The organism is Pelagerythrobacter sp. Soil_C_18 (assembly GCF_057657235.1).
In genome coordinates, this window is sequence record NZ_JBDGIU010000008.1 from 1 (window position 1) to 52,635 (window position 52,635).

At 66.3% G+C, this 52,635-nt stretch carries 68 protein-coding genes, 1 tRNA gene and 1 pseudogene (1 of these 70 only partly in view); 51 read left to right on the forward strand and 19 right to left on the reverse strand.

The genetic code is table 11. From position 1 onward, the window contains the following. The 5 genes and pseudogenes from AC3A5N_RS15055 to AC3A5N_RS15075 form a co-directional block, all read left to right on the forward strand. A pseudogene (locus AC3A5N_RS15055) lies at positions 1 to 292 on the forward strand (P-type conjugative transfer protein TrbL); the annotation flags it as partial. Positions 293 to 295: 3 nt separating this feature from the next. After that, positions 296 to 1,063, forward strand: a complete 768-nt coding sequence (gene trbF / locus AC3A5N_RS15060) for a conjugal transfer protein TrbF (protein WP_487738144.1) — start codon at positions 296 to 298, stop codon at positions 1,061 to 1,063. Next, positions 1,060 to 1,908, forward strand: a complete 849-nt coding sequence (gene trbG / locus AC3A5N_RS15065; RefSeq protein WP_487738145.1) for a P-type conjugative transfer protein TrbG — start codon at positions 1,060 to 1,062, stop codon at positions 1,906 to 1,908. The genes trbF and trbG overlap by 4 nt, the downstream gene beginning before the upstream one ends. Continuing rightward, on the forward strand, positions 1,905 to 3,137 hold the full coding sequence (locus AC3A5N_RS15070) for a TraB/TrbI/VirB10 family type IV secretion system protein (RefSeq protein ID WP_487738146.1): 1,233 nt from the start codon (positions 1,905 to 1,907) through the stop codon (positions 3,135 to 3,137). Before trbG ends, AC3A5N_RS15070 begins: the two co-directional genes overlap by 4 nt. Position 3,138: 1 nt before the next feature. Next, positions 3,139 to 3,351, forward strand: a complete 213-nt coding sequence (locus AC3A5N_RS15075) for a DUF2274 domain-containing protein (protein WP_487738147.1) — start codon at positions 3,139 to 3,141, stop codon at positions 3,349 to 3,351. 285 nt (positions 3,352 to 3,636) lie between these two features. Here the strand turns inward: AC3A5N_RS15075 and AC3A5N_RS15080 are convergent, their stop codons facing one another. The 7 genes from AC3A5N_RS15080 to yghU form a co-directional block, all read right to left on the reverse strand. After that, positions 3,637 to 4,056, reverse strand: a complete 420-nt coding sequence (locus AC3A5N_RS15080; RefSeq protein ID WP_487738148.1) for a putative toxin-antitoxin system toxin component, PIN family — start codon at positions 4,054 to 4,056, stop codon at positions 3,637 to 3,639. Further along, a complete protein-coding gene (locus tag AC3A5N_RS15085) occupies positions 4,057 to 4,320 on the reverse strand; it encodes a ribbon-helix-helix domain-containing protein (protein ID WP_487738149.1) in 264 nt (87 codons plus the stop codon). 122 nt (positions 4,321 to 4,442) lie between these two features. Beyond that, complete coding sequence (locus AC3A5N_RS15090) at positions 4,443 to 4,856, reverse strand: MerC domain-containing protein (RefSeq protein WP_487738150.1); 414 nt, start codon at positions 4,854 to 4,856, stop codon at positions 4,443 to 4,445. Positions 4,857 to 4,936: 80 nt separating this feature from the next. Beyond that, on the reverse strand, positions 4,937 to 5,854 hold the full coding sequence (locus AC3A5N_RS15095; protein ID WP_487738151.1) for a DMT family transporter: 918 nt from the start codon (positions 5,852 to 5,854) through the stop codon (positions 4,937 to 4,939). 246 nt (positions 5,855 to 6,100) lie between these two features. Continuing rightward, positions 6,101 to 7,438, reverse strand: a complete 1,338-nt coding sequence (locus AC3A5N_RS15100; protein ID WP_487738152.1) for a tyrosine-type recombinase/integrase — start codon at positions 7,436 to 7,438, stop codon at positions 6,101 to 6,103. 162 nt (positions 7,439 to 7,600) lie between these two features. Further along, positions 7,601 to 7,675: transfer RNA gene (locus AC3A5N_RS15105), tRNA-Gln, on the reverse strand. 48 nt (positions 7,676 to 7,723) lie between these two features. Next, a complete protein-coding gene (gene yghU, locus AC3A5N_RS15110; protein WP_487738153.1) occupies positions 7,724 to 8,569 on the reverse strand; it encodes a glutathione-dependent disulfide-bond oxidoreductase in 846 nt (281 codons plus the stop codon). A gap of 84 nt (positions 8,570 to 8,653) precedes the next feature. On the opposite strand from yghU, the gene AC3A5N_RS15115 reads away from it, so the two are divergent. From AC3A5N_RS15115 to AC3A5N_RS15125, 3 genes are read left to right on the forward strand one after another with little or no spacing between them, the layout of a single operon-like run. Then, positions 8,654 to 9,667 carry a DNA topoisomerase IB gene (locus tag AC3A5N_RS15115; RefSeq protein ID WP_487738154.1) on the forward strand — a complete coding sequence of 338 codons (1,014 nt, stop codon included), beginning with the start codon at positions 8,654 to 8,656 and terminating at the stop codon, positions 9,665 to 9,667. Continuing rightward, complete coding sequence (locus AC3A5N_RS15120) at positions 9,664 to 10,179, forward strand: CinA family protein (RefSeq protein ID WP_487738155.1); 516 nt, start codon at positions 9,664 to 9,666, stop codon at positions 10,177 to 10,179. Before AC3A5N_RS15115 ends, AC3A5N_RS15120 begins: the two co-directional genes overlap by 4 nt. Then, entirely contained in the window at positions 10,176 to 12,239 is a 2,064-nt protein-coding gene (locus AC3A5N_RS15125) for an NAD(+) synthase (RefSeq protein WP_487738156.1), read from the forward strand. Before AC3A5N_RS15120 ends, AC3A5N_RS15125 begins: the two co-directional genes overlap by 4 nt. A 27-nt stretch (positions 12,240 to 12,266) precedes the next feature. Here the strand turns inward: AC3A5N_RS15125 and AC3A5N_RS15130 are convergent, their stop codons facing one another. After that, a complete protein-coding gene (locus AC3A5N_RS15130; protein WP_487738157.1) occupies positions 12,267 to 13,349 on the reverse strand; it encodes a branched-chain amino acid aminotransferase in 1,083 nt (360 codons plus the stop codon). 421 nt (positions 13,350 to 13,770) lie between these two features. Beyond that, positions 13,771 to 14,310, reverse strand: a complete 540-nt coding sequence (locus AC3A5N_RS15135) for a hypothetical protein (RefSeq protein WP_487738158.1) — start codon at positions 14,308 to 14,310, stop codon at positions 13,771 to 13,773. Between the two features lie 53 nt (positions 14,311 to 14,363). Between AC3A5N_RS15135 and AC3A5N_RS15140 the strand changes: the two genes are divergently transcribed. From AC3A5N_RS15140 to AC3A5N_RS15165, 6 genes are all read left to right on the forward strand, one after another. Continuing rightward, positions 14,364 to 15,101, forward strand: coding sequence for a TlyA family RNA methyltransferase (locus AC3A5N_RS15140; protein ID WP_487738159.1), 738 nt, complete (start codon positions 14,364 to 14,366; stop codon positions 15,099 to 15,101). Between the two features lie 129 nt (positions 15,102 to 15,230). Continuing rightward, a complete protein-coding gene (locus tag AC3A5N_RS15145) occupies positions 15,231 to 15,788 on the forward strand; it encodes a TspO/MBR family protein (protein ID WP_487738160.1) in 558 nt (185 codons plus the stop codon). Between the two features lie 36 nt (positions 15,789 to 15,824). Then, the gene (locus AC3A5N_RS15150; protein ID WP_203110311.1) at positions 15,825 to 16,076 is read left to right on the forward strand and encodes an accessory factor UbiK family protein; all 252 of its coding nucleotides are present in this window, start codon (positions 15,825 to 15,827) and stop codon (positions 16,074 to 16,076) included. 13 nt (positions 16,077 to 16,089) lie between these two features. Then, complete coding sequence (recO, locus tag AC3A5N_RS15155; protein ID WP_487738161.1) at positions 16,090 to 16,692, forward strand: DNA repair protein RecO; 603 nt, start codon at positions 16,090 to 16,092, stop codon at positions 16,690 to 16,692. A gap of 64 nt (positions 16,693 to 16,756) precedes the next feature. Beyond that, positions 16,757 to 17,815 carry a 3-isopropylmalate dehydrogenase gene (leuB, locus tag AC3A5N_RS15160; RefSeq protein WP_487738162.1) on the forward strand — a complete coding sequence of 353 codons (1,059 nt, stop codon included), beginning with the start codon at positions 16,757 to 16,759 and terminating at the stop codon, positions 17,813 to 17,815. A gap of 113 nt (positions 17,816 to 17,928) precedes the next feature. Then, on the forward strand, positions 17,929 to 19,002 hold the full coding sequence (locus AC3A5N_RS15165; protein ID WP_487738225.1) for a glycosyltransferase: 1,074 nt from the start codon (positions 17,929 to 17,931) through the stop codon (positions 19,000 to 19,002). A 147-nt stretch (positions 19,003 to 19,149) separates the two neighbouring features. Here the strand turns inward: AC3A5N_RS15165 and AC3A5N_RS15170 are convergent, their stop codons facing one another. Next, positions 19,150 to 20,421 carry a phospholipid carrier-dependent glycosyltransferase gene (locus AC3A5N_RS15170; RefSeq protein WP_487738163.1) on the reverse strand — a complete coding sequence of 424 codons (1,272 nt, stop codon included), beginning with the start codon at positions 20,419 to 20,421 and terminating at the stop codon, positions 19,150 to 19,152. 476 nt (positions 20,422 to 20,897) lie between these two features. On the opposite strand from AC3A5N_RS15170, the gene AC3A5N_RS15175 reads away from it, so the two are divergent. The 3 genes from AC3A5N_RS15175 to apaG all read left to right on the forward strand — a co-directional run bounded on the left by AC3A5N_RS15175 (position 20,898) and on the right by apaG (position 23,017). Next, positions 20,898 to 21,125, forward strand: coding sequence for a hypothetical protein (locus tag AC3A5N_RS15175; protein ID WP_487738164.1), 228 nt, complete (start codon positions 20,898 to 20,900; stop codon positions 21,123 to 21,125). Positions 21,126 to 21,217: 92 nt separating this feature from the next. Further along, entirely contained in the window at positions 21,218 to 22,423 is a 1,206-nt protein-coding gene (locus tag AC3A5N_RS15180; protein ID WP_487738165.1) for a trans-sulfuration enzyme family protein, read from the forward strand. A gap of 195 nt (positions 22,424 to 22,618) precedes the next feature. Continuing rightward, complete coding sequence (apaG, locus tag AC3A5N_RS15185; protein ID WP_487738166.1) at positions 22,619 to 23,017, forward strand: Co2+/Mg2+ efflux protein ApaG; 399 nt, start codon at positions 22,619 to 22,621, stop codon at positions 23,015 to 23,017. 16 nt (positions 23,018 to 23,033) lie between these two features. Here the strand turns inward: apaG and AC3A5N_RS15190 are convergent, their stop codons facing one another. Continuing rightward, positions 23,034 to 24,533 (reverse strand): Ppx/GppA phosphatase family protein, encoded by a 1,500-nt coding sequence (locus tag AC3A5N_RS15190; RefSeq protein ID WP_487738167.1) that lies wholly within the window; start codon positions 24,531 to 24,533, stop codon positions 23,034 to 23,036. Then, on the reverse strand, positions 24,530 to 26,686 hold the full coding sequence (locus tag AC3A5N_RS15195; RefSeq protein WP_487738168.1) for an RNA degradosome polyphosphate kinase: 2,157 nt from the start codon (positions 26,684 to 26,686) through the stop codon (positions 24,530 to 24,532). Before AC3A5N_RS15195 ends, AC3A5N_RS15190 begins: the two co-directional genes overlap by 4 nt. Positions 26,687 to 26,803: 117 nt before the next feature. On the opposite strand from AC3A5N_RS15195, the gene AC3A5N_RS15200 reads away from it, so the two are divergent. Further along, the gene (locus AC3A5N_RS15200; protein WP_487738169.1) at positions 26,804 to 27,607 is read left to right on the forward strand and encodes a LysR substrate-binding domain-containing protein; all 804 of its coding nucleotides are present in this window, start codon (positions 26,804 to 26,806) and stop codon (positions 27,605 to 27,607) included. Here the strand turns inward: AC3A5N_RS15200 and AC3A5N_RS15205 are convergent. The 7 genes from AC3A5N_RS15205 to AC3A5N_RS15235 all read right to left on the reverse strand — a co-directional run bounded on the left by AC3A5N_RS15205 (position 27,604) and on the right by AC3A5N_RS15235 (position 31,240). Further along, positions 27,604 to 27,891: a hypothetical protein gene (locus AC3A5N_RS15205; protein WP_487738170.1), complete on the reverse strand. Its 288-nt coding sequence runs from the start codon at positions 27,889 to 27,891 to the stop codon at positions 27,604 to 27,606. The two genes, AC3A5N_RS15200 and AC3A5N_RS15205, sit on opposite strands and share 4 nt — an antisense overlap. 2 nt (positions 27,892 to 27,893) lie before the next feature. Then, the gene (locus tag AC3A5N_RS15210) at positions 27,894 to 28,049 is read right to left on the reverse strand and encodes a peptide ABC transporter permease (protein ID WP_487738171.1); all 156 of its coding nucleotides are present in this window, start codon (positions 28,047 to 28,049) and stop codon (positions 27,894 to 27,896) included. Between the two features lie 440 nt (positions 28,050 to 28,489). Continuing rightward, entirely contained in the window at positions 28,490 to 29,572 is a 1,083-nt protein-coding gene (gene arsB / locus AC3A5N_RS15215; RefSeq protein ID WP_487738172.1) for an ACR3 family arsenite efflux transporter, read from the reverse strand. After that, positions 29,569 to 30,069, reverse strand: coding sequence for an arsenate reductase ArsC (locus tag AC3A5N_RS15220; RefSeq protein WP_487738173.1), 501 nt, complete (start codon positions 30,067 to 30,069; stop codon positions 29,569 to 29,571). The genes arsB and AC3A5N_RS15220 overlap by 4 nt, the downstream gene beginning before the upstream one ends. An 8-nt stretch (positions 30,070 to 30,077) precedes the next feature. Further along, a complete protein-coding gene (locus AC3A5N_RS15225) occupies positions 30,078 to 30,557 on the reverse strand; it encodes an ArsI/CadI family heavy metal resistance metalloenzyme (RefSeq protein WP_487738174.1) in 480 nt (159 codons plus the stop codon). Then, positions 30,557 to 30,898 (reverse strand): ArsR/SmtB family transcription factor, encoded by a 342-nt coding sequence (locus AC3A5N_RS15230; RefSeq protein WP_487738175.1) that lies wholly within the window; start codon positions 30,896 to 30,898, stop codon positions 30,557 to 30,559. Before AC3A5N_RS15230 ends, AC3A5N_RS15225 begins: the two co-directional genes overlap by 1 nt. A gap of 102 nt (positions 30,899 to 31,000) precedes the next feature. Continuing rightward, on the reverse strand, positions 31,001 to 31,240 hold the full coding sequence (locus AC3A5N_RS15235) for a hypothetical protein (protein ID WP_487738176.1): 240 nt from the start codon (positions 31,238 to 31,240) through the stop codon (positions 31,001 to 31,003). Positions 31,241 to 31,511: 271 nt separating this feature from the next. Here AC3A5N_RS15235 and rpsL point away from each other — a divergent pair, with 271 nt between their 5' ends. The 33 genes from rpsL to AC3A5N_RS15400 all read left to right on the forward strand — a co-directional run. After that, positions 31,512 to 31,883, forward strand: a complete 372-nt coding sequence (gene rpsL, locus AC3A5N_RS15240; RefSeq protein ID WP_203110352.1) for a 30S ribosomal protein S12 — start codon at positions 31,512 to 31,514, stop codon at positions 31,881 to 31,883. A gap of 123 nt (positions 31,884 to 32,006) precedes the next feature. Beyond that, a complete protein-coding gene (gene rpsG, locus AC3A5N_RS15245) occupies positions 32,007 to 32,477 on the forward strand; it encodes a 30S ribosomal protein S7 (RefSeq protein ID WP_449014840.1) in 471 nt (156 codons plus the stop codon). A gap of 158 nt (positions 32,478 to 32,635) precedes the next feature. Further along, positions 32,636 to 34,729, forward strand: coding sequence for an elongation factor G (gene fusA / locus AC3A5N_RS15250; RefSeq protein ID WP_487738177.1), 2,094 nt, complete (start codon positions 32,636 to 32,638; stop codon positions 34,727 to 34,729). 92 nt (positions 34,730 to 34,821) lie between these two features. Further along, positions 34,822 to 35,997 carry an elongation factor Tu gene (gene tuf / locus AC3A5N_RS15255; protein WP_487738178.1) on the forward strand — a complete coding sequence of 392 codons (1,176 nt, stop codon included), beginning with the start codon at positions 34,822 to 34,824 and terminating at the stop codon, positions 35,995 to 35,997. Between the two features lie 150 nt (positions 35,998 to 36,147). Beyond that, positions 36,148 to 36,459: a 30S ribosomal protein S10 gene (gene rpsJ / locus AC3A5N_RS15260; protein WP_006831877.1), complete on the forward strand. Its 312-nt coding sequence runs from the start codon at positions 36,148 to 36,150 to the stop codon at positions 36,457 to 36,459. A gap of 285 nt (positions 36,460 to 36,744) precedes the next feature. After that, positions 36,745 to 37,629 (forward strand): 50S ribosomal protein L3, encoded by an 885-nt coding sequence (gene rplC / locus AC3A5N_RS15265; protein ID WP_487738179.1) that lies wholly within the window; start codon positions 36,745 to 36,747, stop codon positions 37,627 to 37,629. A 2-nt stretch (positions 37,630 to 37,631) separates the two neighbouring features. After that, a complete protein-coding gene (gene rplD, locus AC3A5N_RS15270) occupies positions 37,632 to 38,267 on the forward strand; it encodes a 50S ribosomal protein L4 (protein ID WP_487738180.1) in 636 nt (211 codons plus the stop codon). Beyond that, positions 38,260 to 38,568 carry a 50S ribosomal protein L23 gene (locus AC3A5N_RS15275; RefSeq protein WP_119511502.1) on the forward strand — a complete coding sequence of 103 codons (309 nt, stop codon included), beginning with the start codon at positions 38,260 to 38,262 and terminating at the stop codon, positions 38,566 to 38,568. The genes rplD and AC3A5N_RS15275 overlap by 8 nt, the downstream gene beginning before the upstream one ends. 23 nt (positions 38,569 to 38,591) lie before the next feature. Next, on the forward strand, positions 38,592 to 39,428 hold the full coding sequence (gene rplB, locus AC3A5N_RS15280; RefSeq protein WP_487738181.1) for a 50S ribosomal protein L2: 837 nt from the start codon (positions 38,592 to 38,594) through the stop codon (positions 39,426 to 39,428). Positions 39,429 to 39,434: 6 nt separating this feature from the next. Beyond that, complete coding sequence (rpsS, locus tag AC3A5N_RS15285) at positions 39,435 to 39,710, forward strand: 30S ribosomal protein S19 (protein WP_487738182.1); 276 nt, start codon at positions 39,435 to 39,437, stop codon at positions 39,708 to 39,710. After that, positions 39,710 to 40,087 carry a 50S ribosomal protein L22 gene (gene rplV / locus AC3A5N_RS15290; protein ID WP_487738183.1) on the forward strand — a complete coding sequence of 126 codons (378 nt, stop codon included), beginning with the start codon at positions 39,710 to 39,712 and terminating at the stop codon, positions 40,085 to 40,087. Before rpsS ends, rplV begins: the two co-directional genes overlap by 1 nt. Position 40,088: 1 nt before the next feature. Beyond that, positions 40,089 to 40,784 carry a 30S ribosomal protein S3 gene (gene rpsC, locus AC3A5N_RS15295; RefSeq protein WP_487738184.1) on the forward strand — a complete coding sequence of 232 codons (696 nt, stop codon included), beginning with the start codon at positions 40,089 to 40,091 and terminating at the stop codon, positions 40,782 to 40,784. A gap of 15 nt (positions 40,785 to 40,799) precedes the next feature. After that, positions 40,800 to 41,231: a 50S ribosomal protein L16 gene (rplP, locus tag AC3A5N_RS15300; protein ID WP_487738185.1), complete on the forward strand. Its 432-nt coding sequence runs from the start codon at positions 40,800 to 40,802 to the stop codon at positions 41,229 to 41,231. A 2-nt stretch (positions 41,232 to 41,233) separates the two neighbouring features. After that, entirely contained in the window at positions 41,234 to 41,443 is a 210-nt protein-coding gene (gene rpmC, locus AC3A5N_RS15305; RefSeq protein WP_191984692.1) for a 50S ribosomal protein L29, read from the forward strand. Positions 41,444 to 41,454: 11 nt separating this feature from the next. Further along, positions 41,455 to 41,730 (forward strand): 30S ribosomal protein S17, encoded by a 276-nt coding sequence (rpsQ, locus tag AC3A5N_RS15310; RefSeq protein ID WP_487738186.1) that lies wholly within the window; start codon positions 41,455 to 41,457, stop codon positions 41,728 to 41,730. A gap of 103 nt (positions 41,731 to 41,833) precedes the next feature. Next, the gene (gene rplN, locus AC3A5N_RS15315) at positions 41,834 to 42,202 is read left to right on the forward strand and encodes a 50S ribosomal protein L14 (RefSeq protein ID WP_061924894.1); all 369 of its coding nucleotides are present in this window, start codon (positions 41,834 to 41,836) and stop codon (positions 42,200 to 42,202) included. Beyond that, the gene (gene rplX, locus AC3A5N_RS15320) at positions 42,202 to 42,522 is read left to right on the forward strand and encodes a 50S ribosomal protein L24 (protein ID WP_119511510.1); all 321 of its coding nucleotides are present in this window, start codon (positions 42,202 to 42,204) and stop codon (positions 42,520 to 42,522) included. The genes rplN and rplX overlap by 1 nt, the downstream gene beginning before the upstream one ends. Then, positions 42,515 to 43,099: a 50S ribosomal protein L5 gene (gene rplE, locus AC3A5N_RS15325; protein ID WP_487738187.1), complete on the forward strand. Its 585-nt coding sequence runs from the start codon at positions 42,515 to 42,517 to the stop codon at positions 43,097 to 43,099. The genes rplX and rplE overlap by 8 nt, the downstream gene beginning before the upstream one ends. A 43-nt stretch (positions 43,100 to 43,142) precedes the next feature. Continuing rightward, positions 43,143 to 43,448 carry a 30S ribosomal protein S14 gene (gene rpsN, locus AC3A5N_RS15330; RefSeq protein WP_487738188.1) on the forward strand — a complete coding sequence of 102 codons (306 nt, stop codon included), beginning with the start codon at positions 43,143 to 43,145 and terminating at the stop codon, positions 43,446 to 43,448. Between the two features lie 11 nt (positions 43,449 to 43,459). Further along, a complete protein-coding gene (gene rpsH, locus AC3A5N_RS15335; protein ID WP_487738189.1) occupies positions 43,460 to 43,855 on the forward strand; it encodes a 30S ribosomal protein S8 in 396 nt (131 codons plus the stop codon). After that, positions 43,855 to 44,388: a 50S ribosomal protein L6 gene (gene rplF, locus AC3A5N_RS15340; RefSeq protein ID WP_487738190.1), complete on the forward strand. Its 534-nt coding sequence runs from the start codon at positions 43,855 to 43,857 to the stop codon at positions 44,386 to 44,388. The genes rpsH and rplF overlap by 1 nt, the downstream gene beginning before the upstream one ends. Position 44,389: 1 nt before the next feature. Further along, positions 44,390 to 44,734: a 50S ribosomal protein L18 gene (gene rplR, locus AC3A5N_RS15345; protein ID WP_487738191.1), complete on the forward strand. Its 345-nt coding sequence runs from the start codon at positions 44,390 to 44,392 to the stop codon at positions 44,732 to 44,734. Beyond that, entirely contained in the window at positions 44,734 to 45,624 is an 891-nt protein-coding gene (gene rpsE / locus AC3A5N_RS15350) for a 30S ribosomal protein S5 (RefSeq protein ID WP_487738192.1), read from the forward strand. The genes rplR and rpsE overlap by 1 nt, the downstream gene beginning before the upstream one ends. 5 nt (positions 45,625 to 45,629) lie before the next feature. Then, the gene (gene rpmD, locus AC3A5N_RS15355; RefSeq protein WP_129523959.1) at positions 45,630 to 45,815 is read left to right on the forward strand and encodes a 50S ribosomal protein L30; all 186 of its coding nucleotides are present in this window, start codon (positions 45,630 to 45,632) and stop codon (positions 45,813 to 45,815) included. Positions 45,816 to 45,977: 162 nt separating this feature from the next. Continuing rightward, positions 45,978 to 46,502 (forward strand): 50S ribosomal protein L15, encoded by a 525-nt coding sequence (gene rplO, locus AC3A5N_RS15360; RefSeq protein ID WP_487738193.1) that lies wholly within the window; start codon positions 45,978 to 45,980, stop codon positions 46,500 to 46,502. Positions 46,503 to 46,606: 104 nt separating this feature from the next. Further along, entirely contained in the window at positions 46,607 to 47,971 is a 1,365-nt protein-coding gene (gene secY, locus AC3A5N_RS15365; protein ID WP_487738194.1) for a preprotein translocase subunit SecY, read from the forward strand. 30 nt (positions 47,972 to 48,001) lie between these two features. Further along, positions 48,002 to 48,646 (forward strand): adenylate kinase, encoded by a 645-nt coding sequence (locus AC3A5N_RS15370; RefSeq protein WP_487738195.1) that lies wholly within the window; start codon positions 48,002 to 48,004, stop codon positions 48,644 to 48,646. Between the two features lie 81 nt (positions 48,647 to 48,727). Continuing rightward, entirely contained in the window at positions 48,728 to 49,435 is a 708-nt protein-coding gene (locus tag AC3A5N_RS15375) for an SRPBCC family protein (protein WP_487738196.1), read from the forward strand. Positions 49,436 to 49,792: 357 nt separating this feature from the next. Then, a complete protein-coding gene (rpsM, locus tag AC3A5N_RS15380) occupies positions 49,793 to 50,161 on the forward strand; it encodes a 30S ribosomal protein S13 (RefSeq protein WP_487738197.1) in 369 nt (122 codons plus the stop codon). A 59-nt stretch (positions 50,162 to 50,220) separates the two neighbouring features. After that, positions 50,221 to 50,610 (forward strand): 30S ribosomal protein S11, encoded by a 390-nt coding sequence (gene rpsK, locus AC3A5N_RS15385; RefSeq protein ID WP_047805755.1) that lies wholly within the window; start codon positions 50,221 to 50,223, stop codon positions 50,608 to 50,610. Positions 50,611 to 50,710: 100 nt separating this feature from the next. After that, on the forward strand, positions 50,711 to 51,763 hold the full coding sequence (locus AC3A5N_RS15390; RefSeq protein ID WP_487738198.1) for a DNA-directed RNA polymerase subunit alpha: 1,053 nt from the start codon (positions 50,711 to 50,713) through the stop codon (positions 51,761 to 51,763). Positions 51,764 to 51,955: 192 nt separating this feature from the next. After that, complete coding sequence (rplQ, locus tag AC3A5N_RS15395) at positions 51,956 to 52,378, forward strand: 50S ribosomal protein L17 (RefSeq protein ID WP_487738199.1); 423 nt, start codon at positions 51,956 to 51,958, stop codon at positions 52,376 to 52,378. Between the two features lie 158 nt (positions 52,379 to 52,536). After that, positions 52,537 to 52,635: the start of a serine hydrolase domain-containing protein gene (locus AC3A5N_RS15400; RefSeq protein ID WP_487738200.1), read on the forward strand. 1,329 nt of this gene lie beyond the right edge of the window; the window shows 99 of its 1,428 coding nt (coding positions 1-99); its start codon is at positions 52,537 to 52,539; its stop codon lies beyond the right edge, outside the window.

Consider the following 52,635-nt stretch of genomic DNA (forward strand, 5'->3'; position numbering starts at 1 on the left):
CACGGCGCGGGGGGCATCGGCCGGCGCGCTTCGGCGGTCGGGCGACCGGCTCGGTCTCGGCGCTTCCGTCCAGGCCGGCCGCGAGACGGCCTGGCGTGCGGGCGCGAAAGGCGAGGTCGCAGCAGTCGCGCAGGCTTCGGACGCGCCCACAGCCCCGGTTCCCGCCTGGGCCAACGATCTCAGGGCTTCGCAGCGCCGGCGAGCGGCCGGCCAGGCCGCGCTCCAGGCGCTCGGCGAGGGAAGCCGCGGCGGGAGCGGCGCCAATCCCGACATTGCCGAGAAGGAGGACTGATCGATGCGCTTTCGCCGCGCCGTGCAACGTTATGGGCGCACGCCCCAACCCGTCACGCCCTATCAGCGGGCCGGCCAGCTGTGGGACGAGCGGATCGGGTCTGCCCGTGTCCAGGCGCGCAACTGGCGGCTCATGGCGCTCGGCGGCCTCGCCCTCTCGGCGGGCCTTGCAGGCGGCCTGCTGTGGCAGTCCATGCAGAGCCGCATCGTCCCCTACGTGGTCGCGGTCGACGAGCATGGCGAGCCGCGCGGCGTGGCGCCGGCCACGGCCGACTATCAGCCGACCGATCCGCAGATCGCATGGATGCTCGGGCGCTTCATCACCTGGATCCGCGGCGTCTCGCTGGATCCGGTGCTCATGCGCGAGCGCTGGCTTTCGGCCTACGATTTCGTGACCGACCGCGGCGCCCTGGCGCTGAACGCCCATGCCCGCGCCAGCGCGCCCTTCGCCGCGGTCGGCGAGCGGACGGTCTCGGTCACCATCAACAGCATCGTGCGCGCCTCGGACCGCTCGTTCCAGGTCGAATGGACCGAGCGCCGCTTCGAACGCGGCGAACCGGCCGGGAGCGAGCGCTGGACGGCCATCCTGACCGTCGTCGTCAAGCCGCCGGCCTCGCGCGAGACGCTGCGCAAGAATCCCCTCGGGCTCTACGTCGACGCGATCGACTGGAGCCCGCAGTTCGAGACACCTGCCGCGCCAGCCCAAGCGCCATCCGCGGCTGCCTTCTCGCCCCTTTCTCTCCAGCAGCCTTCGCAAAGGACCGAGCCATGACTGTCATTCGACCCCTGACCCTCCTGCTCGCGCCGCTGGTGGGTGTGGGCCTGCCGGGCGCGCCGGTCGGAGCGACCGCAGCGGCAACACCGCCGGCGGCGAAGGAAAGCGGACGCGCAGCCGCGCGCGAACCCGAACTGGGCGCCTATCTCGGCGCGATCCAGGTCTATCCCTTCGAGGAAGGCGCGCTCTACCGGCTCGTCACTGCCCCGGGACGGGTCAGCGCCATTGCCCTCGAACCGGGAGAGACGCTAATCGCGGTCGCGGCCGGAGATACGGCGCGCTGGAACGTCGGCGACACGACCAGCGGCGCGGGCGAGACGCAGCGGACCCACGTCATGATCAAGCCGCAGGCCGCGGGGCTGCGGACAAATCTGGTCATCACAACCGACCGGCGCGTCTACCATCTGGCGCTCGAGAGCCGGGAAGCGGCCGCAATGGTCGCCATCCGCTGGCGCTACCCGAACGCCAGTCCGCTCGTCCTCCGACGGGCGGCGGAGCGCACCGAGGCTGCAGCCGCATCGTTCGATCCCGCCGCGCTCGATTTCGCCTACGTGATCGAAGGCGACGACCCGCCCTGGCGCCCGCTGCGCGCATTCGACGACGGCCGCCAGGTCTACATCGAGTTTCCGGCAGACCTGGGGAAGGCGACGGCGCCGCCGCTGTTCGTCGTCGGGCCGGAGGGCAAGCCGCGGCTCGTCAACTATCGGGTCCGAGGACAACACTACGTCGTCGATCGCCTCTTCGCCGTCGCCGAGCTGCGCCACGGCGAAGACGCGCAGACGGTCGTGCGCATCTGCCGCAGCAGCGTTCCGGATGAAACCTGCCGGGAGCGCGAGCGGTGAGCGCGAACCGATCCGACGACGGCGAGGCAGCTCGGGCGGAGCCCGATGAGGCGGCGGCCGAGAGCACGGGCGAGGAATCACCGGACGCCCAATCCCGGCGAGAGGCGGACGCCGATCCCGAAGCGTTCGCGTTGCGCGGCCGGCCGGTGCGCGCCATCCGCTTCCGGCGCGAAATCGTTATCGGGGCAGCGGTCGCCGCGCTGCTCGCGGTGATCGGGACCACTTGGTTTGCCCTGCGGTCATCTGGCCTGCCAGCGCCGAGCGAACGGGTTCCGGACTTGCCAACCCTGCCGCGTCCGCCCGAAATAGTGGCGCAGGCGCCGGCCAGTTACGACACCGTTCCGGAGCTCGGTCCGCCGCTGCCTGGCGACCTGGGGCGTCCGATCCTCAAGCGGCAGCGAGGTGTCGCGGCCGGGCAGGAGGACGATGCGACCGGGGCGGCCGCTGCCCAAGCGGAGCGGGCGCGTGCGGCGGCAGCCGCGCTGGAAGCCCGGGAATCTGACGTGTTCCTGCCGCTCGGGCGCCGCGGGGAGGGCAGGACGCCCACGCGGCTGGGGGGCGATCCGGAACCGATCACGGGCCCGGGCGGCACCGTGGATGCTGCAGTGCCGATCGCCGCGGCGCATTCGCCCGCGGCCAGTTCGCACCGCATCGTCCCCGCACCGTCGCCGTGGGTGATCAGCGGCGGCAGCGTCCTGGCGGCGAGCCTCGTGACGGCGATCGACAGCGATTCCCCCGGCCTTGTGGTGGCGCAGCTCACCGAGCACGCCTACGACAGTGTGACCGGGCGCACGCTGCTCCTGCCCCAGGGAAGCCGGATTATCGGCCGCTACGAAAGCGACATCGGATTCGGGGGGCGAAAGGTGCAGGTCGTCTGGCAGCGGATCGTGCTGCCGGACGGCGCCTCGCTCCTCCTCGACGACTTGCCTGCGAGCGATGCGCAGGGCCATGCGGGTCTTTCTGACCGCGTCGATACCCGCCCGGGACAGCTTGCGCGGGGCGTTGTCCTTTCGACGCTCCTGGGAGCGGGCACCGAGCTGACCTTGGGCGAAGACGAAAGCGAGCTGGTGCGCGCCTTGCGAGAAGGGGCGCAGCAGAGCGGCGCACGGGCCGGCGAACAGCTGGTCGGTCGCGCGCTCGACATTGCCCCGACGATACGCGTCCGACCCGGGTGGCCGCTCAGCGTCATTGTTCACCGCGATCTCGTCCTGCAGCCATGGAGACCATGACATGCCCGATCTCAAATTGTCGCGCTTGCCCGACCGCAAACCGGTGAAGCTCACGATCCATATTCTGCCCGACCTCCAGGCGGCGCTGGGCGACTATGCCGCGGCCTACGAACAGGCCTACGGCACGCGCGAAAGCGTTGCCGATCTCGTTCCCTACATGCTCCAAAGCTTTCTCGACAGCGACCGAGGCTTCACGCGCGCGCGCCGTAAGTAGCGGGGGCCCGCGTGACGATGCGACCGGAAACGAAGACCGAGACGCGGTGCCAAGATGGCGCGTGCGTTCCTCTTGAAGTCGGCGACCGGCAATTGATTACGGTCGAGGATTTTGCCCGGATCGCGCGCCTGTCGCGCCGGACGATCGATCGCTATCGCCGGGCTCGGCCCCCCGGGTTCCCGCTAGAGTACGACCTCGGGCGCGGCACCGTACCGTGTCCGCGCTTCAAACTCGGCGACGTACTGCGATGGATCGACTCCAGAGCGCTATGGTAGCCGAGACCTGTTAGCGCGGGATCGTGAGCTGGCCGGCCATTGCGCCGGCAGTCACGATTTTTGTTCTCCCGTGGCGTTTGAGCGCCAGCAGATCATCCTTGTCTCCCGTGACGAGCCAACCGGCGGCGCAGGCTTCGCATAGGCCGAGAAGAAAGTCGTCGCGCGGATCGGACGAGCGCTCGACCTGGGGGAGGGCAGCCGGCATGTCGGCGATCGCAGCAATCTGGTTGACGAGCCGTCCCGCCTCGGACGGTCGGATGAGCTGCCGGATCTTGTCACGCCGGCTTACCTCGCGAAGTTCGTCCAGCTGCAGAGAATGGCTGACGAGGGTGAAGCGGCGGTCGAGCCATGCTTCGATGAGGCTTGCCGGAGTGCCGTGAGGCGAGATGAGACCGCTCAGCAGGATGTTCGTGTCGAGGATTACCCGCACCTAATTCGCGCGCCTCTCCGACCAGAATGAAGGGCCTGTCGCGGCAAGCTCGGCCTCGATCAGCTTGGTGACTTCGGCGGGGTCAAGATCGGCATTGCGGGCCTGGATATCGCGGACGGTCTCCCGCAGGACTTCGCGATTGACGGCTTCCTCGACGAACCGCGACAGGTCTCCCTTCTTTCCGCCGCGGGCGGCAAGCAGCGTCCGGAGAGCCACGTCGGTCTCGCGGGAAACTTTTAAATTCCAGCGGGCGAGATCACCCATAGCGCCACCTGTGCGTTTATGCGTCTAAGCGTCCATATAGCTATCTGGACCGAGACTACAATGAGTGCTGCCGCGGTTCTGGCGCCAGCTCCCGAATGGCGCTGGGTCCGAAGTTCGCCTGTTCAACAGGCGCCGCTTCGAAGCCGCCAGTTGATGGTGTGCCCCGCAACCAGCAGCAGGCTGCCTGCAATCGTCAGGAGTGTTTCGAGGTTCTGGGTCGGCGCGTGCAGTAACGCGCCAACGAGGCAAGTCACGCCAGCAGCGCCGAGTGCAGCAGGGGCGACCGCCCGGTGACGCCGGTATCCGAGCCAGAACGCCGCAAGCGCCGCAGGCACCACCAGTGCCATAGCCGCATAGTGAAAAGCTTCCGATTGCACGAAGAGGCCTAGCGCTCCTGGAAGGAGCAGGAGAAGGACCGGCAGAGCCAAGCAGTGTACAAGGCAAAGGAGCGACGCAGACATCGCCGTGCTCTCGACGATGTTCGCCCGCCTTTCGGCGATCCCTCGGCTCCCATTTTTCTCCATACCCACAAACATATCCTTAAATGAGATAAGATAACATCTCCTACGCCAAGGTGCGGGCTAGTTCAACCGTCATTTCCCTTTGGGCTGCCGGGTTAGCGTCGTGCGAGGCCGCGGCTCGCCAGCACGACGCCGACTGCCGTCAGGAGCATGCCCAGTATGGCAGTCAGGCTTAGAATTTCGCCGAAGAGGGGCCACGCGATCAGTGCGGTGCATGGGGGGACGAGGAAGAACAGGCTCGCCACCTGCGCCGCGGCACCCCGTCGGATCAGCAGATAGAGCAACGAAATCGCACCGATCGAAAGCACGACCACGAGCCAGAACAGCGCGAAGACGAACTCGCCGCTCCAATCCACGTGCCCGTCTTCGAACCAAAGTGCGAGCGGCGCCGTGACCATGCCGGCGGCGACGAACTGGATGACGCTGCCGGTGCGAAGGTCCATCGTCGCACAGTAGCGCTTCTGGTAGAGCGTGCCGGCGGTGATGCCGAGCAACGCTGCCACGCAGGCGAGGCTGCCCAACACATCGCCGGGACCCTGTCCGAGCTTGCGAGCCAGGATGAGCGCGACCCCGACCAATCCGAGGGCGAGGCCTGCCCATTGCCGCCCCGCCACTCGCTCGCCGAGCAACAGGCCCGCGAGCGCCGCGGTCAGCAGCGGCTGTAGCCCGACGATGAGCGCCGATACTCCGGCCTCGACTCCCAGCGAGATGCCTATGAAGACACCGCCGAGATAGACGCCGTGCACCAGCAGCCCGGCGACCGCATAATGTCCGATGTCGGCGACGCGGCGGGACCACGGAGCCCGCATGGCCAGCGCAACCAGTACGAGCAGCGCCGCCGCGAAGCCGTAACGCAGCGCGAGGAACGTCAGCGGGCCGGCATGGGGAAGGCCGAGCCTGGCGCCGATAAATCCGGTGCTCCAGAGCACCACGAACAGCGCCGGGATTCCTACGTCGCGGAGCGGCACCAAAGCCGGCGGTGTTGCCGCTTCGGGCTCGATCTTGTCGGTCATGTCCGCTCCCCTGTCGGGTCCAGACTGCGGCGTCCAGAGCATCTTCCTCAAGAAGTCTATAGGGAGCATTGGCCGGCGGTGCGTCGCCGCTGCCAACCCGGGTCAACCTCCCGGAGCGACGGGTGGCAGGCGGCGCCGGACGATGCCCATCATGCGTGGAGCAGTCGACCGGCCGACCATCTGCTACCAGGCTTGGCACATCGTCGGCTCACGATCCGAAAACAGACGGGAACTTCCTCTCCCAACTCAGTGCTCCGGTCGGTGATGGCTCAGATTGCCAACGATCCGAGGCCATACAGCTGCGGGCGCGTCTGACTGAAAGGAGACAGACGCTTGGATCCGCGGGATCTGATTAGCCGGAACGCACAGATCCTCTGCAACACCCGCGCGCCTCGCGATCGCGATTACTTCTCGTTCCCACGTCAGGAACCAGGCCCGCTTCTCCTCTTCCAGCTCGTACTGGTCGTAGGTACGCTCCATCCCCTTCTTGACGTGGTTGAGCATCGCTTCCGCAGTCTCATAGTCGACCTTGAGTCGCTTGGTATTGGAGCGCGCGGTGCGCCGAAAATCGTGCGGTGTGAATCGCTCGATGGGACGGCCGGCAAGCTTTGCCATTCTCGCTCGCACGCGGTCGCGCGCCTTGTACCACACCGAGTTGTTCCGCGGCCCATTGCCTTTCGGTCCCGGGAAAACCCACTCGTCATTGCTCCGCATCAGTGACTGTCCCCAAGGCCCCAAGGCAATGGCATGTGCGACCGAGTTCTTCGCGCGCGAGCTGGGGATGGTCCACACTCCGTCATCGATCTCCGAGCTCCTCGCCCTGACCACTTCCGAAATCCGCGCAGCGGTTAAGAGCCAGAGCAGCATGCCGCGTTGAACCCAGCGCGGCTCACAGACGAGAGCCTTAAGGAACCACTCCAACTCGAGGAGGCTCAGCTTGCGTGTCCTCCCGGTTTCCGGAAACTTGAGATCTCCAAGTCGCCGCGAGGGATCGCTTTCCAGCCCGACTTCGAGGCCGCGCAATGACGCGGCCCAGCCGAAGAACACCTTGAGCTCGGCTGCGAGCCGATTAGCCCGTACCTTCGCGGTTTTTCCCTTGGCTTCGACCAGTTTGATCAGGTCAGTTTCGGTAACCTCGTAGATGCTGCGCGACGCGAGCTTGGGAGCAATATCGCGCTCATAGATTTCGAGCTTGTCAGAAATCGTGCGCGGCTTGTTCGGCCGCTTGGCACGGGAGGACCGGCCCTCCCGCACCGCAACCATATAAAGCTTGTGCGCGCGAGCGACGGTCATCTCCGCGCGCGCCTTTGCCTCCCGCACGGCCTCGCGAGGGTCGATCCCGGCTTCAGCGGCCTCATTCAGTCCGCGGGCCCATTGACGCGCATCAGCAATTGATTGCCCCGGAAACACTCCGCCGAACATCGTTGCTACGATCTTCGTGCCGGCTACCTGCCGGCGATATCGCCACCGCTTCTTGCCGCTGCCGAGCACCTCGATGGCGAGGCCAGGCGATAAAAGATCGGACAGCGATCCTTTCTTCAGAGCGTCGATGCACGCGGGCGTAAGCGCAATTTTCCTTGCCATTTAACCGACTCCGGTCGGCTCCCGGCGCAGATAAAATCATGGCAGAAATCCTGACAGAATAGCCGTCAATCCCAGTCTAGCTGGGTCTAGCTCTGTCGATCTCGTTAGTCGCTGGATTTTGCCATAAGGCACTGCAAAGGAACCGAATCTTGAGGACTCGGTTGGCTGGGGCGGCAGGATTCGAACCTGCGAATGCCGGTACCAAAAACCGGTGCCTTACCACTTGGCGACGCCCCAGCAGCGCGGGCCCCTATAGCGGTTTGATCCGCCAGGGGAAGGGGGCGATCAGAGCTTCTTGCCCTCGAAATCCGCAGCCGAATGCCGTTCGCGCAGTTGCTCGTCGTCCTCGCCCCAGGTCTTGTTGACGATGCGGCCGCGGCGGACCGCCGGGCGCTCGGCGATTTGGCGGACCCAGCGCTCGACATGCTCGTATTCGTGGATCGAGAGGAACTGGCGCGCTTCGCCGTAGATGCCGCCGAGGACGAAGGGGGAGAACCAGGGCCAGGTTGCGATGTCGGCGATGGTGTAGTCCTTCCCGCCCAGATATTCGCTCTGTGCCAGGCGCTGGTTGGCGACGTCGAACAGCCGCTTGGTTTCCATTGCATAGCGGTTAATCGGGTATTCGTACTTCTCGGGCGCATAGGCGTAGAAGTGGCCGAAGCCGCCGCCGATGAACGGGGCGCCGCCGACCTGCCAAAAGAGCCAGCTCAGCACTTCGGCACGGGTGCGGTCGGTGGGCAGGAGAGCGCCGAACTTCTCCGCCAGGTGCATCAGGATGGCGCCGCTTTCGAACACCCGCACGGGCTCCGGCCCGCTGCGGTCGAGCAGGGCGGGGATCTTGCTGTTCGGGTTCACGCCGACGAAGCCGCTGGTGAACTGGTCGCCTTCCGAAATCTGGATCGTCCAGGCGTCGTATTCAGCGTCATGTCCGGCCTCGAGCAGTTCCTCCAGCATCACGCCGGCCTTCACCCCGTTGGGCGTGGCGAGCGAGTAGAGCTGGAACGGATGCTCGCCGACCGGCAGATCGCGCTCCTCGCGCGCACCAGCGGTCGGGCGGTTGATGCCGGCGAACTTCCCGCCGTTCTCGCTATAGGTCCAGACTTCGGGCGGGGTGTAGGTCGGATCGGCCATCGGGGGCTCCCTGTTTGTGCGTCGAACGCACGAAATGGGTCGGCACACGCGGAACCGCAAGCGGGAAGCGCGGTTGCATTCCGCATGGCCACCCGCGCGCCCAAGCTCATCTATGTCGACGACGAGCTGCCGGGCATCACGCGTAAGCGGGCGGGGAAGGGCTGGGCCTACTACGACGTACATGGCGGGCTGATCCGCGACCCAGCGGAGCGCAAGCGCCTGAACGCGATCGCCCTGCCGCCGGCCTATGCCGACGCGTGGTTCTGCCCCGCGCCGAACGGACACATCCTGGCCACGGGCATCGATGCCAAGGGACGCAAGCAGTATCGCTATCACCCGGATTTCCGCGCCGCGCGCGAGGGGGAGAAGTTCGACGGCTGCCTCGTCTTCGGCAATCTCCTGCCGCTGGTCCGCAAGCGCGTGGAGGAGGACCTCTCCGGCCGCAGGCTCACCCGCGAGCGCGCGATCGCGAGCGTTGTACGCCTGCTCGACCTCGGCGCGATGCGGATCGGGAACGAGGGGTACGCCAAGGCGAACCGAAGCTACGGCGCAACCACGCTGCGCCAACGTCATGCCGAAGTGACCGGGCGTACGCTGCGGCTGCGCTACAAGGGCAAGTCGGGCAAGCTGCGCGAGGTCTCGCTGACCGATGGGGCGCTCGCCCGGGTGGTGCGCATGATGCAGGACCTGCCCGGGCAGCACGTGTTCCAGTACACCGACGATGAGGGCGAACTGCACGCGGTTGGCTCGCACGATGTGAACCAATACTTGTGCGAGACCATGGGCGAGCATTTCACTGCCAAGAACTTCCGCACCTGGCACGCGAGCGTGCTGGGCTTCCAGATGTTGGCTGAGGCGAAAGAGCGGCTGCCGCTCAAGGCCATGCTCGACATCGTCGCCGAGCATCTCGGCAATACGCCTGCGGTGACCCGCAAGAGCTATGTCCACCCCGCCGTGATCGGTCTGGTCGAGCGGCAGGAGGAGTGGCGCGTCAGCCTGCAACTGCCGCGTGCGACCCAGTGGCTAACCCGTGAGGAACGCGGGCTGATCGAATTGCTCGAGCAGGCGCCCGGCGCCGAGGAGTTGCTTGCCGCGTGACCAAGACCGAAACCCTCGACCCGATCCTGCCCGAAGACCTGTCACGAAAGGCTTGCGACGTGCTCGAGCGTGCGGCCGAGCGCGAGATCCCGCTGATCACCGCCGAAAGCTGCACCGGCGGGCTGCTCGCGGCGCTGCTGACCGACGTTCCCGGTTGCAGTCACATCTTCGAGCGCGGCTTCGTCGTCTATTCCGACGACGCCAAGTGCGATCTGCTGATGGTCGATCGCGACGAGCTGGAGCGGTGCGGGGCGGTGAGCCGCGAGATCGCGATCGCCATGGTGAAGGGCGCTCTCGAGCGCTCGCGCAAGGGCATCGGCGTGGCGATCACCGGCTTCGCGGGGCCGGGCGACGACGACGACGAGGAAGGCCTCGTCCACTTCGCCTGCGGCGCTCACAAGGGCGAGATCGCGCACCGCGAGGAGCACTTCGGCGCGATCGGCCGCGATGGCGTGCGCATCGCCGCGCTTGCAGTCGCGCTGGACATGGTGGACAACGCGCTCCGCGCATGACCGACCGTAACGATCACCCGTTCTTCGACCGCCGCACCCACGGGTTCGTGCGCGTCGCCACCGCCACGCCCCGCACGCGGACCGCCGATGTCGCGGCCAACGTCGCGGGCATCCTGGACGAGTTGCGCAAGGCGCACGAGCGGCAGGCGGACGTGGTGCTCTTTCCCGAGCTCTCGCTGTCCAGCTACGCGATTGACGATCTGCACATGCAGTCGGCACTGCTCGACGCGGTCGAGCGGGGCGTGCGCGAGATCGTGGCGGCGAGCGCCGAGCTCTCCCCCGTGGCGGTAGTCGGCGCGCCGCTGCGCCGGAACGGCCGCATCTACAACTGCGGGCTCGCGATTGCAGGCGGACGGCTACTCGGCGCCGTGCCCAAGAGCTTTCTGCCGAACTACCGCGAGTATTACGAGAAGCGCTGGTTCGCGCACGGCCGGGGCTGCATCGGGCTGGAGATCACGGTTGGCGGTGAGGCCGCGCCGTTCGGCACCGACCTGCTTTTCGAAGCGGAGAACCTGCCCGGCTTCTGCTTCGGCATGGAAATCTGCGAGGATTTCTGGGCGCCCGATCCGCCCTCGACCCGCGCGGCGCTTGCCGGGGCGACGATCGTTCTGAACCTCTCCGCATCGAACATCACCATTGGCAAGTCCGACGAGCGGCACATGTTGTGCCGCTCGCAATCCAGCCGGGCGGTCTGCGCCTATGCTTATTCGGCGAGCGGGCACGGTGAGAGCACGACCGATCTCGCCTGGGACGGGCAGGGCATGATCTACGAGCTCGGTGACCTCCTGGTCGAGAGCGCGCGGTTCGACCTCGAGCCTGAGCTGTGCGCCGTCGACGTGGACACACGCCGCATCCTCAATGACCGGATGCGCATGCAGACCTTCAACGACGGCGCCGAGGCGGCGGGGCGGCCCGAGGACCTCTACCGCCGCATCCGCTTCGAACATGCTGCCGCGCCGGGCGACAGCGGCCTGATCCGCCCGATCCGGCGCTTTCCCTTCGTCCCCAACCGGCCGCACAAGCTCGACGAGGATTGTTACGAGGCGTTCAACATCCAGGTCGACGCGCTCATGCGCCGTTTCCAGGCGACGAACGGGCAGCACATGGTGCTCGGCGTATCGGGCGGGCTCGACAGCACACACGCGCTGCTCGTCGCCGCCAAGGTCTGCGATCGGCTAAGTCTGCCGCGCACGACGATCCGCGGTTACACGATGCCCGGCTTCGGCACTTCGGAAGGCACGAAATCGAACGCATGGAAATTGATGAAGGCGATGGGCATCGCGGCGGAGGAGATCGACATCCGCCCCGCCGCGCAGCGCATGCTGGAGGACATCGGCCATCCCTTCGGGAAGGGCGAGCCGGTCTACGACACGACGTTCGAGAACGTACAGGCGGGCCTGCGCACCGATTACCTCTTCCGACTCGCCGGGCAGCACTCGGGCTTCGTCCTCGGGACCGGGGATCTATCGGAACTCGCGCTCGGCTGGTGCACCTACGGCGTGGGCGACCAGATGAGCCACTACGCCGTGAACGCCGGCGTACCCAAGACGCTGATCCAGTACCTAATCCGCTGGACCACGCGCACCGACCAGTTCGATCCGGAAACCGACGCGGTGCTCGAGGCGATTCTCGCGACCGAGATCAGTCCGGAGCTGGTGCCCGCTGGCGAGGATGGCCAGATCCAGTCCACGCAGAGCATCATCGGCCCCTACGAGCTCAACGACTTCTTCCTCCACCACACGATTCGCTGGGGCCACGCGCCGGGCCACATCGCCTTCCTCGCGTGGCACGCATGGAAGGACGCGCGCAGCGGCCTCTGGCCCGCCGAATTCCCGGAAGCGGCGAAGAACGAATACGACCTCGCGGAAATCGCGAAGTGGCTCGAGAACTTCCTCAAGCGCTTCTTCGCCTTCAGCCAGTTCAAGCGCAGCGCGCTGCCCAATGGCCCGAAGGTGAGCGCCGGCGGCGCACTGAGCCCCCGCGGCGACTGGCGCGCACCGAGCGATGCGGTGGCCGACGTGTGGCTGGAAGACCTGCGCCGCGCGCTACCGCCGTTGTGAGGGGCACGGTGCGCACAGGAAGCCGAATCAGCTCAACCGCGTGACCCAACCGTAAGTGTCGTCCATCCGGCCGCGCTGGATGCCGACGAGCTTCTCACGCAGCTTGCTCGTGAGCTGGCCGGGCCCGCCGCTGCCGATGGTGAACTCGCCCTCCCGCCCGGCGACCGTGCCGACCGGGGTGACGACTGCCGCGGTGCCGCAGGCCATCGTCTCGAGTAGGCGGCCACTGTTCGCGTCATCGCGCCACTGGTCGATGGAATATGGTTCCTCGCGCACTTCCAGCCCTTCCTCGCGCAGGAGCTGGATGAGGCTGTCGCGGGTGATTCCCGGCAGGATCGTGCCGCTGAGCGGCGGGGTGACGACGCTGCCGTCGTCGAACACGAAGAACAGGTTCATGCCGCCCAGTTCCTCGACCCATTTTCGCTCGGCTGCATCGAGGAACACGACCTGGTCGCACCCCTTCTCGATCGCTTCGGCTTGGGGCACGAGGCTGGCGGCGTAGTTGCCGCCGGTTTTGGCGGCGCCCGTGCCGCCCGGCGCCGCGCGCACATAGTCGCGGCTGACCCAGATCTTCACCGCCGGCGCGCCCGATTTGAAATAGTTACCGGCGGGGCTCGCGATCAGCAGATACTTGTACTGCTTCGCCGGGCGGACGCCCAGGAACGCCTCGCTCGCGAACATGAACGGGCGCAGGTAGAGCGAACCGCCCTCGACAGTGGGGAACCAGTCCTTGTCGACCGAGAGCAGGCGGCGGATCGATTCGAGGAACAGCTCCTCGGGCAGGTGCGGCATGGCCATGCGGTCGGCCGACTGGTTGAAGCGCCGCGCGTTGGCCTCGGGGCGGAAGAGGGCGATCCCGCCGTCTTCCTGCCGGTAGGCCTTCATCCCCTCGAAGATCTCCTGCGCGTAGTGCAGCACCGCCGCGGCCGGATCGAGGCTGATCGGCTGGCGCGGACAGACCCTCGCGGTGAACCATCCGCCCTTGTCCGCATCATAGTCGATCTCGACCATGTGATCGGTGAACAGTGTACCGAAACCGGGGTTGGCGAGCGCCTCGTCCCGCGTGGCGGAGGGCACGGGGGCGGCGTGGGGGATGTGTTCGAAATCCATGGGCGCCGCGTAATGTGGAGAAGCGGGCAGGGCAAGACCGATCCTTTCGCGGAAAAGCCCCGAGCCGCAAAATGAGAAAGGCCGCTTCGGCCTGAGCCGAAACGACCTTTCGCATGGTCAGCGGCCGATAGCGCCGCTCACGAAACCTCTATCGCTGTCTGCTCAGCGATAGTGCCTCGCGCGGAAACGTACCGACCTCCCTGCTGAACCATGAGACATCGGATCACCTCCTTTCGCGCTATTAAGCCGAACCCGGCGTTTCACCGCCGGATGAGAACCGCGCTCGCCGCTGGCCTCATGTGCGAATGTGAGTCAGTGAGTGTTGGAAAACAAGGCTTGAAAAAAACTTTTCCCACGTCAGAATTGATCGCTGTGGCCCGCGTTTCGTGGGCCTTTTTTGTTGCCGCTCCAACGCGGGCATTTACCGGCAATCCTCGATCACCCGAGTCACTTCGGGCCAGCTTGGAATGTAGAGCGTCGCGAGGCCTTGCGTCTCGACCGCGAACCGCCCCTTCGAGAACGCCATTGCCATCAGCAGCGGATCGACCGCCGGCAGTGTCGCGGCGAGCATCGGGAGCTCGGTGCCTGCTTGCTGCGCGGGTACCGTGCGCTCGCTCGTCTCGGTGCGGATGTGCATTGCCGTTGCCCCGGCTGCGCCGCCGGCGCGGGTCATCGTGATCGTGCGTTCGGCGCGATTGCAGGTGAGGGCGAAGATCGCCTCGCTGTTTGCCGGGCCGAACACCGCCTGCGATCCGCCTGCCGTGCTGCGGAAGTACCAGTCGCCCGGTGTGGCCGGCGCATCCATCCAGTTGTCGTAGGCCGGCGGGGCCGCCGGCGGCGGGGCCGGCGGGGGCGCTGGCTCGGGAGCAGGAGCGGGCGGGGCCGGCTCCGGCGCCGGAGTGACGCAGGAGGCGAGCGCGAGGCAGGTCATGGCAACGGCAAGGGCGCGGCGGTAGTTCAAGCGAATCTCCCGGTTTCTCAAAGCGACAATGACCGTTAACGGGGTTCGGGTCCATGCCTGCCAAACAGCGCCTCGATCAGTTGCTCGTCGCCCGCGGCCTTGCGGAGAGCCGCACCCGTGCGCAGGCGCTGGTGATGGCGGGCCTCGTGTTCTCTGGTGAAACCAAGCTCGCCAAGGCCGGTCAGCAACTGCCGGACGATGCGCCGCTGGAGGTGCGCGGGCGCGATCACCCGTGGGTTTCGCGGGGCGGGATCAAGCTGGCGCATGCGCTGGAGCACTTCGCGCTCGACCCGGCCGGGGCGGTAGCGATGGATATCGGCAGCTCCACCGGCGGTTTCACCGACGTGCTGCTGCAGAACGGTGCGGAACACGTCTTCGCGGTGGATTCGGGCACCAACCAGCTTGCCTGGAAGCTGCGGCAGGACCCGCGCGTGACGGTCCTCGAACAGACCAGCGCGCGCATTCTCACGCACGAACAGATCGACCGGAAATGTAACTGGGTCGTTTGCGACGCGTCCTTCATTTCGCTTGCCAAGGTATTGGAAAGACCGCTGGAACTTGCCGCGCGCGAGTGCCGGCTGGTGGCGCTGATAAAGCCGCAGTTCGAAGTCGGCCGGGAGGAAGTCGGCAAGGGCGGCGTCGTGCGCGATCCGGCGCTCCACGCGCGCGTTTGCGGGGAAGTGCGCAGCTGGTTCGAAGGTCTGGGTTGGGCGGTGCAGGGGGTCGTCGAGAGCCCGATCACGGGACCGGAGGGGAACGTGGAGTTTCTGATCTCGGCGGAGCGGGGGTGAGCCACGTCTATTGACGAGCGGCCCCATCCCGCGCTGGCACGCCAAGTGCGGGCTTGCTTGCGCGCCCCTCCCGCGCCCGCCAATATCCGCACCTGCCGAATCGAGCGGCAGGGGCTTTCGGGGGACTTGATGACCGCTCTCGCCTCGCGCGGACAGTTGCGCGCCAGCGTCGTGCGCTGGGCGCTGTTCACCGTTCCCGCCTGCATGCTGCTCGGCTTCCTCGCCGGCAATCTCGCGCAGAGCGGCCCCGAGAACGAATGGTTCGCAGGCCTGATCAAGCCCGCAATATTCCCGCCGCCGATGTGGTTTGGGATCGTGTGGACGATCCTCTACGCCGTGATGGGCTTCGCGCTCGCGCTCGTCTGCGCCGCCTCAGGTGCGCGAGGGCGGGCGGCGGCGGTCGCGCTCTTCGGTGTGCAGTTCGTGGTCAACCTGGCCTGGACGCCGGTGTTTTTCGGCATGCACCAGATCACCGCCGCGCTCGGCATCCTGCTGGTGCTCGACCTGCTGGTGATCGCGACGATCGTGCTGTTCTGGCAGGTTCGCCGGCCGGCAGCGCTGCTCCTGCTGCCGTACCTCGCGTGGATTCTCTTCGCCACGCTGCTCAACTACGAGTTCCTGCGTCTCAACCCCGGGGCGGACGGGGCGGGCGAGAGCCACGGCACCGTCCAGCGGATCGAAATTTGAGTTGAGCTTCGCGCCTCCCGCGCCCAAATAGCGCGCATGCAGAGCCAGAACCCGATGATCGCCGATTTCGTGAAGCTCCTCAACGGGGCCGCCGGCACGTTCGCCGGCATGACCCGCGAGGCACGCGAAAGCGCCCGCGAGCGCGTGAAAGAGGCGATGGGCGGAATGGACTTCGTCAGCCGCGAAGAATTCGACGCGGTCAAGGCCATGGCCGCCCGCGCGCGCGAAGAAAACGAAGCCCTCGCCGACCGCCTCGCCGCCCTCGAAGCCCGCATCGGCGGCGGGTGATCCGCCGCGCGCGATGAACTTTCGCGCACCCGCCATTCTCCTCGCCGCGCGGCCGCATGGGGAGACGGCGGTGATCGCGCGGATGCTGACGGAGGAGCATGGGCTCGTCGCCGGCTACGTCGCGGGTGGGCGTGGACGACAGCTTCGGCCAGTGGTGATTCCAGGCAATGTAGTCGAGGCCGACCTGCGCGCGCGGTCGGATAGCCAGGTTCCCTTCGCAAGGCTCGAACTGGTGCAGAGCCGCGGGCCATGGCTAGCCGAGCCGCTCCCTGCCGCGGCGATCGGCTGGGTCACCGCGCTGACCGCCACCGCCTTGCCCGAGCGCAACGCCTATCCCAATCTCTACAGCGCTTTGACCGCGCTTCTTGACGCGATCTGTCACGCACCTTCGGCGCGCGGTTGGCTGCGGGCACTGGTCAGTTACGAGGCGCTGCTGCTGCGCGAGCTCGGCTACGGGGGCGCGCAGCCACCGTCCGAAGCGGGGCTTGAGTCGCTGCTGGAAATCCTTGCCGCACAAGGGCCTCTGCTGGAGCGCTACCTGCTTGCCGACCGCCGGGGCGATGTTATGGCCGCTCGCACCATGCTGCGCGAGCGGCTGGCGAAAATGGCCGGGTGAACGCCGTCCCGGCCGTCGGCAGCCGCACCCATGTCGCGCGCGATGACGGAGGAAATCCAGCACCATGAAGATCGCTATCTTCCCCGGCGACGGGATCGGCCTCGAAGTCACGCGCGAGGCCGTGCGCGTGCTTCAGGCGCTCGACCTGCCGGGCATGGTGCTGTTCGAAGGTGACGCGGGCGGCGCGGCCTATCATCGCCACGGGCACCCGCTGCCCGCCGAGACGCTCGAGATGGCCCGGGCCGCCGACGCCGTTCTGTTCGGCGCGGTGGGTGACCCGGCCTGCGACGGGCTGGAGCGGCACTTGCGGCCGGAGCAGGCGATACTTGGCCTGAGGGCCGAACTCGGTCTCTTTGCCAACCTGCGGCCAGCCACGACTTTCCCCGGCCTCGAGGCCATGTCCACGCTGCGGCCCGAGATCGCGCGCGCGATCGATCTGCTGATCGTGCGGGAGCTCAACGGCGACGTCTATTTCGGCGAGAAGGGCATGCGCACGCTCGATGATGGCCGGCGGCAGGGCTGGGACATGATGTCCTACGCCGAGGACGAGGTGCGGCGTATCGCCCACGTCGCGTTCCGCGCCGCGCAGGGGCGCGACCGGCGGCTGGTCAGCGTCGACAAGGCCAATGTGCTCGAAACCAGCCAGCTCTGGCGCGACGTGGTGAACGACGTCGCCGCCGACTATCCCGACGTTGCGCTCGAGCACCTGTATGTCGACAATGCCGCGATGCAGCTCGTGCGCGATCCGGGCCGGTTCGACGTGGTCGTGACCGGCAATCTGTTCGGCGACATCCTCTCCGATCAGGCGAGCATGTGCGTCGGGTCCATCGGCCTGCTCGCCAGCGCCTCATTGGGCGAGCGGCAGACCGCGCACGGCACGTTCGGGCTCTACGAGCCGATCCACGGAAGCGCGCCCGACATCGCCGGGCAGGGCAAGGCCAATCCGATGGCGACGATCCTCTCCGCCGCAATGATGCTGCGCCACAGCTTCGGCCGCGAGGCCGAAGCTGTGCGGATCGAGGCGGCGGTGGCGAAGGCGCTTGCCGAGGGCGTCCGCGGCGCGGACCTCGGCGGCGATGCCGGCACCGAAGCCGTCGGCGACGCGGTGCTGGAGCGGCTTTGAGGGCGGAAGGCGCCACCCCCCAACCCCCTCCTCCGAAGGGGAGAGGGAGTCACGCCGGCCCACATGAGGCCTCCTCCTCGCGAGAGGAGCGGACTGCTGCTCCCCGCCTCGCCATCGTACTCCCCACGCTCGACGAGCGCGAGAACCTCGCGCCGCTGATCGCGCGGATCGACGCAGCGCTCGGGCGGGAAGGATGGGAGGCGATCGTCGTTGACGACGCCAGCCCGGACGGCACGGCGGAAGAAGCGCGGCGGCTTGCGCGTGCTGACCCACGGATGCGGGTGATCGAGCGGATCGGACGGCGCGGGCTCGCCTCGGCCGCCGTCGAGGGCATTTGTGCCACCGCCGCGCCCTTTGTCGCCGTGATGGACGCCGACCACCAGCACGACCCGGCGCTGCTTCCCACCATGCTCGACGCGGTGGAGCGCGGCGAGTGCGACGTGGCGGTGGCCAGCCGCTTCGTCGAGGGTGCCAGCCTTGAGGGGCTCCCGAGCGCCCGCCGCGAAAAGGGCTCCCGCCTTGCCAACCGCCTCGCGCGGCGAATCGCGGGAGTCGAGCTGACCGATCCGATGAGTGGCTACTTCCTGATGGAAACGGCCAGAGCGCGCGCGCTCGCGCCGCACTTGTCGGGCATCGGCTTCAAGATCCTGCTCGACCTGCTCGCGAGCGCACCCGCGCCGCTGCAGGTGAAGGAGTTCCCGCTGCAGTTCGGCGAGCGTCGCAGCGGTACCAGCAAGCTCGACCGTGCGATCGCGTTCGACTTCCTGGTCGGCCTCTACGACAAGAGCTTCGGCCGCATGGTTCCGACCCGCTTCGCGCTATTCGGTACCGTCGGGGGGCTCGGCGTGCTGGTTCACCTCGCGGTGCTGACGCTCCTCTACCGGGGACTCGGCGCGGCGTTCCTTCCCTCGCAGGCAGCAGCGACTTTTGCCGCGATGACGTTCAACTTCTGGCTCAACAACTGGCTCACCTACCGCGACCGGAGGCTGACAGGCGCGAGCGCATTCCTGCGCGGATGGGCGGCCTTCTGCGCCACCTGCGCGGTCGGTGCGGTCGCGAACGTCGCGGTCGCAGGGCTCCTGAAGCAGCAGGGACTCTATTGGCTGCTTGCCGCAGGCGCGGGCATCGTGGTCGGCGCGGTGTGGAACTACGCCTTGTCGAGCCGCTTCGTCTGGCGGCGGCGATAGTTCCACCATTGTCGTTTCACACGAAGACACGAAGGGGTCGGTGCGAGAATCGCGCCGATCGTCACATCTGTCTCGTGCAGTTCATCCGGACGAGTGCGGCTTCGCCGCGGGCGCGTCATCTTCGTGTCCTCGTGTGAACCCCCGGCTTCACCGCCACCCGTCGAGCCACATCCAGAACGCGAAGCTCTGCTCCCCCGCGAGCGGCGCGGCGCTGAGGATCGGATAGAACCAGGCGAACAGCGCAACGCTGGCGAGCAGCGTTGCCGTTGTCAGCCGCCGCCAGCCGCGCTGCCGGAGCTCGTCGAGCGCCAGCGCCAGCGCCGCGAGGAGGAAGCAGCTCGGCAGGAAGTAGTGGTAGTAGAACTGGACCGGCTTGTTCACGACCATCCAGAAGCCCAGACTCACGGCGTAGAGAACGGCCACGGATAGTGCCGCGCGATCGCCCCCGACGCCTCTCCAGATCGCCCAGACCATCGCCGGCAGACCGAGCAGCATGGTCAGCGGATTGCCGATCAGCAGGATTCCGCGCTGCGCTCCGTCGACCGGCTCGTAGAGATACCAGATCGCGCGCAGGTTGAAGAGCCATTCGGGCCAGCGGGACTGGTACGGGTGCGGCTCGATCACGCTTTCCTGCAGCGCGACGATCTGGCGGTGCAGTTCGATCAGGCCGCCGGGCTGGAGCGCGCCCTTGTCGAAACCATAGGCCGGGAGGAAGGTCGCCGCGTAGACCGCCAGCGGCACGAGGCCGAGCCACAGCGCGGCTTCGAGCAGCGACACGCCGGGCACCGGAATGCCCCTGCGGCTGGTGAAGAGTCGTCGTCGCCCGGCAGCCAGCCGTGCGGCGAAGAAGGCGAGGCCGGGCACGACCGCCAACGGCACCGCATTCCATTTCGCGGCCATCGACAGTCCGATCGCGACGCCTGCGATCGCCAGCCGGCGCCGCCCCGTCTCCGGTTCGCGCACGGCGGCGGCGCATTGCCACAGCGCGAGCGCGAGGAAGGCGACGAAGAACACGTCGAGCATCGCGACGCGGCTGTGCACGAACAGCGCGAACCCGCTCGCCAGCAGCACGCCGTAAGCGACGGCGGCGAAGCGCGAGAGACTGGCGAACCACAGCGCCCGCATGAAGGCGTAGAGCGCGCCCGTGCCGGCCAGCGCCGGGAACAGGCGCCAGCCCCACGGGTTGTCACCCAGCAGTGCAATGCCGAGCGCGAGTATCTCCTTGCCCAGCAGGGGGTGCTCGCGATTGAGGTATTCGCTGCCGTCGAGCAGGGCCCGCGCAGCGGGCAGATAGTGGACTTCGTCGAAATAGGGCGTGCCGGGGATGGCGATTCGCACGATGCACAGGACGAAGAAGACGACGGCGATCGCGGCGCTCCACCCGATCGGGTCGCGCGGATGATCGGGCGCCTCGTTCATTGTCGCGACGGATAGTGCTCGTCCCGGGATGGAGCAAGTCGAACGGGGCATTACATTAGTTAACAATTCGTTGTATAGAGCGGCTAACCGGACGTTCACACGGGGAGAAGCCGGTCTGAAAAAACAAGTGTCGGGGGCGCAGAGAAATGGAGTTGCGCGAAATGACTCGTCACGTTGTTTGCATGGTTTTAGGCCACCAGGTGAATCGCCGGCGCATACGCCGCGAGGGGCTAGCCTACGTCAGTCGTTGCCGTTGGTGCCGTACGCGGATGTGGCGCTCCGAAGACGGATGGGAAGAGGGGGTTCCGCAGGACCCGATGCCCCTGCATGAAGGGGCATCCCATCTGCACAATGCGTGACTCTGTTGCGCCGGGCCGTTGCATTTCTTAAAAAAATTGGGTGACGATGGGGAACGTTTTGGCCTAGACGCCGTCTCTCCTCAGGAACTTCGGTCCCGAACGGAAGGGTAATAGTCTATGAAACTTCGTAACCTCCTCCCAGCTATGGCTGCGGCGTCGCTGGTCGCCGCTCCGGTTGCAGCCCAGGCTCAGATCGCCGAGCGCGCTTCCGAGCCCGTCAGCGGGGAATCCGAGCTCGCTGGTCAGATCGGCCCGGCGCTGATCATCGTCGCAATCGCGGCCGTGGGCATGATTGCCCTGCTCGTGACCGACGATGACGATGATGAAGATCCCGTAAGCGTCTGATTCGCGCTTACTGCGTACTGGTAGGCGCGGTTCCATAACGGATATTCCTTTTTCATTGCGCCAGGGGCTTGCCCGTCGTTAGAGCGACCGCGATGAAGAAGACTACCGGAATGAACCGCGCCGCCACACGCGCATGGCGCCCAGCGACCCGTGCCGTAAGAGGAGGCGCATGGCGCTCCGAGCACGGGGAAACGAGCGAGGCGCTGTTTCTCACCTCCGGCTATAGCTACGACGACGCGGCAACCGTTGCCGCGCGTTTCGCTGGCGAAGCCGAGGGGATGACCTATTCCCGCCTGCAGAACCCGACCGTCGCGATGCTCGAGGAGCGGATCGCGCTGATCGAAGGCGCCGAGGCATGTCGCGCACAGGCCAGCGGCATGGCGGCGATGACTGCAGCTCTCCTCTGCCAGCTATCGCACGGCGACCACCTGGTTGCCGCGCGCGCCGCGTTCGGATCGTGCCGCTGGCTGGTCGACCATCTCTGTCCGCGCTTCGGGATCGAGGCGACCGTGATCGACGGAACCGACGACGCCGCGTGGGAGGCCGCGATCCGGCCGAACACCAAGGTGTTCTTCTTCGAGACCCCGGCCAATCCGACGCTCGACGTGGTCGATCTCGAATTCGTCTGCGGTCTCGCCAGGGCCCACGGCATCACCACCGTCGTCGACAACGCCTTCGCCACCGCGGTGCTCCAGCGTCCGATGGAGTTCGGCGCCGACGTTGTCGCCTATTCCGCGACCAAGCTGATGGACGGGCAGGGCCGGGTGCTCGCCGGCGCGGTGTGCGGCACGCGCGAGTTTATCGACGAGGTCCTCCTGCCGTTCCAGCGCAACACCGGGCCCAACCTCTCGCCGTTCAACGCCTGGGTCGTGCACAAGGGGCTCGAGACGCTCCCGCTCCGCGCGCACCGCCAGAGCGAGACCGCGCTGGACCTCGGCCGCTTCATCGAAGGCCGCGCGCCCCGGGTGCTCCATCCCGGGCTCGAGAGCCACCCGCGGCATGCGATCGCCGCGAAGCAGATGGACGCCTTCGGCCCGATCTTCGCTTTCGACGTCGGAAACCGCGAGAAGGCTTTCGCCGTGCTCGACGCGCTTGAGTTGATCGATATCTCGAACAACATTGGCGACGCGCGCAGCCTCATGTGCCACGCCGCGAGCACTACCCACGCCGGCATGACCGCCGAAGCGCGCGCCGAAATGGGCGTGGGCGAGGGGCTCCTGCGGTTCAACGTCGGGCTCGAGGATCCGGAAGACCTCAAGGAAGACCTCGACCGCGCGCTGTCCGCCGCGGGGTTCTGATTCGGCTCACCTCCAGCGCAGCGTCAGGAAGTACCGTCGTTCCAGCGAAAGCTGGGATCGCCTGCCACCCTTGCGCCGTTGGTTAGCCGTCCCCGCTTCCGCCGGGACGACGACGAACGCAAGGCTCCACACCGCAAATCACCCGAAGAGCGCCCTTTACCGGGCCCGTCCATTGGCTCTATTCTCGCTCCCGCAATGAAACAGTTGTTCCAGCACGCCGCGATCACCGAAGGAATCACCGTCCGCGTGGCGGTGAACTTCCTGCCCGAGCAGTCGCAGCCCGAGGCGGGCAAGTGGTTCTGGGTCTATCACATCCGGATCGAGAACGGCTCGAACGAGCGGGTGCAACTGATCACGCGCCACTGGCGGATCACCGACTCGCGCGGCGGGATCAATCTGGTCGACGGGGAGGGAGTCGTGGGCGAGATGCCGGTGCTCGCGCCGGGGGACAGCCATGACTACGTGTCCGGCTGCCCGCTCGGCACGCCGCATGGATCGATGGAGGGGTTCTACACCTTCCACCGCGCCGACGGCACGCCGCTTGAAGTGCGCATTCCCTACTTCCCTCTCGCGGCACCCGCGACCGCGGACTAGGGCGCCAGCGAAAGGGTCATTCGGCGACCCGCAGCTCCGGCGCCAGCCCCAGCCACTCCGCCAGCGCAGCGAGATCGCGCATCACGCCTTCGCCCGCCAGCGCCGCGCGGCTTCGGTCGAGACGCAGCACCAGACTGGGCCCCTCGCGTTCGAGCGCGCTCGTGGTCACGGACACGCGTGAGGTCGCGCCCATCCGCCGGGCGAGGCGCATGGCGAGGCCCCAGCCCATCGCCTGTCGCAGGTCCGCATCGGGCGCGAGCGCGGCTACGCGCCGTGGCCACGAGGTCTTGCCGCAGCTCCCCAACATCATCGCGGCGAGCATCGCTCGCCCGTACGCGTCGAGACCGATCCACCGCTTGTCGAGCGCCCATTCGACAGCCTGGCTCGTGCGGAAGTTGGGCTCGACCCGGTGTAGCGCCAGCGACAGCAGCGCGCCTGCGAGCCGAAGCCGCTCATTCTCACTGCCGCCCGACTCGGCGATGCCCACCACCCAGGCGGACATCAGCGCTGCGTCGGTGATCGCGCTCTTCATCGGTGCGGCGAAGTCCGCCACCGCGACGATCAGCGGATCCTTGGCCTGTTCGAGGGCGTCTAGCCGCCGGTAGAGCAGCCCCTCGCGCAAACCCCAACTCGAAAAGACCAGCGCATCGGGCCCGATCTCGCCCAGCATGATCCGCAGCAGTGCCGCCGCGTCCGGGAGGGATCTCGCGCGCATCGTCCCGATCCCCTCGATCTCGACAAGCTTTGCCGGATCGCTCCTCGCAAGCTCGCGCGCGATCCGGTCGGCTTCGTGGACGTCGAGATGAAAGCCGTGGGGGTCGGTTACCGGATGCCGCGTGTCGTGCATCGCGTATGCGGCGAACGCGCGCCAGGTTCCGCCGACCAGATAGAGCGGCCCGGCCTGCGCCGCCGCTCCGCCGGCTTCCGCAAATGCCTTCTTCACCGCGCGCTTGAAGCCTTGCGCCTCTTCGGCGCGGAGGGCTGGCAAGCGCAGCGTGCCGAGCGGCAGTGTCGCGCCGTCGCGGCAGGCGCCGTCCTCCACCGTCACCAGTTCGAGGCTGCCCCCACCGAGGTCGGCGACCAATCCGCGCGCACCCGGGAAGGCGGCGATCACGCCGTAGGCGGCGGCATTTGCCTCGTCCTCACCGCTCAGGAGCTGCGGAGTCAGCCCCAGCGCGCGAACCTGTTGGAGCAATTCGCCACCATTCTCCGCGTCGCGCACGGCTGCGGTGGCGACGGTCTGCACGTCGGTCACGCCCAGCTCGCGTGTCAGCAGCGCGAAGCGGGCGAGGGCTGCGAGCGCCTGCTCGCTCGCCTCGTCCGGGATGCGCCCGGTTGCCGCCAGATCTCGCCCCAGGCGGGCGACGATCTTCTCGTTCCACATCGTGCGCGGCACGCGCTGGGGGCCGTCGTAGACGACCAGTCGCACGGTGTTCGACCCGATGTCGATCACCGCGCGGCGATCGGCGGGTGCGACGCGCAGGCTACGCCAGGCAAAGGCTCGCAGGCTCGTCATTCGCCGGTTCCTTCCAGGCGCAACTTCGGTACCGCACCCGCCTTCAGCGCCGCGCCCCGGCCCGAGAGCGAGGGATTGCTCATGAAGTAGTCATGACAGTTGAAGCCGCCTTCGCCCATGCGCATTCGGGCGTACTCCCCATCCGGCAGCAATTGCCAGCTCTGTTCGGTATCGAGGATGTTCGCCAGCATAACCTGGTCGAGCACCTGATCGTGCACGGTCTTGTTGGCAAGCGGCACCAGCACTTCGACCCGCCGGTCGAGGTTGCGGCTCATCGCGTCGGCCGAAGTCAGGTAGACGGCGGCGTGCTTGCTCGGCAGCCGATGCCCGTTGGCGAAGGCCCAGACACGGCTGTGTTCGAGGAACCGGCCGATGATCGACTTGACCTCGATGTTCTCTGACAGACCGGGCACGCCCGCGCGCAGGCAGCAGATACCGCGCACCACGAGCTGGATCTCCACCCCGGCCGCGCTCGCGGCATAGAGCCGGTCGATCAGCTCGCTGTTGGTGATCGCGTTGACTTTCGCCCAGACGCCCGCGGGCTTGCCGGCGCGGGCGTTCTCGATCTCGCGGTCGATCAGCTCGAACAGCTTCTGCTTGAGTCCGATCGGTGAGATCGTCAGGCACTCGGTGCTGCGCGGTTCGACATAACCGGTGACGAAGTTGAAGAGCTTGGCCGCGTCGCGCCCCAGCGCGGGGTCCGCCGTGAAATAGCTGAGGTCGGTGTAGATCCGCGCGTTGATCGGGTGATAGTTGCCGGTGCCGAAGTGGCAGTAGGTGCGATAGCCTTCCTCCTCGCGCCGCACGACCAGGCTGACCTTGGCGTGGGTCTTCCAGTCCATGAAGCCGTAGATCACCTGCACGCCGGCGCGCTCGAGCTCCGCCGCCCATTGCAGGTTGCGCTCTTCGTCGAAGCGGGCCTTGAGTTCGACCACCGCGGTCACTGCCTTGCCCGCCTGCGCCGCATCGATCAGTGCGGCGATAACCGGCGACTGGTCGCCCGCGCGGTAGAGCGTCTGCTTGATCGACACGACCGCGGGATCGATCGCCGCCTGGCGCAGGAAATCGACCACCACCTCGAAACTCTCGTACGGGTGCTGGATCACGATGTCCTTCTCGCGGATTGCGGAGAAGCAGTCGCCGTCGTGCGCCAGGATGCGCTCGGGATAGCGGGACGCGAACGGCGCGAACTTCAGGTCCGGGCGCGGTTCGCCGCAGATCGCGCTCAGGTGGCGCAAGCCGAGCATGCCCGAGGTCTTGATGGTCATAGCCGGGTCGACTTCGAACTGCTCTCGCAGCAGCATCTCCGCCGCGGGATCGCAGTCCTCATCAAGTTCGAGCAGGACCGCGCGTCCGCGCCGGCGCCGCTGGATAGCGGTGCGGAAAAGGCGGACCAGATCCTCCGCTTCCTCCTCCACCTCGATGTCGCTGTCGCGCAGCACGCGGAACAGGCCATCGCCGAGAATACGAAAGCCGGGGAAGAGCTGGCCGGCGTAGCGCACGATCAGCTTTTCGATCGCGATGTAGATCGCCTTCCTGCCCGGCACGCGGACAAAGCGCGGCGCGCCGGTGGGGATGACGACCATCTCGACCAGGTCGGGCTGACGCTTGCCGCGCTTGAGGCGGAAGAGCACGCCCATCCCGAGATTGGCGACAAACGGGAACGGATGCGACGGATCGATCGCCTGCGGTGTGATCAGCGGCAGGATATCGGTGGTGAAATAGTTCTCCAGCCAGCCGCTCTGTTGCTCGTCGAGTTCGTCGATTTCAGCGATCAGGATGTCCTGCGCAGCGAGCAATCCGCGCAGCGCTTCCAGCGTGCGCTGCTGCCGATCCTCGAGCACGAGCACCTGTTCGCGGATCGCCGCAAGCTGCTGCCGCGGGTCCAGCCCGTCGATCGCGGTGGTCTCGATCCCCCGAGTCGCCTGCCCCTCGAGCCCGGCGATTCGGATCATCGTGAACTCGTCGAGGTTGCTGGCCGAGATTGACAGGAAGCGCAGCCGTTCGAGCAGCGGGTAGCGGTCGTTCTCCGCCTCCGCCAGCACCCGCCGGTTGAACGAAAGCCAGGATAGTTCGCGGTTTACGTACCGCTCGGCCGGCGCCGCGCTGCCGCCCTCGGCCCGCTCGGCCGCGCCCTGCGTGAGTACATCCATGGAAGTGCCAAGCCCTCGCAGGCCCACTTGCAAGCCGCGTGTTACGCTCGTGTGACACGGCGCGCGATTGCGGCCCCGATTGCGGCGGAGGCGGCTTGCCGCTATCCGCACCGGACGATGAAGCGCACGCACCTGCCCCTGAACGCCCTGCGCGTTTACGACGCCGCCGCGCGGCACCTCTCCTTCACCCGCGCCGCGGACGAGCTGGCGGTGACGCCGGCCGCCGTCGGCCAGCAGATACGCGCGCTCGAGGATCACCTCGGCACCGTGCTGTTCCGCCGTACGTCCAAGGGGCTGGAGCTGACCGAGGAAGGCCTCGCCGGGCTCGACGCGCTGCGCGAAGGCTTCCTGAGGTTCGAGGAATCGGTCCAGTCGATGCAGGCCGGGCAGGCGAGCGACCGCTACACGATCGCCGCCCCGCGCGAATTCTACGCCCAGTGGCTCGCCCCGCGCCTCGCCGCCTTCCGCGAGGCCAACCCCGGCATCCGCTTCCGCTTCGTGGCGGACGAGCATGCCGACTTCACCGAGACGAACCTCGACTTCGCCGTGCGCCTGGTCGACGGGCCGGGCGAGCTGGAGGGCGTCGAGCTTGCGCCCGCGCGCCGCGTGGTCGTCGCCGCCAAGGACGCGCCGGAGGACGTGCTCGACGCCTGGATCGACTGGCCGGGCGCGCCGCTGCCCGAAGGCGCCGAGCCGACGGTCGAGGTCGGCAACGCCGGCCAGGCCCTGTCGAGCGCGATCGCCGGGCTGGGCAAGGCCGTGCTCCCCTACCTGCTGGTGGAGGACGCGCTGGAGGACGGCCGCCTCACCGTGCTGGAAGGCCCGGACGAAGGCCGCCGCGCCTACTGGCTCGTCGCCCCGCTGCCCCAATGGCGGCAGAAGAAGGTCAAGACGCTGGTCGCCTTCCTCACCTCCGGTTAGCCGCCGCGCAGCCAGGCCAGCGCGCCTGCATCCATCCCCTTGAACTTGGGCCAACCGTCGCGCGTGTCGGCGAGCGGCGCGACGAGCAGCGCGGCACCATCGGGCAGCTGCCACTTGATCCGGTGATAGAGCCGGGAGCGGGACAGCCCGCTGCGGACGAGCCACAGCGCATCGGCCAGCGGATGCCCGTCGCCGTGGAGGTCGAGCCCGCCGGGCGCCTCCACCGCCGGATCGATCCACAGCAGGTAGAGCGCCGCGCCCTCGTCCCCCACGGAACCGGCCATCCTCAGCCCAGCAGCCGCACGAGGATCGCCAGCACGACGAACCCCGCGAGCCCCGCGATGAAGATCAGCCGGTTGCGCCGCTTGCGCAGGATGATCTCCGCCCCGCGCGCATCCTGCGCATCGATATGGATCGCCTCGTCCCGTTCGGGTTCGCTCATCGCTCGTCTCCTCACGGGACCAACGGTCGACACGGTGGGGCGGGTTCCCGTTCGCCGGACGCCGCAAGGGCCTCGGGCAGGAAGGGGGTGTTGACACGAGTGACACGGTCCCCGGGGCAAGTGTCACCTTGCGTGTCATGTGTAACCTTGCGGCATGGCTGCGAGCCCCTGCGTCCCGGTGTGCCGTGCAGCCGGTAGCGCGCCGCGACGCTCCGCCCGGGGCTTGCGGGTGGAAGCGAACGACCCCCGGCAGGCCAGGGCCTGCCACGGCGCCGCATGCGGCTCCATCAGCGCTGATTGGGTTCACGCAAGGACGCGAAGACACGAAGGGGCAGGCGACTCGGTCGGACATAGCCCGCAAGCAGATTGCAAATTTTCGGCGTGTAGGAAAATGGTTTGTGAGCGAGCGTCGACCGGCCCTTAAGTCGACCGGCCCCGGATCAGCCGTCCGGGAACGCGCCGCGGGTCCGGTTGGCGAGCGCGACCAGCGAGAGCATCACCGGCACTTCCACCAGCACGCCTACCACCGTCGCCAGGGCCGCACCGCTGCCGAGCCCGAACATTCCGATCGCGACCGCCACGGCGAGCTCGAAGAAGTTCGAGGTGCCGATCAGCGCGCAGGGCGCGGCGATCGCGTGCGGCACGCGCCAGGCTTTCGCCGCGCCATAGGCGATGAGGAAGATGCCGTAGCTCTGGATCACGATCGGCACGGCGATCAGCGCGACGAGGAGTGGCCGCGCGAGGATGGTTTCGGCCTGGAAACCGAACAGCAGCACCACGGTCACGAGCAGCCCGAGGATCGAGAGCGGCTTGAGCCGGCCGGTGAAGCGATCCACCGCGCCCGGATCGCCGTGGTGCGCGGCGAGGAGCCGGCGGCGGACGAATGCGCCCGCCACGAGCGGTACGACGACGTAGAGCGCGACCGAGAGAAGCAGCGTCTCCCACGGCACGGCGATGTCGGCGACCCCGAGCAGCAGGGCGACGATCGGCGCGAAGGCGACGATCATCACCAGATCGTTCACCGCCACCTGCACCAGCGTGTAGGCCGGATCGCCTTTGGTAAGCTGCGACCAGACGAACACCATGGCGGTGCAGGGCGCGGCGCCAAGCAGGATCAGCCCCGCGATGTATTCCCTCGCGTCGGCCGGCGCGATCAGATCGGCGAAGGCGACTTCGAAGAACAGCACGCCGAGCGCGGCCATGGTGAAGGGCTTGACGAGCCAGTTCACCACCAGCGTGATGATGAGGCCCCTGGGCTTGTCGCCGACCCGGCGCACGGCCGAGAAATCGACCGCCACCATCATTGGGAAGATCATCGCCCAGATCAGGACCGCGACCACGAGATTGACCGAGGCATATTCCACCGCGGCGAGCGCACCGAAGACGTCCGGCGCGAGACTGCCGAGCGCAAGGCCGCAAAGGATCGCGCCGGCGACCCACAGCGAGAGCCATTTCTCGAACAGGCCCAGACCCGCGGCGCGGGTGTCGATGGGCGCGGCAGGAGTGGCGGCGGATGCGTTCATCGTCCGTCCGCCTCCTGCCCGATCGCGTGCAGCCGTTCGCGCAGCGCGACATCCTCGAGGCTGTCGGCGGGCAGGGCGAGCATCAGGTCGATCCGCCGCTTGAGCATGCGGAACGCATCGAGGAAAGCCGCGGCTTTCTCCGCATCGCTCCCGTCGACTGCCGCAGGATCGGGAATGCCCCAGTGCGCGCTGACCGGCCGGCCCGGCCAGACGGGGCAGGTTTCCGCCGCCGCGCTGTCGCAGACCGTGAAGATCAGATCGAAGTGCGGACCTTGCGCGAACTCGTTCCAGCTTTTCGAGCGGTATCCATCGGCCGGATAGCCCATCGTGTCGAGCGTATGGATGGCCCAGGGATTGACCGTTCCGGCCGGATTGCTGCCGGCGCTGACGGCGCGGAACCGGCCGCCTCCGTCGCGGTTGAGGATCGCCTCGGCGAGGATCGAGCGCGCGGAATTGCCGGTGCAGAGGAACAGCACGTTCAGGGGTTGGGTCGGCATCGCGGGTCTCAGCAGCAGGATACGGCAGGAGCCGAGACGTCTGCCGCCTTGGGCACGCAGCAGGCATCCGAAGCCGCATTCGGGGAGGCGAGCTGCGCAAGATCGGGGTTGCCGCCGTAAGTCGTGCTTTCGCCGTCGGTCAGGAAGGCTTCCCACACCACGCCATCGGGATCGGCGATCCAGCTCTTCTCCGACTTCGCATAGCAGCAGGTCGTGGCGCCTTCCTCCAGCACGGGCCGGTCGGCAGCCTTGAGGCGGGCATAGACTTCGGCGAGCTCGTCGCCGTTTTCCACCTGCAGCCCGACATGCTCCACGCCCTTCGATGCGCCTTCGCGCAGCGAGACGGCGAAGTTGATCCGCGGGTCCTCGAGCATCCATTTGGCGTAGTCGCTCTTCACCACCGCCGGCTCGGCGCCGAACAGCTCGTTGTAGAAGGCGATCGATCGGTCGAGGTCGGTCACGCCGACATGAACATGGAAACGCTTCATCACGCGGTCCTTTTCGCTTCTTGGGGAGGGCAGGCCGAGCTGCCGTCGGCGCAGGGAAGGCCGCCGCAGCAATTCTCGGTCAGGTAGCTCATCAGTGCATTCATCGCGGCATAATCGGCCGAATAGATGATCGAACGGCTCTCGCGCCGCTGGGTCACGAGGCCGGCATTGGCGAGCTGGGCGAGGTGGAAGCTCATCGAAGAAGGCGGAACGTCGAGACTGTCGGCGAGCGCGCCCGCTGCCATTCCCTCCTCGCCCGCCTGCACCAGCAGGCGAAACGCGGCGAGGCGGTGCTCCTGAGCGAGAGCGGACAGGGCGCGTATGGTGTCGGTGGCTTCCATGGGGTGCCTTTGATGATTCGATAAATGTCGAAATATAGAATTGTGGGAGGTGAGGCAAGAGGCTTCTTTTGCGATCCTCCGGCGCTGCCTCACTGTCATTCGTCATCCCAGCGAAAGCTGGGATCGCTGTCGGCACAGTCGGACTTCGCGGCGCGCGATCCCAGCTTTCGCTGGGATGACGGTATGGTGTAATGGTGCGGCGACCAGGACGCAGCGATCCGACGCCGAAAGGGCAGCGATGCGCCGGTTCTTGACCGTCAGCCCGAATCCCCCTAAGGGCGCGCTCATCCGAACCGGGGTGCGCTCCGCGTCGGTCAGATAGAGCTGAACATTGCCGGTCATGTCCCGGGGGCCTTGGCGCTGAGCGCTGGAGGCTCTTTTCTATTGAAGCGATCCTTGTGGGGTGCTTCGGGGCAGCCGTCAAAGTAACCCGGTGTCCGTGACCCGGGTGGAGTGTTTCGGGCTCGCTACCGAGCTCCCGCGAAGGCGGGAGCCTCAGGCCGCAGGCAGTGCGCCGGCGGCGCGAGGTCCCCGCCTTCGCGGGGACTCAGGGCAGCCAAATTCTCTCCACCCTGGCCCCAGTGTCACCTCCACACGGTGAAGAGAGAACTCAATGCCGACGATCAACCAGCTGGTCCGCCTGGGCCGCGTTCCGCAGAAGGCCAAGAGCAAGGTCCCTGCGATGGAGCAGAACCCGCAGAAGCGCGGTGTCTGCACCCGCGTCTACACCACGACGCCGAAGAAGCCGAACTCCGCTCTGCGCAAGGTGGCCAAGGTCCGCCTGACCAACCAGCGCGAAGTCATCTCCTACATCCCCGGCGAGGGGCACAACCTGCAGGAGCACTCCGTGGTGCTGATCCGCGGCGGCCGCGTGCGTGACCTTCCGGGCGTGCGCTACCACGTGCTGCGCGGCGTGCTCGACACGCAGGGCGTGAAGGACCGCAAGCAGAGCCGTTCGAAGTACGGCGCGAAGCGGCCCAAGTAAGGCTTTCATGATCCCCCGCGAAGGCGGGGGTCTCAGGCCGCCTGGTCGTTCAACCGACGTCCCGCCGGCCTCCCGAGGTCCCCGCCTTCGCGGGGACTCACGGCTAGAGAAGGAATTTGACCAATGAGTCGTCGTCGTCGTCCCGAGAAGCGGGAGATCCTGCCTGATCCGAAGTTCGGAGATCAGGTGCTGTCCAAGTTCATGAACAACCTCATGCTCGACGGAAAGAAATCCGTCGCCGAGCGTATCGTCTATGGCGCGCTCGACACCGTCGAGACGAAGGCCAAGGCCGATCCGATCGCGCTGTTCCACGACGCGCTGAACAACGTCGCGCCGCAGGTCGAGGTCCGCAGCCGCCGCGTCGGTGGTGCGACCTACCAGGTGCCGGTCGAGGTTCGCCCCGAGCGCGCCCAGGCGCTGGCGATCCGCTGGCTGATCACCGCCGCCCGCGGGCGTGCGGAAACGACCATGGCGGCGCGCCTGTCGGGCGAGCTGCTCGACGCGGCGAACAACCGGGGCAACGCGGTCAAGAAGCGGGAAGACACGCACCGCATGGCCGACGCCAACCGCGCGTTCTCGCACTACCGCTGGTAAGGCGGGGACTGGCGAGGATCGCTCGTCGCCGAGAAGCGGGCCTGGCCGGCGTGAGCCGCGGGCCGGCCCGCTTCCCGCGAGGCGTCTTCAACCGGTCACAGAGTTAACTATATGGGGCGCGCTTCTCCGCCGCTCCTAACGAACCCGAGGAATTTCCCATGGCCCGCAGCCATCCTATCGAGCGCTATCGCAACTTCGGCATCATGGCGCACATCGACGCCGGCAAGACCACCACGACCGAGCGCATCCTCTATTACACCGGCAAGTCCTACAAGATCGGCGAAGTGCACGACGGCGCCGCGACGATGGACTGGATGGAGCAGGAGCAGGAGCGCGGGATCACCATCACCTCGGCCGCGACCACGACCTTCTGGAAGGCCGAGGACGGCGAGGGCGAAGAGCACCGCCTGAACATCATCGACACCCCGGGCCACGTGGACTTCACCATCGAAGTCGAGCGTTCGCTGCGCGTGCTCGACGGCGCGGTCGCCGCCTTTGACGGCGTTGCCGGCGTGGAACCCCAGTCCGAGACCGTGTGGCGCCAGGCCGAGAAGTACGGCGTGCCCCGCATGTGCTACGTGAACAAGCTCGACCGCACGGGCGCCGACTTCTACTACTGCGTCCAGACGATCATCGACCGTCTCGGCGCGGTGCCGGCCGTGCTCTATCTCCCGATCGGCGCCGAAGGCGACTTCAAGGGCCTGGTCGACCTTGTCAACAACCGCGCGATCATCTGGCACGACGAGAGCCTGGGCGCGAAGTTCGACTACACCGAGATCCCCGCGGACCTCGCCGACAAGGCCGCCGAGTACCGCGAGAAGCTGATCGAGCTCGCCGTCGAGCAGGACGACGACGTGATGGAAGCCTATCTCGAAGGCAATCTTCCCGACGCGCCCACGCTGAAGCGGCTGATCCGCAAGGGCACGCTGAACCACAAGTTCGTGCCGGTGATGTGCGGCTCCTCGTTCAAGAACAAGGGCGTCCAGCCCCTGCTCGACGCGGTCGTCGACTATCTGCCGAGCCCGGTGGACGTGCCGGCGATCAAGGGCGTCAAGCCGGACAGCGATGAGGAGGATACCCGTCCTTCGTCCGACGAGGCGCCGTTCAGCGCGCTGGCGTTCAAGATCATGAACGATCCGTTCGTCGGCTCGCTCACTTTCACCCGCATCTATTCGGGCCGGCTCGCCAAGGGCCAGGTCCTGAACTCGGTCAAGGAGAAGAAGGAAAAGATCGGCCGCATGCTGCTGATGCATTCCAACAACCGCGAGGACATCGAGGAAGCGTTCGCGGGCGACATCGTCGCCATCGCCGGTCTCAAGGAGACCACCACCGGCGACACGCTGTGCGATCCGGCCAAGCCGATCATCCTCGAGCGGATGGAGTTCCCCGAGCCCGTGATCGAGCTGTCGGTGGAGCCGAAGACCAAGGCCGACCAGGAGAAGATGGGCGTCGCCCTCAACCGCCTGGCCGCCGAGGACCCCTCGTTCCGCGTTTCGACCGACCACGAGTCGGGCCAGACGATCATCAAGGGCATGGGCGAGCTTCACCTCGACATCCTGGTCGACCGCATGAAGCGTGAGTTCAAGGTCGAGGCCAACGTCGGCGCGCCGCAGGTGGCCTATCGCGAGTCGCTGGCTCGCGAGGTCGAGGTCACCTACACCCACAAGAAGCAGTCGGGTGGTTCGGGCCAGTTCGGTGAAGCCAAGGTTCGCGTGATCCCCGGGGAACGCGGCCAGGGCATCATCTTCGACGACCAGATCAAGGGCGGCAATATTCCGCGCGAATATATCCCGTCGGTCGAGAAGGGCATGCGCGAGCAGGCCGAGAGCGGCTATCTGGTCGGCTTCCCGATCATCGACTTCACCATCGAGCTGATCGACGGCAAGTACCACGACGTCGACTCGAGCACGGTGGCGTTCGAGATCACCGGTCGCGGCGCGATGCGCGAAGCGGCCCAGAAGGCCGGCATCAAGCTGCTCGAGCCGATCATGAAGGTCGAGGTCGTGACGCCGGAAGAGTACATGGGCGACGTGATCGGCGACCTCAACAGCCGTCGCGGCCAGATCCAGGGCACCGACAGCCGCGGCAACGCCCAGGTGGTCGACGCCTTCGTGCCGCTCGCCAACATGTTCGGCTACGTGAACGAGCTGCGCTCCTTCACGCAGGGACGCGCGAACTACTCGATGCAGTTCTCGCACTACGACGAGGTGCCGGCGAACGTCGCGCAGGAGGTCAAGGAGAAGCTTGCCTAAGGCAAGGCAAGCGTCTAGGGGCGGCGCCTGATTCACCCGGTGCCGCCCGCGACTTGGTGAAATTCAATCTGACAGACAGAGGTTACAAGCACATGGCTAAGGAAAAATTCGAGCGCACTAAGCCGCACTGCAACATCGGCACCATCGGCCACGTCGACCACGGCAAGACCACGCTGACGGCGGCGATCACCAAGGTGCAGGGCGCTGCGGTCGATTTCGCGAACATCGACAAGGCTCCGGAAGAGCGCGAGCGCGGCATCACCATCTCGACCGCACACGTCGAGTATGAGACCGATGCGCGCCACTACGCACACGTCGATTGCCCGGGCCACGCCGACTACGTGAAGAACATGATCACCGGTGCCGCGCAGATGGACGGCGCGATCCTGGTCGTGAACGCTGCCGACGGCCCGATGCCGCAGACCCGCGAGCACATCCTGCTCGCCCGTCAGGTCGGCGTGCCGGCGCTCGTCGTGTACATGAACAAGGTCGACCAGGTCGACGACGAGGAAATCCTCGAGCTCGTCGAGCTGGAAGTGCGTGAGCTCCTGAGCTCGTACGACTTCGACGGCGACAACATTCCGATCGTCAAGGGTTCGGCTCTGGCCGCGCTCGAAGGCCGCGACCCGGAAATCGGCGAGAACTCCATCAAGGAACTGATGGAAGCCGTCGACAACCACATCCCGCAGCCCGACCGTCCGATCGACAAGCCGTTCCTGATGCCGATCGAGGACGTGTTCTCGATCTCGGGCCGCGGCACCGTCGTCACCGGCCGCGTCGAGACCGGCATTGTGAATGTCGGCGACGAAGTCGAGATCGTCGGCATCAAGGATACGTCGAAGACGACCGTCACCGGCGTCGAGATGTTCCGCAAGTTGCTCGATCGCGGTGAAGCCGGCGACAACATCGGCGCCCTGATCCGCGGCGTCGGCCGTGACGACGTCGAGCGTGGCCAGGTTCTGGCCAAGCCGGGTTCGGTCACGCCGCACACCGAGTTCAGCGCCGAAGTCTACGTGCTGTCGAAGGACGAAGGCGGCCGTCACACGCCGTTCTTCGCCAACTACCGCCCGCAGTTCTACTTCCGCACGACCGACGTGACCGGCGAAGTGATCCTCCCCGAGGGCACCGAGATGGTCATGCCGGGCGACAACGTGACGATCGGCGTCAAGCTGATCGCGCCGATCGCGATGGACGAAGGTCTTCGCTTCGCCATCCGTGAAGGCGGCCGCACCGTCGGTTCGGGGGTTGTCAGCAAGATCACGAAGTAATATAGGCGCGCGACCGGCGGGGGATTCGTTCCTCCGCCGGTCAGATTTTTCGAAGGGGGCCGCCCCTGACCGGGTTTCCCGGGAGGCGGGGCTGGCCTTTCTTTTTTGGGGAGCGGAACGCTCCTTGGCTCTTTCGCATCGGTATAGGTAATGGAAGCTCAGAACATCCGCATTCGCCTCAAGGCGTTCGACCACCGCGTTCTCGACCAGGCGACTGGTGAAATCGCAGATACAGCGCGTCGTACGGGTGCTCTCATTCGTGGCCCCATTCCCATGCCGACGCGTATCGAAAAGTTCACCGTGAACCGCGGCCCGCACATCGACAAGAAGTCGCGCGAGCAGTTCGAGGTGCGCACCTACAAGCGGCTGCTCGACATCGTGCAGCCCAACGCCCAGACGGTCGATGCGCTGATGAAGCTCGATCTCGCCGCGGGCGTGAACGTGGAAATCAAGCTCGCTTAAACCGAAGGTTTATGCGAGTGCAGCCCCGCGCAGGCGGGGGTCTCAGTCCTCCTGATCGGACTTTAAACGATTGGGCTGATATCGCGGTCGCGTTAGCGGCCTGAGGTCCCCGCCTTCGCGGGGACTCTCGACGACATCGGGATACCGCCGGCACGCTGCCGGGTCTGCGTCCCCCGTCTCGCCTTCTTCGGAAGGCACTCAGCCCGGACGGGGCGACGCATCACAACCAGGGCTGTCACGCACCTTCGGATGGGCCGGGGGTGCCTCTGTTTTAGGAGTCTTACGATGCGCACCGGCGTTATCGCAAAGAAAGTCGGGATGACCCGCCTGTTCCAGGAGGATGGCCGGCACGTGCCCGTGACCGTTCTCGCACTGGAAGACTGCCAGGTCGTTTCGCACCGCACCGCCGATCGCGATGGCTATTTCGCGCTCCAGGTCGGTTCGGGCGAAGCCAAGCAGAAGAACGTGAACAAACCGCAGCGCGAAGCCTTCGCCAAGGCGGAAGTCGGGCTGAAGATGAAAGTCGCCGAGTTCCGCGTCGAGAACGAGGAAGGCCTGATGCCGGTCGGTTCGACGATCAGTGCCGAGCACTTCGTCGCCGGGCAGAAGGTCGACATCACCGGCCACACGCAGGGCAAGGGCTTTGCCGGTGCGATGAAGCGCTGGGGCTTCGGCGGTCTGCGCGCGACGCACGGCGTTTCGCTCAGCCACCGTTCGCATGGTTCGACGGGTAACCGCCAGGATCCGGGCCGCGTCTTCAAGAACAAGAAGATGGCCGGCCACATGGGCGACCGCCAGCGCACGCAGCAGAACCTCGAGATCGTACGCACCGACGCCGACCGCGGCCTTCTGTTCGTCAAGGGCTCGGTCCCGGGCGCGAAGAACGCCTGGCTGCTGGTTCGTGACGCGGTGAAGCTGCCGGTTCCCGAAGGCGTGCCGTTCCCCGGCGCGATCCTTGAGAAGAAGAGCGCTGCTCCGGAGCACGAGGAAGCCGCACCGGGTCTGGTCGAGAGCGCTGCCGAGCACGAAGTGCACCAGCAGGTCGACGCCGAACAGCAGGCGAAGCTCGCCGAAGAGCAGCAGGCTGGGGCCGGTGACGATGTCACTCCCGCGACCGGCGAAGAGAACAAGGCCGAAGGCACTGCCGACGGCGAGAGCAAGGAGTCCTGATCGTGAAGGTCAAGGTCCAGAAACTCGACGGCACCAAGGTTTCGGGCGCGTCGGGCGACATCGAGCTCAATGACGCCGTGTTCGGCGTCGAGCCGCGCGCCGACATCCTGCACCGGGTCGTCACCTGGCAGCTCGAGAACCGGCGCGGCACTGCCCGCCCGACTCGCGAGCGGTCCGACGTCGCGCGCACCGGCAAGAAGTTCGGTCGCCAGAAGGGCGGCGGTACGGCTCGTCACGGCGATCGTGCGGCTCCGATCTTCATCGGCGGCGGTAAGGCGCACGGCGCCAGGCTGCGCGACTTCGACGTCTCGCTGAACAAGAAGATCCGTGCGCTCGGCCTCAAGATGGCGCTTTCGAGCAAGGCGAAGGACGGCCTGGTGGTCGTCGACAGCCTCGATCTCAAGGACGCCAAGACCAAGGCCGTCGCCGAAGCGATCGGCAAGAACGGTTGGAACGGCAAGGTGCTGGTGATCGACGGTGAGGCCGTGAACGAAGGCTTCAAGAAGGCCGCCGGCAACCTCAAGGGGGTCAACGTGCTCCCCGCGATCGGCGCCAACGTCTACGACATCCTGAAGCACGACATGCTCGTCCTCACCAAGGACGCGGTCGAAAAGCTGGAGGCGCGCTTCAATGGCTAAGAAGCAGGAAATCGATGCGCGTCACTACGACGTGATCCTCAGCCCCCACATCACCGAGAAGTCGACTCTGCTCTCGGAGCAGAACGGTGTCGTCTTCAAGGTGGCGAACGATGCGACCAAGCCGCAGATCAAGGAAGCGGTCGAAGCGCTGTTCGATGTGAAGGTGAAGGGCGTGAACACCATTGTCGTGAAGGGCAAGACGAAGCGCTGGAAGGGCAAGCCCTACAAGCGCAGCGACCTCAAGAAGGCGGTGGTTACGCTGGCGGAAGGTGACTCGATCGACGTCACCGGCGGCATCTGAGGCCAGGGACATAGGATCGTAAGATGGCACTCAAGAACTACAAACCGACGAGCCCCGCGCGCCGCGGCCTGATTCTCGTCGACAAGTCCGGCCTGTACAAGGGCAAGCCGGTCAAGTCGTTGACGGAAGGCAAGCGCAAGACGGGCGGCCGTAACAACAAGGGTCATGTCACCTCGCGCGGCATGGGCGGCGGTCACAAGCAGAAGTACCGCTATATCGACTTCAAGCGTCGTAAGTGGGACGTCGAAGGCACCGTGGAGCGGATCGAGTACGATCCCAACCGCACCGCCTTCATCGCGCTGATCAAGTACGCCGACGACGAGCTGGCCTACATCCTGGCGCCGCAGCGCCTGGCCGTGGGCGACAAGATCATCGCCGGCGAGCGGACCGACACCAAGCCCGGCAACGCGATGCTGCTCGGCCAGATGCCGGTCGGCACGATCTGCCACAACATCGAGATGAAGCCGGGCAAGGGCGGCCAGATCGCCCGTTCGGCCGGCGCCTACGTCCAGCTCGTCGGCCGCGACCGCGGCATGGTGATGGTGCGCCTCAACTCGGGCGAGCAGCGCTACGTGCGGGCGGATTGCATGGGTACGGTTGGCGCGGTGTCGAACCCCGACAACCAGAACCAGAACCTGGGCAAGGCCGGCCGCCGCCGCTGGATGGGCATCAAGCCGCTCACCCGCGGCGTCGCCAAGAACCCGGTCGACCACCCGCATGGCGGTGGTGAAGGCCGCACGTCGGGTGGCCGCCATCCGGTCACTCCGTGGGGCAAGCCGACCAAGGGCGCCCGGACCCGCAAGAACAAGGCGACGGACAAGATGATCATCCGTTCGCGCCACGCCAAGAAGAAGAGGTAATCGGACATGGCTCGTTCCGTCTGGAAAGGTCCGTTCGTCGAGCTCAGCCTTCTCAAGAAGGCTGAAGACGCACAGGAAGCGGGTGGCCGTGCGCCGATCAAGACCTGGTCGCGTCGCAGCACGATCCTGCCGCAGTTCGTCGGCCTGACGTTCAGCGTCTACAATGGCCAAAAGTTCATCCCGGTCTCCGTTTCGGAAGACATGGTCGGTCACAAGCTCGGTGAATTCGCGCCCACGCGCAACTTCCCGGGTCACGCGTCCGACAAGAAGGGTAAGCGCTAATGGGCAAGCAGAAAGCTCCCCGCCGCGTCGCGGAGAACGAGGCTCTGGCCGTCGGCACCACGATCCGTGGTTCGGCGCAGAAGCTGAACCTCGTTGCCGAGTTGATCCGTGGCAAGAAGGCCGAGGATGCGATGAGCATTCTCGCCTTCTCGAAGAAGGGCATGGCGCGCGATGCGCAGAAGGTGCTCGCCTCGGCGATCGCCAATGCGGAGAACAACCACGACCTGGATGTCGACGCGCTGGTGGTTGCGGAAGCTTCCGTCGGCAAGTCGATCACCATGAAGCGTTTCCACACGCGCGGACGCGGCAAGAGCACCCGCATCCTCAAGCCGTTCAGCCGGCTGCGCATCGTGGTTCGCGAGCAGGAAGAGGCGTAAGATGGGCCAGAAGAGCAATCCGATCGGTCTGCGCCTGCAGATCAACCGCACCTGGGACAGCCGCTGGTACGCCGAAGGGCGCGACTATGCGCGGCTGCTCAAGGAAGACATCGAGATCCGCAAGCACATCATCGAGAGCCTGCCCCAGGCGGCGATCTCGAAGGTGGTGATCGAGCGTCCGGCCAAGCTGTGCCGGGTTTCGATCTATGCCGCGCGGCCGGGCGTCATCATCGGCAAGAAGGGCGCCGACATCGAGAAGCTGCGTTCCAGGCTTTCGTCCATGACGGCGAGCGAGGTGAAGCTGAACATCGTCGAGATCCGCAAGCCGGAAGTCGATGCCAAGCTCGTCGCGCAGGGTATCGCCGACCAGCTTATCCGCCGCGTGGCGTTCCGCCGGGCGATGAAGCGCGCGATGCAGTCCGCCATGCGTCTGGGTGCCGAAGGCATCAAGATCGTCTGCGGCGGCCGTCTCGGCGGTGCGGAAATCGCGCGTGTCGAACAGTACCGCGAAGGCCGCGTGCCGCTGCATACGCTGCGCGCGAACATCGACTATGCCGAAGCCGAGGCGCTGACCGCCTACGGCATCATCGGCATCAAGGTGTGGGTCTTCAAGGGCGAGATCCTCGGCCACGATCCGACGGCGCAGGACCGCCTGATGATGGAATCGCAGACCTCCGGCGTCCGTCCGGCTCGCTGAGATTAGGTAAGAGCAATGCTGCAACCGAAGAAAACCAAGTTCCGCAAGGCCTTCAAGGGCCGGATCAAGGGCGACGCCAAGGGTGGCACCGCGCTGAACTTCGGCTCGTACGGCCTCAAGGCCCTGGAGCCGGAGCGGATCACCGCCCGCCAGATCGAGGCCGCACGCCGTGCGATCACGCGCCACATCAAGCGCCAGGGGCGCCTGTGGATCCGCGTGTTCCCCGACGTGCCGGTGTCGAAGAAGCCTGCCGAGGTCCGTCAGGGCAAGGGCAAGGGTTCGGTCGAATACTGGGCCGCCCGCGTGAAGCCGGGCCGGATCCTGTTCGAGCTCGACGGTGTTGCCGGTCCGCTCGCCGCCGAAGCGTTCGAGCGCGCGGCGATGAAGCTGCCGATCAAGACCAAGGTCGTCGCCCGTCTCGGCGACACCTCGCACCTGGAGGGTTGATCATGACGAAGATTGAAGACCTCCGCACGAAGTCCGACGACCAGCTCGACGCGCAGCTCACCGAGCTCAAGCGCGAGCAGTTCAACCTCCGCTTCCAGGCGGCGACCAACCAGTTGGAAGCCCCGGCGCGGATCCGCCAGGTTCGCCGCTCGATCGCGCAGATCAAGACTCTGCAGAACGAGCGCGCCGCCGCCGCGGCAGCCAAGGCTTGAGGAGCTAGACAATGCCGAAGCGTATCCTGATCGGGACTGTCACCTCCGACAAGACCGACAAGACCGTCACCGTGCTGGTCGAGCGAAAGGTGAAGCACCCGCTTTACGGGAAGATCATCCGCCGTTCGAAGAAGTACCACGCGCACGACGAGACCAACGAATACAAGCTGGGCGACACCGTCCGGATCGAGGAGACTAGACCGATCTCCAAGACCAAGACGTGGAAGGTGATCGACCGCGTCATCGCGGGCGGCGTCCAGGCGATCGAGGCCGATCTCGAGGCCTAGTCGCAGACAAGTGATTTCAACCGATCCTCGGCTTTGACGAGGACAGGCGTTTTTGGAACTGCCGGACGGGTTCCGGCAAGCCAGGTAAGAAGGAACCGCATCGATGATTCAGATGCAATCGAACCTAGACGTCGCGGACAACAGCGGCGCGAAGCGCGTCCAGTGCATCAAGGTGCTGGGCGGGTCGAAGCGCCGCACCGCGAGCGTCGGCGACGTGATCGTCGTTTCCGTGAAGGAAGCGCAGCCGCGTGCCCGCGTGAAGAAGGGCGACGTTCACCGTGCGGTGATCGTTCGCACCAAGAAGGACGTGCGCCGTCCCGACGGCAGCGTGATCCGCTTCGATTCGAATGCCGCGGTCCTCGTCAACAAGAACGAGGAACCGATCGGCACGCGTATCTTCGGCCCCGTCGTCCGCGAGCTGCGCGGGCGCGGGTTCATGAAGATCATCTCGCTCGCTCCGGAGGTGTTGTAATGGCCGCCGCGAAGATCAAGAAGGGCGACAGCGTCGTCGTGCTCTCGGGCAAGGACAAGGGCCGCACCGGCACCGTCCAGAAGGTCATGCCGAAGGATGGCAAGATCGTCGTCGAGGGCGTGAACGTCGCTGCCCGTCACCGCAAGCCGAGCCAGGCCAACCCGCAGGGTGGCATCGACCGTTTCGAAGCGCCAATGCCGATCTCGAAGGTTGCCGTGGCTGATCCCAAGGACGGCAAGCCGACCCGCGTCCGCTTCGAGGAGCGCGACGGGAAGAAGGTCCGCGTTGCCGTCAAGTCCGGGGAGACCATCGATGGCTGACAACTACACCCCTCGCATGAAGACCCGCTACGACGACCAGATCGTCGCGGCGATGACCGAGAAGTTCGGTTACAAGAACCGGCTCGAGGTCCCGCGCCTGGAGAAGATCACGCTCAACATGGGCGTGGGCGAGGCGAGCCAGGACAAGAAGAAGGTCCAGACCGCGGCCGAGGAAATGGCCCTGATTGCCGGCCAGAAGCCGGTGATCACCAAGGCCAAGAAGTCGATCGCGCAGTTCAAGCTGCGTGAAGGCATGCCGATCGGCTGCAAGGTGACCTTGCGCCGCGAACGCATGTACGAGTTCCTCGACCGTCTCGTGACCGTAGCCATGCCGCGCATCCGCGACTTCCGCGGATTGAACCCGAAGAGCTTCGACGGGCACGGCAACTACGCGATGGGCCTGAAGGAGCAGATCATTTTCCCGGAGATCTCGTACGACAGGATCGAGAAGGTCCGGGGAATGGACATCATCGTGACCACGACGGCGAAGACCGACGAGGAAGCCCGCGAACTGCTGCGTCTGTTCGGCTTCCCGTTCCCTGCAGAGCAGGACGCCGAAGAGAAGGAGGCCGCGTGAGCGGCCCCCTGAACGCTAGGAAAGCAAAGAGAGCTTAAGTCCAATGGCGAAACTGAGTTCCATCAACAAGAACGAGCGTCGCAAGAAGCTCGTGAAGAAGTACGCTGCGAAGTACGCCCAGCTGAAGGCGATCGCGGACGACGAGTCGCTCGACGAGGGCGAACGTCTGATCGCGCGTCTGAAGATGGCGGAGATCCCGCGTAACGCGAACCCGACACGTGTGCGCAACCGCTGCACCACCACCGGCCGCCCGCGCGGCTACTACCGCAAGTTCGGTCTCAACCGCATCGAACTGCGCGATCTCGGCAACAAGGGCCTGATTCCGGGCCTGACCAAGTCGAGCTGGTGAGGATCTGACAGATGGCTATGACCGATCCCCTGGGTGACATGCTCACCCGCATCCGCAACGGGCAGCAGGCGAAGAAGGACAGCGTCCTTTCGCCGGCGTCCAAGCTGCGTGCAAACGTGCTCGAAGTCCTCCAGCGCGAAGGCTACATCCGTGGCTACAGCGAGGACTCGACCGGGAAGCACCCCGCGCTGCGGATCGAACTGAAGTACTTCGAGGGCGAACCTGCGATCAAGCACGTCGCCCGCGTCTCCAAGCCCGGCCGCCGGATCTATTCGGGTTCCAAGGAACTTCCGACCGTCCGCAACGGCCTCGGCATCACCATCGTCTCGACGCCCCGCGGCGTGCTTTCCGATGCGGAAGCCCGGTCGCACAACGTCGGTGGCGAAGTGCTGGCGGAGGTGTTCTGATGAGCCGCATCGGCAAGAGACCGGTCGCGATCCCGAGCGGGGTCACCGCCACGATCGACAACGGCACGCTCACCGTGAAGGGGCCCAAGGGCACTCTTTCGCTGGGGCTGGTCGACGACGTTGAGTACAAGCTCGAAGGCGACGAGATCAGCGTCAAGCCGGCGAACGACACCCGTCGTTCGCGCGACTTCTGGGGCATGCAGCGCACGCTGGTGTCCAACCTGGTCGAAGGCGTGACCGACGGCTACACCAAGGTGCTCGAGATTTCGGGCGTCGGCTACCGGGCGCAGGCGCAGGGCAAGAAGCTCAAGCTTCAGCTCGGCTACAGCCACGACGTCGACCTTGACGTGCCCGAAGGCCTGGAAGTGAAGACCCCCGATCAGACCACGGTCGAGATCAGCGGGATCGACAAGCAGGCCGTGGGTCAGTTCGCCGCCGAGATCCGCCGCTGGCGCAAGCCCGAGCCCTACAAGGGCAAGGGCATCAAGTACCGCGGCGAGTACATCTTCCGCAAGGAAGGGAAGAAGAAGTAAGATGGCCAAGCTTTCCCTGTTCGCACGCCGCCGTCGCCGTGTCCGCACGGCTCTGCGCAGCCGCGCCGGCGATCGCCCCCGCCTGTCGGTGCACCGCACCGGCAAGCATATCTACGCCCAGATCATCGACGATGCCGGGGGCAAGACGCTTGCCGCCGCCTCGACGCTGGGCGGGAAGGCCTCGGGCGCCAATGTCGAAGCTGCCAAGCAGGTCGGCAAGGACATCGCCGCGGCCGCCAAGAAGGCGGGCGTGACCACCGTCGTCTTCGATCGCGGTGGCTTCCTGTTCCATGGCCGCGTCAAGGCGCTGGCCGACGCCGCCCGCGAAGGCGGGCTGGAGTTCTGATGATGGCTGAAGAAAACAACACCGAGAACACCGAGACCCCGAAGGTCGAGGACGCCAAGGTCGAAGAGACCCAGGCGGAAACGACCGAGGCCAAGGCCGAAGCTGTGGCCGAGACCGAAGCCGCTCCGGCAACTGCCGAGGAGCCGAAGGTCGACAACGCCGGCTCGACGCCGACCTCGACCACTGCACCGACCGAGGCGGCCGACAACCAGTCGACCCAGGGCGGCGACGCTTCGCAGCCGCGCGGCCGTGGCGGCCGTGGTGGTGGCGGCGGCGCCGGCGGACGCGATGGTGGCGGCCGTGGCCGTGGCCGCGGCCGTGACGATCGTCGCGGTGGCCGCCGCGAGGAAGAAGACGACGGCATCATCGAGAAGCTCGTCCACATCAACCGCGTTTCGAAGACGGTGAAGGGCGGCAAGCGCTTCGGCTTTGCGGCGCTGGTCGTTGTCGGCGACGGTTCGGGCCGCGTCGGCTTCGGCCACGGCAAGGCGCGCGAGGTGCCGGAGGCGATTTCGAAGGCGACCGCTGCTGCGCGCAAGAAGATGATCCGCGTTCCGCTCAAGGAAGGCCGCACGCTGCACCACGACGGCAAGGGCCGTTTCGGCGCCGGCAAGGTCACCGTGCGCACCGCGCCTCCGGGTACCGGCATCATCGCCGGTGGTCCGATGCGCGCCGTGTTCGAGAGCCTGGGCGTTGCCGACGTGGTGACCAAGTCGGTCGGCACTTCGAACCCCTACAACATGATCCGCGCCACGTTCGACGCGCTGACCGACCAGACTTCGCCGAAGTCGGTCGCCCAGCGTCGCGGCAAGAAGGTCGCCGACCTTCTCGGTCGCGGTGGCGCCAGCGCGGCAGAGGCTGAAGCCGACGCTGCAGCTATGGCGGAGTAATCGAGATGGCCGACAAGAAAACCATCAAGATCAAGCAGATCGGTTCGCCGATCCGCCGTCCGGAAAGCCAGCGCAAGATCCTCGTCGGTCTGGGCCTCGACAAGATGCACAAGGTCGTCGAGCGCCAGGACACCCCCGAGGTGCGCGGCGCGATCGCCAAGATCCCGCATCTGGTGACGATCGTCGACTGAGCTTAAGCCCTCTCCCCTCAAGGGGAGAGGGTTGGGAGAGGGGGCAACGTGATCCCCTCTCAACTCCGACTAGTACCCGCATGCGCGGGCACAAGTCTTCGTATCTCTCCCCTGAAGGGGAGAGAGCGACAGCGCGAACAAAGCGAAAGCGAGTGCAAGACCATGAAACTGACAGACATCCGTGACAACCCCGGTGCCCGCAAGGGCCGCATCCGCGTCGGACGCGGCATCGGTTCGGGCAAGGGCAAGACCGGCGGCCGCGGCCAGAAGGGCCAGAAGAGCCGTTCGGGCGTCGCCGTGAAGGGCTTCGAGGGCGGCCAGATGCCGCTGCACATGCGCCTGCCGAAGCGCGGCTTCAACAACCCGTTCGGCAAGGACTTTGCCGAGGTGAACATCGGCATGGTCCAGAAGTTCATCGACGCCAAGAAGCTCGACGCCGGCAAGGTCGTCGACGACGAGGCGCTCCGCGCCGCTGGCCTCGCGCGCGGCGGCAAGGACGGCATCCGTCTGCTGGGCAAGGGTGAACTGAAGACCAAGGTCCAGTTCAAGGTCGCCGGCGCCAGCAAGGGTGCGATCGAGGCGGTCGAGAAGGCCGGCGGTTCGGTCGAACTGCCCGAGGCGAAGCCCTCGGAGCACGAGAAGAAGACCGCCCGGCGCGAAGCCAACAAGGCTGCCAAAGCCAAGTAACGGCAAAAATAGGGGCGGGGGGTTCGACATCGTGCCTCCCGCACCCTATCTAGCCTTTCCGAGCCGGGAGGGTCCGGCGCCGAGTTAGGGCACAAGCATTTCTCATGGCATCACGCGCCGACAATATCGCGAGCAATCTCAGTCTCGCCAACTTCTCGAAAGCGACCGAGCTCAAGAATCGTATCTGGTTCACGATCGGTGCGCTGATCGTGTTCCGGTTCCTGAGCTTCATTCCGCTTCCCGGCGTCAATCCGCTGGTGCTCCAGGATCTCTACGATACCGCGCGCGGCGGAATCCTCGATCTCTTCAACACTTTCTCGGGCGGCAGCCTGGAGCGCATGAGTCTCATCGCGCTCGGCGTCATGCCCTACATCACCGCCTCGATCGTCATCCAGCTCGCGGCAGCGCTCCATCCCTCGCTGGCCGCGCTCAAGAAGGAAGGCCAGAGCGGGCGGCAGAAGCTCAATCAGTACACCCGCTACGGCACGGTGTTCCTGTGCGCGATCCAGGGCTGGTTCCTCGCCTCGGGCCTCGAGGCCTACGGCGCGCAGAGCGGGCTGCAGGCGGTCGTCCAGCCCGGCGTGATGTTCCGCGTCGGTGCGGTCATCAGCCTCGTCGGCGGCACGATGTTCCTGCTCTGGCTGGGTGAGCAGATCACCAGCCGCGGGATCGGCAACGGCGTCTCGCTGATCATCATGGCCGGTATCGTCGCCCAGTTCCCGAGCTTCGCCACGAACCTGTTCGAAGGCGGCCGCAGCGGCTCGATCTCGCCGGTGCTGATCATCGGCTTCCTGGCGATGATCGTGATCCTGATCCTGTTCATCTGCTTCATGGAACGCGCGCAGCGACGATTGCTGATCCAGTATCCGAAGCGAGCGACCCAGCGCGGCGTGATGCAGGCGGATCGCAGCCACCTGCCGCTCAAGCTCAACACCGCCAACGTGATCCCGCCGATCTTCGCCAGCTCGCTGCTGCTGCTGCCGTTGACGATCAGCCAGTTCGCCGGCAACCAGGTCGATACGGAGAGCACCTTCGGCAGTGTGATCGTCTGGCTCAACCAGTACCTCGCGCACGGGCAGCCCATCTACATGGCGCTCTATGCCGCGGGCATCGTCTTCTTCACGTTCTTCTACACTGCCGTGGTCTTCAACCCGGAGGAAACGGCCGAGAACCTGAAGAAGAACGGCGGGTTCATCCCCGGCATCCGCCCGGGCAAGCGCACGACCGAATATCTCGACTACGTTCTCACGCGCATCACCGTGATCGGCGCGATCTACCTGACCCTGGTCTGTGTGATCCCCGAATACATGATCGCTCAGACGGGCATTCCGCTGTTCCTGGGCGGCACCAGCCTGCTGATCGTGGTCAACGTCACCGTCGACACCATCACGCAGATCCAGTCGCACCTGCTGGCGCACCAGTACGGCGACCTGATCAAGAAGGCGAAACTCAAAGGCCGCATGCGCTGATCGGATTGGCGCGAAGATAGGGGAAGCGGTTTGGACATCATCCTCTTGGGCCCTCCGGGGGCGGGCAAGGGCACGCAGGCGCAACGCCTCGAGCAGCGGCACGGCATGCGCCAGCTCTCGACCGGCGACATGCTGCGGGCCGCCGTCAAGCAGGGCACACCGGTCGGCCTCAAGGCCAAGGAAGTGATGGATCGCGGCGAGCTCGTTTCGGACGAGATCGTCTCCGAACTGATCGATGCCGAGCTGACCGCGATGGGCAAGGACGTCGGCGCGATCTTCGACGGCTATCCGCGCACCGCCGGCCAGGCGGAGTCGCTCGACCGCATTCTCGCCAGCCACGGCCGCACGCTCGATCACGTGATCGAGCTCGAGGTCGACGAGGACGCGCTGGTCGAACGCATCACCGGCCGCTTCACCTGCGCCCAGTGCGGTGCCGGCTATCACGACACTTTCAAGCAGCCCGAAGTTGCGGGCGTGTGCGACAAGTGCGGCAGCGCCGAGTTCAAGCGGCGGCCCGACGACAACGAGGAAACCGTCCGCACCCGCATGACCGAGTACCGCGCCAAGACCGCGCCGATCCTGCCGATCTACGAGGAACGCGGGATCGTCAGCCGGGTCGACGGCATGGCCGGCATCGAGGACGTGACCCGCGCGATCGACGCAATCCTCGGCTGACCGCCATTCCCCTGGCTATCGGTGGGCCTTTGCGCGCGCTCCAAGCTATGGAATAGCAGCGCGGCAGGGGGAGGATTGACGATGCCGAAGATTCGCATGGCCGTGCTGGCCTTGGCCGCCGCCGCGGCGCTGGCGCCCGCGACTGCCGGGGCAAAAGTCGTGAAGCAGGACGCGGCGGGTTTCGTCACCCGCGACACGGTGACCGTCGAAACAACTCCGCGGGAGGCGTGGATGGCGCTGATCTCGCCGGCGAAGTGGTGGAACGAGGCGCACACCTGGTCGGGCGACCCGGCGAACCTCTCGATCACGCCCCAGGCCGGCGGCTGCTTCTGCGAGCGCATTCCCGAAGTGGAGACGAAGGGGGATGTCGGCCTCGCCGGCAGCGTTCAGCACATGGTCGTGGTCCACGCCGCCCCCGACAAGGCGCTGCGGATGCGCGGAGCCCTGGGGCCGCTGCAGAGCGAGGCGGTGACCGGCGTGCTTACCATTGCGCTGGCCGAAGTGGAGCAGGGCACCGCGATCACCTTCGAATATGTCGTCGGCGGCTACATGCGGTACGAGGTGCCCCCAATCGCGGAGGCGGTCGACGGCGTGATGAGCCAGCAGCTCGCCGGACTTGCCGCGCTGCTCGGCCCGGTCGATGCTCCGGCCGAGGAGAACACGGGGGAGGAGGGTGCCGATGCTGAAGCAGCGGGTGCCGACGACCCCGCTGAGGACGAAGCCGATGCGCCGCCCGAGAAGAAGCCGAGCGTCGAAGAGGCCTTCGGCGATCTCTCCGACGGAGCATGACCGCCACCGGAGCATGCATCATGGTAAATCCGACGGAAGGCTTTTGCCGGCGTGCGCAAGCTGCTATAGCATCGGCTTGCATTATCGAGCAGCCAGCCCATATTCGGCGGCGTGCTCGTATGCGCGCGCATTGCGGTTGACGTGCGCAGCGAATCACCCTAAGCGCGCCGTTCATTCGGCATTTCGGGATAGTTGGGCGGACAAGTCTGGCAGGCGGCAGCCTTCGTAGCGCGCCATCCGGGCTTTTTGCCATTCCGGCTCCGGCCATGCCGATGAACGACAGCGTTGAGATAGGGGGTCGCCACCAGTTCGCTTGCGAACCGGCCGGCCGGGTCCCTGTGGAGCATGGAGAAGTAAGTGGCTCGTATTGCCGGGGTAAATATCCCCACCAACAAGCGCGTGATCATCGCGCTCACCTACATTCACGGTATCGGCCGCACCACGGCCGTGCGGATCGCCGACAAGCTGGGCATCGATCATTCGCGCCGCGTGCAGGATCTGACCGATGCGGAAGTCCTGCAGATCCGCGAGACGATCGACAGCGATCACACCGTCGAGGGCGACCTGCGCCGCAACACCGCGATGAACATCAAGCGGCTGATGGACCTCCGGTCCTACCGCGGCCTGCGTCACCGCAACCAGTTGCCGGTTCGCGGTCAGCGCACGCACACCAACGCCCGTACCCGCAAGGGCAAGGCGAAGCCCATCGCGGGCAAGAAGAAGTAAGCGAACGCTTTCGCAGCTTCGCTTTCATCACTTCTTTTTAAGAACAGGATACTCAGCCCATGGCACGCGAACCAGGCCGGATCAGGCGGCGCGACAAGAAGAACATCTCGAGCGGCGTCGCGCACATCAACGCCAGCTTCAACAACACCATGATCACCATCACCGATGCGCAGGGCAATGCGATCAGCTGGTCCAGCGCCGGCATGATGGGGTTCAAGGGCAGCCGCAAGTCGACTCCCTACGCCGCCCAGGTCGCCGCGGACGACGCGGGCAAGAAAGCCGCCGAACACGGCGTGCGCACCCTCGAGGTCGAAGTGAAGGGTCCCGGTTCGGGCCGTGAGAGCGCGCTGCGCGGTCTCGCCGCCGTCGGGTTCACCATCACCTCGATCCGCGACGTCACCCCGATCCCGCACAACGGGGTGAGGCCGTCGAAGCGCCGTCGCGTCTGATCCGTACCTGCCCGGCGGTGTCATGCCGCCGACCCTGACGGACCGGACGCGCCCACCAGCGCAGCCGGTCCTGCCCGTATCTGAACCCTAGGGGAAATCCATGGCCGTCAACACCAAGAACTGGCAGGAACTCAAGAAACCCAACAGCCTCGAGATCAAGGCCGGCAGCAAGTCGCGCACGGCCACTTTCGTCGCAGAACCGCTCGAGCGCGGTTTCGGCCTGACGCTCGGCAACGCGCTGCGCCGGGTGCTCCTCTCCAGCCTCCAGGGCGCGGCGATCACCTCGATCAAGATCGAGAACGTGCTGCACGAGTTCTCCTCGCTTGCCGGCGTGCGCGAGGACGTGACCGACATCGTGCTCAACGTGAAGCAGATCGCGCTCAAGATGGAAGGCGAGGGCCCCAAGCGCCTGCAGCTTTCGAAGACCGGCCCCGGCGCCGTGACCGCGGGCGACATCGCCGTTTCGGGCGATATGGAGGTGATGAACAAGGATCTCGTGATCTGTCACCTCGACGAAGGCGCCACGTTCAACGTGGAGCTGACTGCCGACACCGGCAAGGGCTATGTTCCTGCGGTGCAGAACCGTCCGGCCGATGCGCCGATCGGCCTGATCCCGGTCGACTCGCTCTACTCGCCGGTCCGCCAGGTCAGCTACAAGGTCGAGAACGCCCGCGTCGGGCAGGAACTCGACTATGACAAGCTGAGCCTGACGGTCGAGACCGACGGCACCGTGACCCCGGAAGACGCGCTGGCCTATGCCGCGCGCATCCTCCAGGACCAGCTCACGCTGTTCGTCCACTTCGAGGAAGGCATTCCGCAGCCGAGCTCGGCCATGATCGGCCACGCCGCGCAGCCGGAAGAGAGCGACGCCAACCAGCTCAACCGCTACCTGCTCAAGAAGGTGGACGAGCTCGAGCTGTCGGTCCGTTCGGCCAACTGCCTCAAGAACGACAACATCATCTACATCGGCGACCTGGTCCAGAAGACCGAGGCCGAGATGCTCCGCACGCCGAACTTCGGTCGCAAGTCGCTCAACGAGATCAAGGAAGTCCTGAGCTCGATGGGTCTGCGCCTCGGCATGGACATCCCTGGCTGGCCGCCGGAGAACATCGAAGAGATGGCCAAGAAGCTCGAGCAGGAACTGCTTGGCTGACGAATAGCCCTCTCCCCTTGCGGGAGAGGGTTGGGAGAGGGGGCAACGCGACCCCCTCTCAACTTCGACTAGCGTGCTGCGCACGCAAGTCTTCGTATCTCTCCCCTGAAGGGGAGAGAGGGACGGCCGACCCTCAATTCGGCCAGGACCGGGGTACCTCGTACGGCCCCCTTACGAACGGAGTAACGAGAAATGCGTCACGGAATTTCAGGCCGCAAGCTGCAGCGCAAGACCGGCCACCGCAAGGCCCTGTTCCGCAACATGGCCGCCGCGCTGATCAAGCACGAGCAGATCATGACTACGGCCCCCAAGGCCAAGGAACTGCGCCCCTACGTCGAGAAGCTGATCACGCTCGCCAAGCGCGGCGGCCTCAGCAACCGCCGCCTGGCGATGAGCCGTCTCGGTGACGAGACCCAGCTCAAGAAGCTGTTCGACGTTCTCGCCGAGCGCTATGCCGACCGCGACGGCGGCTACACCCGCGTGATCAAGGCCGGCTTCCGCGCCAGCGACGCCGCGCCGATGGCGGTAATCGAGCTCGTCGACCGCGACGTCGAGGCCAAGGGCCAGGACTCCGGCCCCGTCATGAATGACGAGGAAGAGTTCGAAGAAGCCTGAGGCAAAGCGTGAGTCCCCGCGAAGGCGGGGACCGCGTGCCACACGCATACCATTACCTGCCTGAGGCCCCCGCCTTCGCGGGGGCTCGCGAGGGCCGCGGGGGAAACTCCGCGGCCCTTTCGTTTGACTGGGCGCGAACGCGTGGCACAACGCGGCCCATGATCCGCCACGCTCTCGCCGCCGCCGCGCTGCTCGCGCCCGTTCCCACCCTCGCGCAAAGCCAGCAGGAGGCGCTCGACGCCCGCTACGACCGCGCG

Coding starts and splice junctions, on each gene's coding strand:
- AC3A5N_RS15200 (WP_487738169.1), top strand. CDS start 26,804: ATGAAGCGCACGCACCTGCCCCTGAACGCCCTGCGCGTTTACGACGCC.
- AC3A5N_RS15225 (WP_487738174.1), bottom strand. CDS start 30,557: ATGAAGCGTTTCCATGTTCATGTCGGCGTGACCGACCTCGACCGATCG.
- AC3A5N_RS15170 (WP_487738163.1), bottom strand. CDS start 20,421: ATGAACGAGGCGCCCGATCATCCGCGCGACCCGATCGGGTGGAGCGCC.
- AC3A5N_RS15220 (WP_487738173.1), bottom strand. CDS start 30,069: ATGCCGACCCAACCCCTGAACGTGCTGTTCCTCTGCACCGGCAATTCC.
- arsB (WP_487738172.1), bottom strand. CDS start 29,572: ATGAACGCATCCGCCGCCACTCCTGCCGCGCCCATCGACACCCGCGCC.
- AC3A5N_RS15180 (WP_487738165.1), top strand. CDS start 21,218: ATGAAGAAGACTACCGGAATGAACCGCGCCGCCACACGCGCATGGCGC.
- rpsJ (WP_006831877.1), top strand. CDS start 36,148: ATGGAAGCTCAGAACATCCGCATTCGCCTCAAGGCGTTCGACCACCGC.
- rplO (WP_487738193.1), top strand. CDS start 45,978: ATGAAACTGACAGACATCCGTGACAACCCCGGTGCCCGCAAGGGCCGC.
- AC3A5N_RS15175 (WP_487738164.1), top strand. CDS start 20,898: ATGAAACTTCGTAACCTCCTCCCAGCTATGGCTGCGGCGTCGCTGGTC.
- AC3A5N_RS15145 (WP_487738160.1), top strand. CDS start 15,231: ATGACCGCTCTCGCCTCGCGCGGACAGTTGCGCGCCAGCGTCGTGCGC.
- rplE (WP_487738187.1), top strand. CDS start 42,515: ATGGCTGACAACTACACCCCTCGCATGAAGACCCGCTACGACGACCAG.
- rpsE (WP_487738192.1), top strand. CDS start 44,734: ATGATGGCTGAAGAAAACAACACCGAGAACACCGAGACCCCGAAGGTC.
- AC3A5N_RS15095 (WP_487738151.1), bottom strand. CDS start 5,854: ATGACCGACAAGATCGAGCCCGAAGCGGCAACACCGCCGGCTTTGGTG.
- rplP (WP_487738185.1), top strand. CDS start 40,800: ATGCTGCAACCGAAGAAAACCAAGTTCCGCAAGGCCTTCAAGGGCCGG.
- yghU (WP_487738153.1), bottom strand. CDS start 8,569: ATGGCCGATCCGACCTACACCCCGCCCGAAGTCTGGACCTATAGCGAG.
- rplV (WP_487738183.1), top strand. CDS start 39,710: ATGGGCAAGCAGAAAGCTCCCCGCCGCGTCGCGGAGAACGAGGCTCTG.
- AC3A5N_RS15150 (WP_203110311.1), top strand. CDS start 15,825: ATGCAGAGCCAGAACCCGATGATCGCCGATTTCGTGAAGCTCCTCAAC.
- tuf (WP_487738178.1), top strand. CDS start 34,822: ATGGCTAAGGAAAAATTCGAGCGCACTAAGCCGCACTGCAACATCGGC.
- rpmD (WP_129523959.1), top strand. CDS start 45,630: ATGGCCGACAAGAAAACCATCAAGATCAAGCAGATCGGTTCGCCGATC.
- rplQ (WP_487738199.1), top strand. CDS start 51,956: ATGCGTCACGGAATTTCAGGCCGCAAGCTGCAGCGCAAGACCGGCCAC.
- apaG (WP_487738166.1), top strand. CDS start 22,619: ATGAAACAGTTGTTCCAGCACGCCGCGATCACCGAAGGAATCACCGTC.
- AC3A5N_RS15390 (WP_487738198.1), top strand. CDS start 50,711: ATGGCCGTCAACACCAAGAACTGGCAGGAACTCAAGAAACCCAACAGC.
- AC3A5N_RS15205 (WP_487738170.1), bottom strand. CDS start 27,891: ATGGCCGGTTCCGTGGGGGACGAGGGCGCGGCGCTCTACCTGCTGTGG.
- trbG (WP_487738145.1), top strand. CDS start 1,060: ATGACTGTCATTCGACCCCTGACCCTCCTGCTCGCGCCGCTGGTGGGT.
- rpsS (WP_487738182.1), top strand. CDS start 39,435: ATGGCTCGTTCCGTCTGGAAAGGTCCGTTCGTCGAGCTCAGCCTTCTC.
- rplB (WP_487738181.1), top strand. CDS start 38,592: ATGGCACTCAAGAACTACAAACCGACGAGCCCCGCGCGCCGCGGCCTG.
- rplX (WP_119511510.1), top strand. CDS start 42,202: ATGGCCGCCGCGAAGATCAAGAAGGGCGACAGCGTCGTCGTGCTCTCG.
- rpsK (WP_047805755.1), top strand. CDS start 50,221: ATGGCACGCGAACCAGGCCGGATCAGGCGGCGCGACAAGAAGAACATC.
- rplN (WP_061924894.1), top strand. CDS start 41,834: ATGATTCAGATGCAATCGAACCTAGACGTCGCGGACAACAGCGGCGCG.
- AC3A5N_RS15190 (WP_487738167.1), bottom strand. CDS start 24,533: ATGACGAGCCTGCGAGCCTTTGCCTGGCGTAGCCTGCGCGTCGCACCC.
- AC3A5N_RS15230 (WP_487738175.1), bottom strand. CDS start 30,898: ATGGAAGCCACCGACACCATACGCGCCCTGTCCGCTCTCGCTCAGGAG.
- AC3A5N_RS15100 (WP_487738152.1), bottom strand. CDS start 7,438: ATGGCAAGGAAAATTGCGCTTACGCCCGCGTGCATCGACGCTCTGAAG.
- AC3A5N_RS15275 (WP_119511502.1), top strand. CDS start 38,260: ATGGCTAAGAAGCAGGAAATCGATGCGCGTCACTACGACGTGATCCTC.
- AC3A5N_RS15140 (WP_487738159.1), top strand. CDS start 14,364: ATGCCTGCCAAACAGCGCCTCGATCAGTTGCTCGTCGCCCGCGGCCTT.
- rplR (WP_487738191.1), top strand. CDS start 44,390: ATGGCCAAGCTTTCCCTGTTCGCACGCCGCCGTCGCCGTGTCCGCACG.
- AC3A5N_RS15130 (WP_487738157.1), bottom strand. CDS start 13,349: ATGGATTTCGAACACATCCCCCACGCCGCCCCCGTGCCCTCCGCCACG.
- trbF (WP_487738144.1), top strand. CDS start 296: ATGCGCTTTCGCCGCGCCGTGCAACGTTATGGGCGCACGCCCCAACCC.
- AC3A5N_RS15235 (WP_487738176.1), bottom strand. CDS start 31,240: ATGACCGGCAATGTTCAGCTCTATCTGACCGACGCGGAGCGCACCCCG.
- rpmC (WP_191984692.1), top strand. CDS start 41,234: ATGACGAAGATTGAAGACCTCCGCACGAAGTCCGACGACCAGCTCGAC.
- rpsL (WP_203110352.1), top strand. CDS start 31,512: ATGCCGACGATCAACCAGCTGGTCCGCCTGGGCCGCGTTCCGCAGAAG.
- AC3A5N_RS15085 (WP_487738149.1), bottom strand. CDS start 4,320: ATGGGTGATCTCGCCCGCTGGAATTTAAAAGTTTCCCGCGAGACCGAC.
- rplF (WP_487738190.1), top strand. CDS start 43,855: ATGAGCCGCATCGGCAAGAGACCGGTCGCGATCCCGAGCGGGGTCACC.
- AC3A5N_RS15090 (WP_487738150.1), bottom strand. CDS start 4,856: ATGTTTGTGGGTATGGAGAAAAATGGGAGCCGAGGGATCGCCGAAAGG.
- rpsH (WP_487738189.1), top strand. CDS start 43,460: ATGGCTATGACCGATCCCCTGGGTGACATGCTCACCCGCATCCGCAAC.
- AC3A5N_RS15115 (WP_487738154.1), top strand. CDS start 8,654: ATGGCCACCCGCGCGCCCAAGCTCATCTATGTCGACGACGAGCTGCCG.
- rpsC (WP_487738184.1), top strand. CDS start 40,089: ATGGGCCAGAAGAGCAATCCGATCGGTCTGCGCCTGCAGATCAACCGC.
- AC3A5N_RS15210 (WP_487738171.1), bottom strand. CDS start 28,049: ATGAGCGAACCCGAACGGGACGAGGCGATCCATATCGATGCGCAGGAT.
- rpsQ (WP_487738186.1), top strand. CDS start 41,455: ATGCCGAAGCGTATCCTGATCGGGACTGTCACCTCCGACAAGACCGAC.
- AC3A5N_RS15125 (WP_487738156.1), top strand. CDS start 10,176: ATGACCGACCGTAACGATCACCCGTTCTTCGACCGCCGCACCCACGGG.
- fusA (WP_487738177.1), top strand. CDS start 32,636: ATGGCCCGCAGCCATCCTATCGAGCGCTATCGCAACTTCGGCATCATG.
- AC3A5N_RS15375 (WP_487738196.1), top strand. CDS start 48,728: ATGCCGAAGATTCGCATGGCCGTGCTGGCCTTGGCCGCCGCCGCGGCG.
- recO (WP_487738161.1), top strand. CDS start 16,090: ATGAACTTTCGCGCACCCGCCATTCTCCTCGCCGCGCGGCCGCATGGG.
- AC3A5N_RS15075 (WP_487738147.1), top strand. CDS start 3,139: ATGCCCGATCTCAAATTGTCGCGCTTGCCCGACCGCAAACCGGTGAAG.
- rpsG (WP_449014840.1), top strand. CDS start 32,007: ATGAGTCGTCGTCGTCGTCCCGAGAAGCGGGAGATCCTGCCTGATCCG.
- rpsN (WP_487738188.1), top strand. CDS start 43,143: ATGGCGAAACTGAGTTCCATCAACAAGAACGAGCGTCGCAAGAAGCTC.
- leuB (WP_487738162.1), top strand. CDS start 16,757: ATGAAGATCGCTATCTTCCCCGGCGACGGGATCGGCCTCGAAGTCACG.
- AC3A5N_RS15195 (WP_487738168.1), bottom strand. CDS start 26,686: ATGGATGTACTCACGCAGGGCGCGGCCGAGCGGGCCGAGGGCGGCAGC.
- secY (WP_487738194.1), top strand. CDS start 46,607: ATGGCATCACGCGCCGACAATATCGCGAGCAATCTCAGTCTCGCCAAC.
- rplC (WP_487738179.1), top strand. CDS start 36,745: ATGCGCACCGGCGTTATCGCAAAGAAAGTCGGGATGACCCGCCTGTTC.